This window comes from Streptomyces sp. NPDC001904, from assembly GCF_040297005.1.
Classification (GTDB): domain Bacteria; phylum Actinomycetota; class Actinomycetes; order Streptomycetales; family Streptomycetaceae; genus Streptomyces.
Genome location: NZ_JBEOYI010000036.1, coordinates 1 through 54,560, shown reverse-complemented (window position 1 = coordinate 54,560; position 54,560 = coordinate 1). Strand labels below are relative to the sequence as shown.

46 protein-coding genes are annotated in these 54,560 nt (G+C 71.8%); 29 read left to right on the top strand and 17 right to left on the bottom strand.

Annotation, left to right across the window (positions count from 1 at the left end; translation table 11 throughout):
* Positions 1–197: 197 nt before the first annotated feature.
* Positions 198–419 carry a hypothetical protein gene (locus ABT127_RS35800; protein ID WP_351459594.1) on the bottom strand — a complete coding sequence of 74 codons (222 nt, stop codon included), beginning with the start codon at positions 417–419 and terminating at the stop codon, positions 198–200.
* 92 nt (positions 420–511) lie between these two features.
* Between ABT127_RS35800 and ABT127_RS35795 the strand changes: the two genes are divergently transcribed.
* On the top strand, positions 512–1,717 hold the full coding sequence (locus ABT127_RS35795) for a bifunctional adenosylcobinamide kinase/adenosylcobinamide-phosphate guanylyltransferase (RefSeq protein ID WP_351459592.1): 1,206 nt from the start codon (positions 512–514) through the stop codon (positions 1,715–1,717).
* Between the two features lie 16 nt (positions 1,718–1,733).
* On the opposite strand, the gene ABT127_RS35790 is transcribed toward ABT127_RS35795, so the two are convergent.
* A complete protein-coding gene (locus tag ABT127_RS35790; RefSeq protein WP_351459589.1) occupies positions 1,734–2,804 on the bottom strand; it encodes a class I SAM-dependent methyltransferase in 1,071 nt (356 codons plus the stop codon).
* A gap of 223 nt (positions 2,805–3,027) precedes the next feature.
* On the opposite strand from ABT127_RS35790, the gene ABT127_RS35785 reads away from it, so the two are divergent.
* From ABT127_RS35785 to ABT127_RS35775, 3 genes are all read left to right on the top strand, one after another.
* On the top strand, positions 3,028–4,074 hold the full coding sequence (locus ABT127_RS35785; RefSeq protein WP_351459586.1) for a nicotinate-nucleotide--dimethylbenzimidazole phosphoribosyltransferase: 1,047 nt from the start codon (positions 3,028–3,030) through the stop codon (positions 4,072–4,074).
* A gap of 160 nt (positions 4,075–4,234) precedes the next feature.
* Positions 4,235–5,962, top strand: coding sequence for a phosphatidylglycerol lysyltransferase domain-containing protein (locus ABT127_RS35780; RefSeq protein WP_351459583.1), 1,728 nt, complete (start codon positions 4,235–4,237; stop codon positions 5,960–5,962).
* Complete coding sequence (locus tag ABT127_RS35775; RefSeq protein ID WP_351459580.1) at positions 5,959–6,618, top strand: hypothetical protein; 660 nt, start codon at positions 5,959–5,961, stop codon at positions 6,616–6,618. The genes ABT127_RS35780 and ABT127_RS35775 overlap by 4 nt, the downstream gene beginning before the upstream one ends.
* Here ABT127_RS35775 and ABT127_RS35770 read toward each other — a convergent pair.
* Positions 6,551–7,309: a hypothetical protein gene (locus ABT127_RS35770; RefSeq protein ID WP_351459577.1), complete on the bottom strand. Its 759-nt coding sequence runs from the start codon at positions 7,307–7,309 to the stop codon at positions 6,551–6,553. The two genes, ABT127_RS35775 and ABT127_RS35770, sit on opposite strands and share 68 nt — an antisense overlap.
* Before the next feature lie 67 nt (positions 7,310–7,376).
* On the opposite strand from ABT127_RS35770, the gene cobS reads away from it, so the two are divergent.
* The 8 genes from cobS to ABT127_RS35730 all read left to right on the top strand — a co-directional run bounded on the left by cobS (position 7,377) and on the right by ABT127_RS35730 (position 19,030).
* Positions 7,377–8,144: an adenosylcobinamide-GDP ribazoletransferase gene (gene cobS / locus ABT127_RS35765; RefSeq protein ID WP_351459576.1), complete on the top strand. Its 768-nt coding sequence runs from the start codon at positions 7,377–7,379 to the stop codon at positions 8,142–8,144.
* 331 nt (positions 8,145–8,475) lie between these two features.
* Positions 8,476–9,996, top strand: a complete 1,521-nt coding sequence (locus ABT127_RS35760) for a leucyl aminopeptidase (protein WP_351459573.1) — start codon at positions 8,476–8,478, stop codon at positions 9,994–9,996.
* A gap of 273 nt (positions 9,997–10,269) precedes the next feature.
* A complete protein-coding gene (lpdA, locus tag ABT127_RS35755; protein WP_351459570.1) occupies positions 10,270–11,658 on the top strand; it encodes a dihydrolipoyl dehydrogenase in 1,389 nt (462 codons plus the stop codon).
* Positions 11,659–11,753: 95 nt separating this feature from the next.
* On the top strand, positions 11,754–13,505 hold the full coding sequence (gene sucB, locus ABT127_RS35750; protein WP_351459568.1) for a 2-oxoglutarate dehydrogenase, E2 component, dihydrolipoamide succinyltransferase: 1,752 nt from the start codon (positions 11,754–11,756) through the stop codon (positions 13,503–13,505).
* 250 nt (positions 13,506–13,755) lie between these two features.
* A complete protein-coding gene (locus ABT127_RS35745) occupies positions 13,756–14,379 on the top strand; it encodes a GntR family transcriptional regulator (protein ID WP_351459566.1) in 624 nt (207 codons plus the stop codon).
* 284 nt (positions 14,380–14,663) lie between these two features.
* Positions 14,664–17,369 (top strand): pyruvate dehydrogenase (acetyl-transferring), homodimeric type, encoded by a 2,706-nt coding sequence (gene aceE, locus ABT127_RS35740; RefSeq protein ID WP_351459563.1) that lies wholly within the window; start codon positions 14,664–14,666, stop codon positions 17,367–17,369.
* 69 nt (positions 17,370–17,438) lie between these two features.
* A complete protein-coding gene (locus tag ABT127_RS35735; RefSeq protein WP_351459560.1) occupies positions 17,439–18,416 on the top strand; it encodes a helix-turn-helix transcriptional regulator in 978 nt (325 codons plus the stop codon).
* A gap of 98 nt (positions 18,417–18,514) precedes the next feature.
* The gene (locus ABT127_RS35730; RefSeq protein WP_351459602.1) at positions 18,515–19,030 is read left to right on the top strand and encodes a DUF4240 domain-containing protein; all 516 of its coding nucleotides are present in this window, start codon (positions 18,515–18,517) and stop codon (positions 19,028–19,030) included.
* A gap of 166 nt (positions 19,031–19,196) precedes the next feature.
* On the opposite strand, the gene ABT127_RS35725 is transcribed toward ABT127_RS35730, so the two are convergent.
* The gene (locus tag ABT127_RS35725) at positions 19,197–20,084 is read right to left on the bottom strand and encodes a TIGR01777 family oxidoreductase (RefSeq protein WP_351459557.1); all 888 of its coding nucleotides are present in this window, start codon (positions 20,082–20,084) and stop codon (positions 19,197–19,199) included.
* A 32-nt stretch (positions 20,085–20,116) separates the two neighbouring features.
* Here ABT127_RS35725 and ABT127_RS35720 point away from each other — a divergent pair, with 32 nt between their 5' ends.
* Together ABT127_RS35720 and ABT127_RS35715 are read left to right on the top strand one after the other, a co-directional pair.
* Positions 20,117–20,611 (top strand): GNAT family N-acetyltransferase, encoded by a 495-nt coding sequence (locus tag ABT127_RS35720; RefSeq protein ID WP_351459554.1) that lies wholly within the window; start codon positions 20,117–20,119, stop codon positions 20,609–20,611.
* Between the two features lie 81 nt (positions 20,612–20,692).
* Entirely contained in the window at positions 20,693–22,063 is a 1,371-nt protein-coding gene (locus ABT127_RS35715; RefSeq protein WP_351459551.1) for a hypothetical protein, read from the top strand.
* A gap of 39 nt (positions 22,064–22,102) precedes the next feature.
* Here the strand turns inward: ABT127_RS35715 and ABT127_RS35710 are convergent, their stop codons facing one another.
* A complete protein-coding gene (locus tag ABT127_RS35710) occupies positions 22,103–22,888 on the bottom strand; it encodes a peptidoglycan recognition protein family protein (RefSeq protein ID WP_351459600.1) in 786 nt (261 codons plus the stop codon).
* A gap of 114 nt (positions 22,889–23,002) precedes the next feature.
* Here ABT127_RS35710 and ABT127_RS35705 point away from each other — a divergent pair, with 114 nt between their 5' ends.
* Entirely contained in the window at positions 23,003–24,193 is a 1,191-nt protein-coding gene (locus ABT127_RS35705) for a MarP family serine protease (RefSeq protein WP_351459597.1), read from the top strand.
* A gap of 396 nt (positions 24,194–24,589) precedes the next feature.
* On the opposite strand, the gene ABT127_RS35700 is transcribed toward ABT127_RS35705, so the two are convergent.
* Positions 24,590–25,378, bottom strand: a complete 789-nt coding sequence (locus tag ABT127_RS35700) for an SDR family NAD(P)-dependent oxidoreductase (protein ID WP_351459549.1) — start codon at positions 25,376–25,378, stop codon at positions 24,590–24,592.
* A gap of 115 nt (positions 25,379–25,493) precedes the next feature.
* On the opposite strand from ABT127_RS35700, the gene ABT127_RS35695 reads away from it, so the two are divergent.
* Both ABT127_RS35695 and ABT127_RS35690 read left to right on the top strand, forming a co-directional pair.
* Positions 25,494–26,153: a TetR family transcriptional regulator gene (locus ABT127_RS35695; RefSeq protein WP_351459547.1), complete on the top strand. Its 660-nt coding sequence runs from the start codon at positions 25,494–25,496 to the stop codon at positions 26,151–26,153.
* A gap of 221 nt (positions 26,154–26,374) precedes the next feature.
* Entirely contained in the window at positions 26,375–27,715 is a 1,341-nt protein-coding gene (locus ABT127_RS35690; protein WP_351459544.1) for an NAD(P)/FAD-dependent oxidoreductase, read from the top strand.
* A gap of 110 nt (positions 27,716–27,825) precedes the next feature.
* Here the strand turns inward: ABT127_RS35690 and ABT127_RS35685 are convergent, their stop codons facing one another.
* Complete coding sequence (locus tag ABT127_RS35685) at positions 27,826–29,262, bottom strand: NsdA family TPR-like regulatory protein (protein ID WP_351459541.1); 1,437 nt, start codon at positions 29,260–29,262, stop codon at positions 27,826–27,828.
* 237 nt (positions 29,263–29,499) lie between these two features.
* Between ABT127_RS35685 and ABT127_RS35680 the strand changes: the two genes are divergently transcribed.
* The 5 genes from ABT127_RS35680 (at position 29,500) to ABT127_RS35660 (ending at position 33,061) form a co-directional block, all read left to right on the top strand.
* Entirely contained in the window at positions 29,500–29,850 is a 351-nt protein-coding gene (locus ABT127_RS35680) for a 5-carboxymethyl-2-hydroxymuconate Delta-isomerase (protein ID WP_351459539.1), read from the top strand.
* 81 nt (positions 29,851–29,931) lie between these two features.
* A complete protein-coding gene (gene lipB, locus ABT127_RS35675) occupies positions 29,932–30,744 on the top strand; it encodes a lipoyl(octanoyl) transferase LipB (RefSeq protein WP_351459536.1) in 813 nt (270 codons plus the stop codon).
* A 115-nt stretch (positions 30,745–30,859) separates the two neighbouring features.
* Positions 30,860–31,825, top strand: a complete 966-nt coding sequence (lipA, locus tag ABT127_RS35670; protein WP_351459533.1) for a lipoyl synthase — start codon at positions 30,860–30,862, stop codon at positions 31,823–31,825.
* 278 nt (positions 31,826–32,103) lie between these two features.
* Positions 32,104–32,301 carry an SCO2195 family GlnR-regulated protein gene (locus ABT127_RS35665; protein ID WP_111661886.1) on the top strand — a complete coding sequence of 66 codons (198 nt, stop codon included), beginning with the start codon at positions 32,104–32,106 and terminating at the stop codon, positions 32,299–32,301.
* A 58-nt stretch (positions 32,302–32,359) separates the two neighbouring features.
* Positions 32,360–33,061: a DUF4191 domain-containing protein gene (locus ABT127_RS35660; protein ID WP_351459531.1), complete on the top strand. Its 702-nt coding sequence runs from the start codon at positions 32,360–32,362 to the stop codon at positions 33,059–33,061.
* A 218-nt stretch (positions 33,062–33,279) separates the two neighbouring features.
* Here ABT127_RS35660 and ABT127_RS35655 read toward each other — a convergent pair whose 3' ends face one another.
* Entirely contained in the window at positions 33,280–33,747 is a 468-nt protein-coding gene (locus tag ABT127_RS35655) for an RDD family protein (protein ID WP_351459528.1), read from the bottom strand.
* 189 nt (positions 33,748–33,936) lie between these two features.
* Here ABT127_RS35655 and glnA point away from each other — a divergent pair, with 189 nt between their 5' ends.
* The 3 genes from glnA (at position 33,937) to ABT127_RS35640 (ending at position 37,548) form a co-directional block, all read left to right on the top strand.
* Positions 33,937–35,346: a type I glutamate--ammonia ligase gene (glnA, locus tag ABT127_RS35650; protein WP_351459525.1), complete on the top strand. Its 1,410-nt coding sequence runs from the start codon at positions 33,937–33,939 to the stop codon at positions 35,344–35,346.
* A gap of 153 nt (positions 35,347–35,499) precedes the next feature.
* On the top strand, positions 35,500–36,225 hold the full coding sequence (locus ABT127_RS35645) for a dienelactone hydrolase family protein (RefSeq protein ID WP_351459522.1): 726 nt from the start codon (positions 35,500–35,502) through the stop codon (positions 36,223–36,225).
* Between the two features lie 219 nt (positions 36,226–36,444).
* Positions 36,445–37,548 carry a hypothetical protein gene (locus ABT127_RS35640; RefSeq protein WP_351459519.1) on the top strand — a complete coding sequence of 368 codons (1,104 nt, stop codon included), beginning with the start codon at positions 36,445–36,447 and terminating at the stop codon, positions 37,546–37,548.
* A 123-nt stretch (positions 37,549–37,671) separates the two neighbouring features.
* Here the strand turns inward: ABT127_RS35640 and ABT127_RS35635 are convergent, their stop codons facing one another.
* From ABT127_RS35635 to ABT127_RS35625, 3 genes are all read right to left on the bottom strand, one after another.
* On the bottom strand, positions 37,672–37,956 hold the full coding sequence (locus tag ABT127_RS35635; RefSeq protein ID WP_351459516.1) for a hypothetical protein: 285 nt from the start codon (positions 37,954–37,956) through the stop codon (positions 37,672–37,674).
* A gap of 94 nt (positions 37,957–38,050) precedes the next feature.
* Positions 38,051–42,706, bottom strand: a complete 4,656-nt coding sequence (locus tag ABT127_RS35630; protein ID WP_351459513.1) for a DUF5979 domain-containing protein — start codon at positions 42,704–42,706, stop codon at positions 38,051–38,053.
* Positions 42,707–43,281: 575 nt separating this feature from the next.
* The gene (locus ABT127_RS35625; RefSeq protein WP_351459511.1) at positions 43,282–43,704 is read right to left on the bottom strand and encodes a MerR family transcriptional regulator; all 423 of its coding nucleotides are present in this window, start codon (positions 43,702–43,704) and stop codon (positions 43,282–43,284) included.
* A gap of 55 nt (positions 43,705–43,759) precedes the next feature.
* On the opposite strand from ABT127_RS35625, the gene ABT127_RS35620 reads away from it, so the two are divergent.
* From ABT127_RS35620 to ABT127_RS35610, 3 genes are all read left to right on the top strand, one after another.
* The gene (locus tag ABT127_RS35620) at positions 43,760–44,734 is read left to right on the top strand and encodes an SDR family NAD(P)-dependent oxidoreductase (RefSeq protein ID WP_351459508.1); all 975 of its coding nucleotides are present in this window, start codon (positions 43,760–43,762) and stop codon (positions 44,732–44,734) included.
* 258 nt (positions 44,735–44,992) lie between these two features.
* Positions 44,993–46,474 (top strand): MFS transporter, encoded by a 1,482-nt coding sequence (locus tag ABT127_RS35615; RefSeq protein ID WP_351459505.1) that lies wholly within the window; start codon positions 44,993–44,995, stop codon positions 46,472–46,474.
* Between the two features lie 64 nt (positions 46,475–46,538).
* Positions 46,539–47,105: a DUF1269 domain-containing protein gene (locus tag ABT127_RS35610; protein ID WP_351459502.1), complete on the top strand. Its 567-nt coding sequence runs from the start codon at positions 46,539–46,541 to the stop codon at positions 47,103–47,105.
* A 12-nt stretch (positions 47,106–47,117) separates the two neighbouring features.
* On the opposite strand, the gene ABT127_RS35605 is transcribed toward ABT127_RS35610, so the two are convergent.
* The 6 genes from ABT127_RS35605 to ABT127_RS35580 are packed head-to-tail and all read right to left on the bottom strand — an operon-like array spanning position 47,118 to position 53,105.
* Positions 47,118–47,843, bottom strand: a complete 726-nt coding sequence (locus ABT127_RS35605; RefSeq protein ID WP_351459499.1) for a GAF and ANTAR domain-containing protein — start codon at positions 47,841–47,843, stop codon at positions 47,118–47,120.
* Between the two features lie 14 nt (positions 47,844–47,857).
* Positions 47,858–48,706 carry a GAF and ANTAR domain-containing protein gene (locus ABT127_RS35600; protein ID WP_351459497.1) on the bottom strand — a complete coding sequence of 283 codons (849 nt, stop codon included), beginning with the start codon at positions 48,704–48,706 and terminating at the stop codon, positions 47,858–47,860.
* Between the two features lie 4 nt (positions 48,707–48,710).
* Positions 48,711–50,597, bottom strand: coding sequence for a CheR family methyltransferase (locus tag ABT127_RS35595; protein ID WP_351459494.1), 1,887 nt, complete (start codon positions 50,595–50,597; stop codon positions 48,711–48,713).
* 19 nt (positions 50,598–50,616) lie between these two features.
* Positions 50,617–51,210 carry a chemotaxis protein CheB gene (locus ABT127_RS35590; protein ID WP_351459491.1) on the bottom strand — a complete coding sequence of 198 codons (594 nt, stop codon included), beginning with the start codon at positions 51,208–51,210 and terminating at the stop codon, positions 50,617–50,619.
* Between the two features lie 40 nt (positions 51,211–51,250).
* Positions 51,251–52,597, bottom strand: coding sequence for a DUF2252 domain-containing protein (locus ABT127_RS35585; RefSeq protein WP_351459489.1), 1,347 nt, complete (start codon positions 52,595–52,597; stop codon positions 51,251–51,253).
* Between the two features lie 19 nt (positions 52,598–52,616).
* Positions 52,617–53,105 (bottom strand): hypothetical protein, encoded by a 489-nt coding sequence (locus tag ABT127_RS35580; protein WP_351459486.1) that lies wholly within the window; start codon positions 53,103–53,105, stop codon positions 52,617–52,619.
* 116 nt (positions 53,106–53,221) lie between these two features.
* Between ABT127_RS35580 and ABT127_RS35575 the strand changes: the two genes are divergently transcribed.
* The gene (locus ABT127_RS35575; protein WP_351459483.1) at positions 53,222–54,424 is read left to right on the top strand and encodes a winged helix DNA-binding domain-containing protein; all 1,203 of its coding nucleotides are present in this window, start codon (positions 53,222–53,224) and stop codon (positions 54,422–54,424) included.
* The last annotated feature ends 136 nt before the right edge of the window (positions 54,425–54,560 follow it).

Here is a 54,560-nt window from a genome sequence, read left to right as displayed (position 1 = left end):
CGTCGTGGCTGGTCGCGCAGTTCCCCGCGCCCCTGGAAGGCCTGCGGCCTCCAGGGGAGGCTGCGCGCAGCGCATGCCTCAGGGGCGCGGGGAACTGCGCGACCAGCCACGACGAGAGCCGCGGACGCGTCTGCTCGGTGCATGAGCAGACGCGTCCGCGGCTTTTCCGCGATCGCTCGCGCAGTTCCCCGCGCCTCTTACGGGGCGCTGGTCTCCTCGGCGTGGAGACTCATGGGGCCGTAGATCTTGTCGGTGTCCTCGAAGAGGATCACCTGGTCGGCACCGCCCTCGGCCAGTTCCTTCCAGTACTCCCCGATCCAGGACTCCGCGTCGCCCTGGGTCGGGAACTCCTCGGGCTGCACCGCCGGAGGCACCTCCGTCCCGTCGGACTTCTCGAACCGCCACGTCCACGCCGCCATGTCAGCCTCCCGGTATCGGATGTCCGATGCGCGATGTCCCTGGAAGCCTAGCCGGGCGCGCGGCACCCGAAGCCGCGCGGGAGGATCTTCCTGTGGAACTGACACTGCTCGGCACCGGTGCCCCCGAAGGACTGCCCCGCCCCGACTGCCCGTGCGCGGCCTGCGCGGGCGCGCTCGGCGCGGACGCCCGCGGCGCGACGGCGGTGCTGATCGACAAGGTGCTGCTGCTCGATCTGACCCCGGGCGCGGTCTTCGCCGCGGCCCGCGCGGGGCACAGTCTCGCCGGGGTGCGGCAGGTGCTGCTCACCCATCCGCACGACGGGCCCGCCGTGGAGGTCCCGGCGGGGCTGCCGCAGCCGGTGCGGGTGCCGGACGGGCGTGAGCTGGCGCTGATCAGCGGGCACCGGGTGCGGGCGCTCGCCCTCGACGCCCCGGGCACCGGCTACGAGGTGACCGGTCCCGACGGCGTACGGGTGCTGTACCTGCCGCCGGGGGCCGCGCCCGCCGGACTCGACGCGGCGCGGGCACCGTACGAGCTGGTCCTCTGCGACGTGGTGGGGCGGCCGGACGCGCTGGCGCGGCTGCGGGCGAGCGGCGCCGTCGGGCCGACCACGGATGTCGTCGCCGTGCACCTCGGGCACGACGTGCCGCCGGGCACCGAGCTGGCCCGGCGGCTCGCGGCGGCGGGCGCCCGCGCGGTGCCGGACGGGACGACTCTGGACGTCGGCGCGTACGAGGACGTGCCCGACGTGCCGCGCAGGACGCTGGTCCTCGGCGGCGCCCGGTCGGGCAAGTCGGTCGAGGCCGAGCGGCGCCTGGAGGCCTTCCCCGACGTGCTGTACGTGGCGACGGGCGGCACCCGGGGCGGCGACGGCGAGTGGGCGCAGCGGGTCAGCGCGCACCGGGAGCGGCGGCCCGGGTCGTGGCGGACCGCCGAGACCTGCGATCTCGAACCGCTGCTCGCCGACGTCTCGGACCCGGCGCCGCTGCTGATCGACTGCCTTTCGCTGTGGCTGACGTACGCCATGGACGAGGTCGGGGCCTGGGACGACGCCGAGTGGGCGGGCGGCGGGGAGAAGGCGTTGCGGGAGAAGGTGGCCGCGCTGGTGGCGGCCGTGCGGTGCACCCGGCGCACGGTGGTGGCCGTCTCGAACGAGGTGGGGTCGGGGATCGTGCCAGCCACCGCCTCCGGGCGGCGCTACCGCGACGAGCTGGGCCGGCTGAACGCCGCGTTCGCCGCCGAGTGCGAGCACGTCCTGCTCATCGTGGCCGGTCAGGCGCTGACACTGCGCGGCTGACGCGGGGCGGCAGGGGTCAGGACGGGTCGGGGTTGCGCCGTGCGACGACCCGGTACGCGTTGGAGAGGCCGGTGCGGTCGGCCAGCGGGGCGAGGAGCCGGTCGGCGGCCCGGGCGGTGAGCAGCGCGGGGGTGCCGGCGTGGGTCAGGGCCCGGCGCAGGCCGCGCTGGAGGTCGCTGGGGGCCTTGGTGCGCCACGGGTCGTCGGCGGCGGGCAGGCAGTGGCCGAGGAAGAGCGCGCAGGCCGCCGTCAGATCGTGCGGCTGGTGCGGGGCGCGGCGGTCGACGGCGACGACGGTGTAGCCGAGGGCGGCCAGTTCGGTGCGCAGATTGGCCAGCGGGATGAAGTGCAGGTGCTGCGGCTGGAAGTACGAGACCCACCACTTGCCGAGCAGGCCCGCCCAGCGGCTCTCGGGGTCGGGCAGCTCGATCATGAGGTGGCCGCCGGGGCGCAGGACGCGGCGGGCGGCCTTCAGCTCCTCGCGCGGGTCGAGGGAGTGCTCCAGGTAGTGGAACATGCTCATCGCGTCGTAGCGGCCCGCGAGCCGGGGCGCGAGTTCGGTGAGGAAGCCGCGGTGGGCCTCCTCGATCCGGCCGGCCCTGCGGCCCTCCTCGACGGCGTCGCCGACGTCGAGGCCGTCGAACGCGGTGTAGGGCAGGACCTCCTTGGCGACGGCCGGGAAGTGGCACGGGCCGGTGCCGACGTCGAGCCAGCTCTCCGGTTCGATGTGCCGGAACATGGCCTGGGCGGCCGCCCGGTGGCGCTTGACGGAGGGGCGGCCGACGAAGATCTTCTCGGCGTGGCCGGCGCGCAGGCCGTCGTAGAAGTCCCGGTAGTAGAAGTTCAGGCCCTCGGGGGTCAGGCGCGGGTTCTGGAACGAGTGGTCGCAGGCCCGGCACTGGTCGACGGTGAACGTGCCCGGCTTGTGCTGGAGGAGGTCGGTGGTGCGCAGCCGGGTGCGCAGCTTCGTGGAGCCGCACCAGGGGCAGTCGGGGCGGCGCGGTTCGTGGAAGCGTTCGGTGCCCCGGGCGAGTTCGGTGAGATAGGCGGGGCGGCGTTCGGCGACGGCCTGGGCTGTGGGGGGCATGGGACTCCTTCGGCTCCACGGGCGGGCGACGGCCGCGATACGACAATCCGAACGGCAATCCGATACGAAAGGGAACGTAAGGGATCATCGACGGCCTTTCAATGACGTTGCGCGTTCGACCCATCGCATGGCGTAACCGGGCGTTCGCGGGCCGTCGCCGCCCGCTCCGTGACAGGCGGGACACCAGGGACTCGGGGCGAGCGCGGCCGGTACTGTTCGGCGAATGAGCTCGCTGAATCTCGACGACTTCACCGACCTGATCGAGCGCCCCGACGGCGGTATGCGCCGCGACGCCGAGGAGCGCAGGGCGCGCTTCGCCGTGCCGCCCGGCGGGCTCGGCCGCCTGGACGAGCTGGGCGAATGGCTCTCGGCCGCCCAGGGCTCCGTACCCGTGCGGCCGGTGGCGCGAGCGCGTGTGGTCCTCTTCGCGGGTGATCACGGGGTGGCCGGGCTCGACGTGTCGAAGCGGGCCGCGGGCACCGCGGCGGAGCTGGTGCGCGAGACGGTCGAGGGCGGCTCCCCGGGCGCGGTGCTGGCGCGCCGTCTGGGCGTCGGCGTGCGGATCGTCGACCTGTCGCTGGACTGCGAGCCGGACGAGCTGCCCGAGGCCGTGGAGAACCGGCGGGTGCGGCGCGGCTCCGGCCGCATCGACATCGAGGACGCGCTCACCCCGGAGGAGGCCGAGCAGGCGTTCCGCGCGGGCATGGCCGTCGCCGACGAGGAGGCCGACTCCGGTACGGATCTGGTGGTGCTCGGCGATCTGAGCGTCGGCGGCACGACGGCGGCGGCCACGCTCATCGCCGCGCTGTGCGGCACGGACGCCTCCGTGGTCACCGGGCGCGGCGGCGACCCGATCGACGACCTGGCCTGGATGCGCAAGTGCGCGGCCGTCCGCGACGCGCTGCGCCGGGCCCGCCCGGTCCTCGGCGACCAGCTTCAGCTGCTCGCCACGGTGGGCGGTGCCGATCTCGCGGCCGCGACCGGTTTCCTGCTCCAGTGCGCGGTGCGCCGTACGCCGGTGATCCTGGACGGGGTCGTCTCCGCGGCCTGCGCGCTGGTCGGCCAGCGCGTCGCTTTCCGCGCGCCGGACTGGTGGCTGGCCGGGCAGTCCAGCGGGGAGCCCGCGCAGGCCAAGGCGCTGGACCGGATGGCCATGGAGCCGATGCTCGACCAGGGCGTCAAGGTCGGCGGCGCCGCGGGCGCCCTCCTCGCACTGCCGCTGGTCCAGGCCGCGGCGGCGCTGGCCGCCGAGCTTCCCGAAGTTCAGTAGGCCGCAGTCGCAGAAGAGCCGCGGACGCGTCTGCTCGGTGGATGAGCAGGCGCGTCCGCGGCTTTTCCGTGGCTGGGCGCGCCCACGCGGCGGAGCCGCATGTCGACACAGTCTCGCGCCCCTGAAGGGACACCGGACAATTCGCCCATAAGCTCCCGACATGGGAGCCGTACGGACAAGCACTGTCACTTCACGTCGCGCCGCGAGTTTCACCGTCTGGTATCTGCGGATCGTCACCTTCATCAATCTGCTGAGCGCCGTGTGGGTCTCCTTCGGCAACGATCTGCGCCGCCACAACTCGGAGAACTACTTCACCCCCTACCTGCTCGCCGCGGGCTTCTCGTCGGCGGTCGTCGCCTGGTTCCTGGCGATCACGATGCGCCGCCGCAAGCGCGCGGCCTGGATCCTCAACCTCGTGCTGAGCGGCCTGTTCCTCCTGCTGTTCGCCTTCGTGATGGTCTTCCCGGAGGTCCGGCAGTACGCGCAGAACTGGATCTCGCTGGTACTGACCGCCGCGTTCGTCGCGGCGCTGCTGCTGGGGCGGCGCGAGTTCTACGCGAAGGGCGACCGCTCGAACGCGAGGCTGGCGGCGGTCGTGGCGATCGGCGGGCTCCTCGTGACCTCGCTGTTCGCGACGTTCCTGGTGACGGTCACCAACCAGGCCCACGAACCGCACCGCTCCACGTTCCTGGAGCGCTGGCGCTACGGCACGCTGCGGCTGATCTCGGTCGCCACCGACGACTCCCGCTTCCCCGGCATCACCACCCCGAACTGGGTCAACGTCGTCATCAACATCCTCTCCACGGCCCTGCTGATCGCCGTGGTCTACGCCGCCTTCCGCTCCCGCCGCGCCGTCGACCCGCTCACCGCCGACGACGAGGAGCGGCTGCGCGCCCTGCTCGGCAAGGAGGGCGAGCGCGACTCGCTGGGCTACTTCGCGCTGCGCCGTGACAAGAGCGTCGTGTGGTCGCCGACCGGCAAGGCCGCGGTGACCTACCGCGTGGTCGGCGGGGTCTCGCTGGCCTCCGGCGACCCGATCGGCGACCCCGAGGCCTGGCCCGGCGCGATCGAGCCCTGGCTCGCCGAGGCGCGGGAACACGGCTGGCTGCCCGCGGTGATGGGCGCGAGCGAGGAGGCGGGCACCATCTACGCCCGGCACGGCCTCGACGCCCTCGAACTCGGCGACGAGGCCATCGTCGAGACCGCCGACTTCACCCTCGAAGGACGGGCGATGCGCACCGTCCGCCAGGCCTACAACCGCGTCAAGCGGGCGGGCTACACCGTCCGCGTCCGCCGCCACGAGGACATCCCGGCCGACGAACTGGCATACCTCCTCAAGCGCGCCGACGACTGGCGCGACGGTGCCACCGAGCGCGGCTTCTCCATGGCGCTGGGGCGGCTGGGCGACCCGGGCGACGGACAGTGCATGATGCTCGAATGCAGCGACGGAGAGGGCGAGTTGAGGGCGCTGCTCTCCTTCGTGCCGTGGGGCCCGCACGGCCTGTCCCTCGATCTGATGCGCCGTGACCGCGACGCCGAGAACGGCCTGATGGAGTTCATGGTGATCGAACTCCTCCAGCGCGCGCCCGAGATGGAGATCACCCAGGTCTCGCTCAACTTCGCCATGTTCCGCTCCGTCTTCGAACGCGGCGCGCGACTCGGCGCGGGCCCGGTGCTGCGCCTGTGGCGCGCGCTGCTCAGCTTCTTCTCGCGGTGGTGGCAGATCGAATCGCTGTACCGGGCCAACGCCAAGTACCGGCCCATCTGGGAGCCCCGTTTCCTGCTCTTCGAGAAGAGCGCCGACCTGCCGCGCATCGGCCTGGCCTCGGCCCGCGCCGAGGGCTTCCTCGAAGTGCCGGGGCTGCCGGAACGGCTGGCGCGCCGGTGAGATCGAGGGACGCGGCCCGCGCGGAGTGGGGTCCGCTCTTCACCGCCGTACGGGACGGGCTCGTCGCCCGGCGGTGGCGGGCGATCCCGCTGACCCTGGCCGCGGTCTGTCTGACGGCGCTGTTCCAGTTCGTGCAGAACCAGTCCTGGGGCTATCGGATCGTGCAGGACATCGGCTCGGTCCGGGCCGCGGACCCGCTGCCGCCGGCCCTGCTGCGCACCCCGCTGTCGCTGTTCGTCCCTGCCCTCGACCTGCCCGTGTGGGGCGCGCTCGTGCAGATCCTGGTGGTCTTCGGGATCGCGGAGATCTGTCTGGGCCGCCCGCGCACGCTGGGCATCGCGTACGCGGCGACGCTCGGCGGCACCCTGTTCGCGCGCCTGGCCATCTCTGCCGGCTGGCTGCCCGCCTCCGACGCGCAGATCGTCGACACCGGCCCGTCGGCGGCCGTGGTCGGGCTGGCGGTGTACGTGTGCTGGCGCTACCGGGCCTGGTTCACCTGCGCGCTGGTCGTCGTCACGATGGCCGTCGAGTGCGCGCTGAAGCCGAACCTCGCGGGCTGGGAGCACCTGGCCGCGATCGCGGCCGTGCTCATCGTGTGCGCTGCGCGGTCGATGGTTCGCGGAATCCGCCGACCAGATCCTGGAAGCGCCGGCTGATCCGCACCCAGCGCCGGTCGTGCTTGTAGGCGCGCAGGGTCGAGCGGGCCCGCGCCCGGGGCCGGCGGCGGTAGCAGCGGCGGGCCCAGGCGGAGTCGGGCCGGGCGAGGCGAACCGCGCCGTACCAGGCGACGAACGGCACCAGGACGCCGACGAGCGCCATCCGCATCTTGCCCTTGAGCAGCGTCACCAGGACGAACAGGAAGTTCAGGGTGAGCGAGACGATCAGGGCCGCCCGGTCGTGCTGCTCGTCCTGCGTCATGTCGTTGACGCCGAGCGGCGAGAACCCGCTGACCACCAGGCCGCCGAGGGCCGCGGCGAGCACCACCACCTCGACGCTCTGCCGCCCCTGGTCGGTCCAGTAGACGTCGTCCAGGTGCAGGACGAGCGCGAACTCGTCGAGCACCAGGCCCGCCCCGATCCCGAACAGGACGGCGAAGAGGCAGGCTCCCAAGCCGTGCCGGCCGCTGCCCACCGCGCCGAACCCTCCGACGACCATGAGCACGATGCCGGGCACCACGTGGTGGATGTGCAGTCCGCCCGGTGAGATGTTGCGGAACGGGCCGCGGCCCGCCCGGATCAGCCGGGTGATCGTACGGGTGATCAGGAACGTGGCGATGAACGTGACCAGCGCCAGGAGCACCGGCAGCTTCCCCGGTTCCGTGATGTTGCGGTGCCACCAGTCGCCCATGGGCCCATCCTGCGGGCGGCGGGCGGGCGCCGCCCGCCCGGTGGTCCACCCCGGGTAATCTCCCCCGGTGTCCGCAACGAACCCCCGCGCCTCCCTCGCCGACGGCATACGTTTCGCCTTCGGCACCCTGACCGTGCTGCCCGTCCGGGTGACCCGCTGGGACCGTGCCGCGGCCCGCGCCGGAATGCTCTCCGCTCCGCTGGCGGGCCTGGTCGTCGGTCTGTGCGCGGCCGCGCTCGGGGTGGCGCTGTCCTTCCTCGGCGCGGGCGCCCCGCTCTGTGCGGTCGCCGCCGTCGCGGTGCCCGCCGTCCTCACCCGGGGCCTGCACCTGGACGGGCTCGCCGACGTCGCGGACGGGCTCGGCAGCGGCAAGCCGGCCGAGGACGCGCTGCGGATCATGAAGCAGTCGGACATCGGTCCCTTCGGCGTCGTGACGCTGGTCCTCGTCCTGCTCGCGCAGATCGCCGTGCTGGCGCAGCTGTACGCCGATTCGTGGGTGCGGGGGGCGATCGCGGCGGGCGTGTGCGCGGTGACGGCGCGTCTCGCGCTGACCTTCGCGTCCCGGGCCGGGGTGCCGGCCGCGCGCCCGGAGGGGCTCGGCGCCGCCGTCGCCGAGACCGTGTCCGTGCGGGCCGCGCTGATCGCCGGGGTCGTGGTCGTCGCGGTGGCCGCCGGCGTCTCCTTGCAGGGCGCTGCCGCTGTCGTACTGGGGTGTGGCGCCGGGGAGTTGATGCTGCGGCGGTGTGTCGCGCGGTTCGGCGGGGTGACCGGGGACGTGTTCGGCGCCGTCGCCGAGGTCGCGGGGACGGCGGCGCTGGTGGTGCTGGCCGTTTGAGGGTGCGCGGCGCCTTGGTCGTCCGCGGGCCGGTGGGGGCTGGTCGCGCAGTTCCCCGCGCCCCTGAGGCAGGCGCTTCGCGCCGCCTCCCCTGAGAGGCCGCGACTCCGCCGCGCCTCTCTTGATGAGATGCCGCACGCAGTGCGCATCTCAGGGGCGCGGGGAACAGCGCGAGAAGCGGCCACCGAGCCGCGGACGAACGACGACCCGGGGGTGCCCCGACCTCGGCGGCACGTTCCAGGGAACCCGGCGTAGGCTCGACCGAGGGCCACAGACCCCATGGGCGCGGCAACGATGCCGGCCCCACCGATGAAAGAGAGACCTCACCACCGTGACTGCTCTGACTCTCAGCACCGCCGCGGCCGCCGGCCTGCGCGCCGACGCGATCGTCGTCGGTATCGCGAAGGGTGCCGCCGGCCTGGTCGTCGCCCCCGGCGCCGAGGCCGTCGACAAGGCGTACGACGGCAACCTCGCCTCCGTCCTGGAGACCCTCGGTGCCACCGGCGCCGAGGGCGAGGCGACCAAGGTTCCCGCGCCCTCCGGGTTCAAGGCACCGGTCGTGCTGGCGGTCGGTCTCGGCAGCGAGCCCGAGAAGGACGAGATCTACGAGGCCGAGGCGCTGCGCCGCGCCGCCGGTGTCGCCTCTCGCACGCTGAGCGGTGCGAAGAAGGCCGCGTTCGCGCTGCCCGTCCAGGACGCCGAGGACGCCGGTGCGATCGCGGAGGGCGCGCTGCTCGGCGCGTACTCCTTCGACGCCTACAAGGAGTCCGGCAAGGACCCGAAGAACGCCAAGGCGCCGCTCGCCGAGATCGCGATCCTCGGCGGCAAGCCGCGCGACAAGGCGTACAAGGCCGAGATCGAGCGCGCCCTGGCCCTCACCGAGGAGCTCAACCGCGCCCGCGACCTGGTCAACACCCCGCCGAACGACCTGAACCCGGAGTCCTTCGCCGCCGTCGCCACGGCCGCGGCCAAGGAGCACGGCCTCAAGATCCAGGTCCTCGACGTGAAGGCGCTGGAGAAGGGCGGCTACGGCGGCATCCTCGGCGTCGGCGCCGGTTCCGCGTCGGGCCCCCGCCTCGTGAAGATCTCCTACTCGGCCGGCCGCGGCAAGAAGCACCTCGCCTTCGTCGGCAAGGGCATCACGTACGACTCGGGCGGCATCTCGCTGAAGCCGGCCGGCCACAACGAGACGATGAAGTGCGACATGGCCGGCGCCGCCGCCGTGTTCGCCGCCGTCGTCGCCGCGGCCCGCCTGAAGCTGGACGTCAACGTGACCGGCTGGCTGGCGCTCGCCGAGAACATGCCGTCCGGCTCCGCCACCCGCCCGGGTGACGTGCTGCGCATGTACTCCGGCAAGACCGTCGAGGTCCTGAACACCGACGCCGAGGGCCGTCTGGTCCTGGCCGACGCGATCGCCAAGGCCTCCGAGGAGACCCCGGACGCGATCGTCGACGTGGCGACGCTGACCGGCGCGATGGTCCTCGCGCTCGGCAACCGCACCTTCGGCATCATGGCCAACGACGACGCGTTCCGTACGTCGATCCACGAGGTCGCCGAGGAGGTCGGCGAGCCGGCCTGGCCGATGCCGCTCCCGGCCCACCTGGTCAAGGGCATGGACTCGCCGACCGCCGACATCGCCAACATGGGCGAGCGGATGGGCGGCGGCCTGGTCGCCGGTCTGTTCCTGAAGGAGTTCGTCGGCGAGGGCATCACGTGGGCCCACCTCGACATCGCGGGCCCGGCCTTCAACGAGGGCGGCCCGTTCGGTTACACGCCGAAGGGCGGCACCGGTTCCGCGGTCCGCACGCTCGTCCGGCTCGCCGAGCGCACCGCTGCGGGCGACCTCGGCTGAGGCGGAAGTCACTGGTGACAGCCCCGGGGGTCGACCCCCGGGGCTGTTCGCTTTCGACGAAATCCGCAGGAATGACGTCCTTGTCACTCGCGTTTGCGGTGTAACAGGGGTCTCACCGCCCGGCCCGACGTCCCGCATGCCTTCGACAAGTGCGAGGATGGGGGGCGGCAGGACAGGGCCCCACCCGAGGGCCGAATCATCGAGCGGCCGAACACCAGCCGCCGCGCGGTCACTGGAGACCGGCGTACGGCGCACATGCATGGAGGACGTGACGTGGCGAACGACGCCAGCACCGTTTTCGACCTAGTGATCCTCGGCGGTGGCAGTGGCGGGTACGCCGCGGCCCTGCGCGGAGCGCAGCTGGGCCTGGACGTCGCCCTGATCGAGAAGAACAAGGTCGGCGGAACCTGCCTGCACGTCGGCTGCATCCCCACCAAGGCGCTGCTGCACGCCGGTGAGATCGCCGACCAGGCCCGAGAGTCCGAGCAGTTCGGCGTGAAGGCCACCTTCGAGGGCATCGACATGCCCGCCGTGCAGCGCTACAAGGACGAGGTCATCTCCGGCCTCTACAAAGGCCTGCAGGGGCTGATCGCCTCCCGCAAGGTGACGTACATCGAGGGTGAGGGCAAGCTCTCCTCCCCGACCTCCGTCGACGTCAACGGCCAGCGGATCCAGGGCCGCCACGTCCTCCTCGCGACCGGCTCCGTGCCGAAGTCGCTGCCGGGCCTGGAGATCGACGGCAACCGCGTCATCTCCTCCGACCACGCGCTGACCCTCGACCGGGTCCCGAAGTCGGCGATCATCCTGGGCGGCGGCGTGATCGGCGTCGAGTTCGCCTCGGCGTGGAAGTCCTTCGGCACCGACGTCACCATCGTCGAGGGCCTCAAGCACCTCGCCCCGCTCGAGGACGAGAACAGCTCCAAGCTGCTCGAGCGCGCGTTCCGCAAGCGCGGCATCAAGTTCAACCTCGGCACCTTCTTCGAGAAGGCGGAGTACACGCAGGACGGCGTCCGCGTGACCCTCGCCGACGGCAAGACCTTCGACGCCGAGGTCCTCCTCGTCGCCATCGGCCGCGGCCCGGTCTCGCAGGGCCTCGGCTACGAGGAGCAGGGCGTCGCGATGGACCGCGGCTACGTCCTGGTCGACGAGTACATGCAGACCAACGTGCCGACCATCTCGGCCGTCGGTGACCTCGTCCCGACGCTCCAGCTCGCGCACGTCGGCTTCGCAGAGGGCATCCTGGTGGCGGAGCGTCTGGCCGGTATCAAGACCGTCCCGATCGACTACGACGGTGTGCCGCGGGTGACGTACTGCCACCCGGAGGTCGCCTCCGTCGGTATCACCGAGGCCAAGGCCAAGGAGATCTACGGCGCGGACAAGGTCGTCGCTCTGAAGTACAACCTGGCGGGCAACGGCAAGTCCAAGATCCTCAAGACCGCGGGCGAGATCAAGCTCGTCCAGGTCAAGGACGGTGCCGTGGTCGGCGTCCACATGGTCGGCGACCGCATGGGCGAGCAGGTCGGCGAAGCCCAGCTGATCTACAACTGGGAAGCGCTGCCGGCCGAGGTCGCCCAGCTCATCCACGCCCACCCGACGCAGAACGAGGCGCTCGGCGAGGCCCACCTGGCGCTCGCGGGCAAGCCGCTGCACTCGCACGACTGAGCCCCGCCCCCGTCGCAACTGGGCGCGACGACCGACCACCAGACTTCCGCACTGCGTTGCCGCGCACTGCACATCGTTAAGGAGCAACAGAAACCATGGCGGTTTCCGTATCCCTTCCGGCGCTCGGTGAGAGCGTCACCGAGGGCACTGTCACCCGCTGGCTGAAGGCGGAGGGCGAGCGCGTCGAGGTCGACGAGCCGCTGCTCGAGGTCTCGACCGACAAGGTCGACACCGAGATCCCCTCCCCCGCCGCCGGTGTCCTGGCCTCGATCAAGGTCGCCGAGGACGAGACGGTCGAGGTCGGCGCCGAGCTGGCCGTCATCGACGACGGCTCGGGCGCCCCGGCCCCCCAGGAGGCCCCGCAGCAGCAGGCCGCCCCCGCCGAGGCCCCCGCCCCGGCCCAGGAGCAGCCCGCCCCCGCGCAGGAGGCCCCCGCCGCGGCTCCCGCCCCGTCGGGTGGCTCCGCCGAGGGCACCGACGTGACGCTGCCCGCCCTGGGCGAGTCCGTCACCGAGGGCACCGTGACCCGCTGGCTGAAGGAGGTCGGCGAGGAGGTCGCGGAGGACGAGCCCCTGCTCGAGGTCTCCACCGACAAGGTCGACACCGAGATCCCCTCCCCCGTCGCCGGCGTTCTCCTGGAGATCGTCGTCGGTGAGGACGAGACCGCCGAGGTCGGCGCCAAGCTGGCCGTCGTCGGTGCTCCCGGTGCCGCCCCGGCCGCCGCCGCCCCGGCTGCTCCGGCCCCGGCGCAGGAGGCCCCCAAGCAGGAGGCCCCGGCGCAGCCCGCCGCTCCGGCTCCGGCCCCCGCGGCTCCGGCCGCTCCGGCCGCCGCTGCCCCGGCTCCGGCGCAGCCCGCCGCCCCGGCTCCGGCCCCCGCGCCGGCTCAGCCCGCCGCTCCGGCCGCCGCTGCCAAGCCCGCCACCCCGGCGGACGACGGCGCCTACGTGACCCCGCTGGTGCGCAAGCTGGCCTCCGAGCAGGGCGTGGACCTGTCCGGCGTCCAGGGCTCCGGCGTCGGTGGCCGCATCCGCAAGCAGGACGTCATCGCCGCCGCCGAGGCCGCCAAGGCGAAGGCTCCGGCCGCCGCCGCCGCGCCGAAGGCCCCGACGCTGGAGGCCTCGCCCCTGCGCGGCCAGACGGTCAAGCTGCCGCGCATCCGCAAGGCCATCGCGGACAACATGCACAAGGCGCTGCAGGAGCAGGCTCAGCTGTCCTCGGTCATCGAGGTCGACATCACCAAGCTGATGAAGCTCCGCAACAAGGCCAAGGACGGCTTCGCCGCCCGCGAGGGCGTCAAGCTCTCCCCGATGCCGTTCTTCGTCAAGGCCGCCGTCCAGGCGCTGAAGGCCCACCCGGTCATCAACGCCCGCCTGAACTACGACGAGGGCACCATCACCTACTTCGACTCCGAGAACGTCGGCATCGCCGTCGACTCGGAGAAGGGCCTGATGACCCCGGTCATCAAGGGTGCCGGTGACCTGAACATCGCGGGCATCGCCAAGAAGACCGCGGAGCTGGCCAACAAGGTCCGCACGAACAAGATCGCCCCGGACGACCTGTCGGGCGCCACCTTCACGATCTCCAACACGGGGTCGCGCGGTGCGCTCTTCGACACGGTCATCGTCCCGCCGAACCAGGTCGCCATCCTGGGCATCGGTGCCACGGTCAAGCGCCCGGTCGTCATCTCCGACCCGGAGCTCGGCGACACCATCGCCGTCCGTGACATGACGTACGTGACGCTCTCCTACGACCACCGTCTGGTGGACGGCGCGGACGCCGCCCGCTACCTGACCACGGTCAAGCAGATCCTGGAGGCCGGCGAGTTCACCGCCGAGCTGGGTCTGTAACAGCGTCAGCAGAACGCTTCACCAGCGACGAGGCCCCCGTCCGGAGTTCGGCTCCGGACGGGGGCCTCGTCGTGTCCGCGCCCGAGTCCGGTGACGCCCCATCAGAATGGAGGCGCGCCCTGTCGGGCACGTCTCTGTAACCGGCATCACCCGTGGCAAGAGCGACGGTGCCCTTTCTGTCCAGGGGCCCGGCCGTATTGTCTAAGGGTCCCTGCCGAGCCACCGGGTCCGTACAGCCGAGGAGCCCCCCATGACCGCGCCCGTCATCCACTCGCTGCGCGAGCAGATCCGCGAGCACATCGTGGAGGGGATCGTCAGCGGCCGCTGGAAGCCGGGCGAGCGGATCGTGGAGCGGCGCATCGCCACCGAGCTGGAGGTCAGCCAGACGCCCGTACGGGAGGCGCTGCGCGAGCTGGAGTCGCTGCGGCTGATCGAGTCGGCGCCGAACAAGGGCGTGCGCGTACGGAACCTCTCCGCGGCGGATCTGGAGGAGAGCTACCCGGTGCGTGCGGGCCTGGAGGCCATCGCGGCCGAGCTGGCCGCCGAGCGGCTGGCCGGGGACTGCTCCGCGCTGGAGCCGCACGTCGCCGCGCTGCACGTCGCCGACCAGGAGGCGGACGGGACCGCCCAGGTGCGGCACACCGTGGGCTTTCACCGGGAGATGGTGCGGGCGGCCGGGAACTCGGTGCTGCTGCACACCTGGGAGGGGCTGGGGATCGAGGTGTTCACCGCGCTCTCCATTCGGTGGCTGGGGACCGTTCAGCAGTCGTACGCCGAGGAGCACGCCGATCTCGTGGCGGCTTTTCAGCGCCGGGATCCGGACATCGCGGCGCTGGTCAAGGCGCATGTTCTGGGGTGTGCGCCGCGGGCGTGAGCTGGGTCTCGTCTGCCGTGTGCGGTGCGTCGCAGAGTGATCGCCGTGTGTGGCTGATCGCGCAGTTCCCCGCGCCCCTGAAGGGGCACTGCGTGCCCTTCATCAGGGCACTCTGTGCCGACTTTCTCGATCTGAAGAGGTTTTGCCCTTCAACCCTTTGATCGATCATCGATCAGGGAGTTACAGTCGCCGACGGGTCCCCACCGGGACCTCGCCCTGTCCTGCCAAAGACAAAGGGCACCCCCAACCCCACCCCCTTCGACTCAGGAAGGCGTGCGGCGACTATGACCGACCCCATGCGCATCCAGCCGAGCGAGCTCGACCAGCTCCCGGACCGCGACCCCGAGGAGACCGCCGAATGGCAGGCCTCCCTGGACGCCGTTACCCAGGCGGCCGGGCCGCACCGTGCCGCGCAGCTGATGCGACGCACGCTGGAGCGCGGCGAGGCCGGCGGCCTGCCGCTGCCCAAGCTCCTGTCGACCGAGTACGTCAACTCGATCCCCACCTCCGCCGAGCCGGACTTCCCCGGTGACGAGGAGATGGAAGCCAGGATCACCGCGTACAACCGCTGGAACGCGGCCGCGATGGTGACCCGTGGCTCGAAGTACGGCGTCGGCGGCCACATCGCCACCTTCGCCTCGGCGGCCTGGCTGTACGAGACCGGCTTCAACCACTTCTTCCGCGGGAAGGAGGGCGACGGCTCCGGCGACCAGCTGTACATCCAGGGCCACGCCTCCCCGGGCATCTACGCCCGCGCCTTCCTCGACGGCCGCCTCTCCGAGGCGCAGCTGGACAACTTCCGCCGCGAGGCCGGGGGCAACGGCCTGCCGTCGTACCCGCACCCGCGCCGTCTGCCGTGGCTGTGGGAGTTCCCGACCGTGTCGATGGGCCTCGGCCCGCTCTCCGCGATCTACCAGGCGCGGTTCAACCGCTACCTGACCGCGCGGAACATCAAGGACACCTCCAACTCCCACGTCTGGGCCTTCCTCGGCGACGGCGAGATGGACGAGCCCGAGTCGACCTCGGCGCTCACGCTCGCGGCCCGCGAGGGTCTCGACAACCTGACCTTCGTCATCAACTGCAACCTGCAGCGCCTGGACGGTCCGGTCCGCCCGAACTTCCGCGTCGTGCAGGAGCTGGAGGCGCAGTTCCGCGGCTCCGGCTGGAACGTCATCAAGTCGATGTGGGGCAACGCGTGGGACGAGCTGTTCCAGCTCGACACCACCGGCGCGCTCCTGGAGCGGCTCCGTGAGGTCCCGGACGCCCAGTTCCAGACGTACCAGACGCGCGACGTCGCCTACATCCGCGAGAACTTCTTCGGGACGTCCCCGGCGCTGACCGAGCTCGCGAAGGTCCTGTCCGACGACAAGATCTCCGAGTGCTTCCACGTCTCGCGCGGCGGTCACGAGCCCCGCAAGGTGTACGCGGCGTACAAGGCGGCCGTCGAGCACAAGGGCGCCCCGACGGTCATCCTGACGCAGACCGTCAAGGGCTTCACGCTCGGCAAGGGCTTCGAGTCCAAGAACGCCAACCACCAGATGAAGAAGCTGACGATCGACGAGTTCAAGGGCATGCGTGACCTCCTTGACCTGCCGATCCCGGACAGCCGCTTCGAGGACGGTGTCGTTCCGTACGCGCGTCCCGCCGAGGACTCCCCCGAGCTGCGCTACCTCGCCGAGCGCCGTGCCGCCCTGGGCGGTCCGGCCCCGGCCCGCCGTACGCAGCCGCTCGCGCCGCTGCCCGCGCCCGCCGACAAGGCGTTCGCCTCGTTCGACAAGGGTTCCGGCAACCAGTCCGTCGCCTCGACGATGGCGCTCGTACGGCTCCTGAAGGACCTCGTACGGGACAAGACGTCCGGCAAGCGCTGGGTGCCGATCATCCCCGACGAGGCGCGCACCTTCGGCATGGAGTCGCTGTTCCCGTCGCTGGGCCTGTACTCGCCCAAGGGCCAGACGTACGACCCGGTCGACCGTGACCAGCTCATGTACTACAAGGAGTCGACGTCCGGCCAGATCCTCAACGAGGGGATCAACGAGGCCGGTTCGCTCGCCGACTTCATCGCCGCCGCCACGTCGTACTCGACGCACGGCGAGCAGATGATCCCGCTGTACATCTTCTACTCGATGTTCGGCTGGCAGCGCACCGGCGACCAGTTCTGGCAGCTCGCCGACCAGATGGGCCGCGGCTTCGTCGTCGGCGCCACCGCCGGCCGCACGACGCTGACCGGTGAGGGTCTGCAGCACGCCGACGGCCACTCGCCGATGATCGCGGCGACCAACCCGGCCGCCCTGTCGTACGACCCGGCCTTCGCCTACGAGATCGCCACGATCATGAAGGAAGGCCTGCGCCGCATGTACGGCGAGGCCAAGCCGGGCGAGGACCAGGACGTCTTCTACTACCTGACCGTCTACAACGAGCCGATGCCGCAGCCGGCCAAGCCGTCCGTGGCCGGTCTGGACGAGGCCATCATCAAGGGCCTCTACCGCTTCAACACGGCGGAGACCGCAGGGTTGAACGTGGCGGCCGCGAACGCCCCGCGCATCAACCTCATCGGTTCCGGTACGGCCATCCACTGGACCCTCAAGGCGCAGCAGCTGCTCGCCGAGGAGTGGGGCGTCGCCGCCGACGTCTGGTCGGCCACCTCGTGGACCGAGCTGCGCCGCGACGCCCTGGAGGCCGACGAGTCGCTGCTGAAGGGCGAGGAGCGGATCCCGTACGTCCGTCAGGCGCTCTCCGGCGCGCAGGGCCCGGTCCTGGCCGTCTCCGACTACATGCGCCAGGTCCCCGACCAGATCGCGCAGTGGGTCGAGCAGGACTACACCTCGCTCGGCGCGGACGGCTTCGGCCTCTCCGACACCCGTGAGGACGCGCGCCGCCACTTCGGCGTCGACGCCGAGTCGATCGTGGTCGCGGCCCTGGCCCAGCTGGCCCGCCGCGGCGAGGTCAAGGCGACGGCCGTGAAGGAGGCGCGCGAGCGCTACGGCCTGTAGATCGCGTACGACAGTGCCCCCGCCGGTGACGGCGGGGGCACTGTCGTACCCGGACGGCATGATGGCGGCATGCGAGCTGCCCGCCTGATCAAGATGGTGCTCCTGCTCCAGTCCCGGCCGTCGATGACCGCGGCGGAGCTGGCGCACGAGCTGGAGGTCTCCGAGCGCACGGTCACGCGGGACGCGCAGGCGCTGAGCGAGGCGGGGGTGCCCGTCTACGCGGACCGCGGCCGGACCGGCGGCTACCGGCTGATCGGCGGCTACCGCACCCGGCTGACCGGGCTCGCGCGCAGCGAGGCGGAGGCGCTGTTCCTGTCCGGGGTGCCGGGCGCGCTGCGCGAGATGGGCCTGGACGACGCGGCGTCCGCGGCCCGGCTGAAGGTGTCGGCGGCGCTGCTGCCGTCCCTGCGGGACGCGTCGCGGACCGCGTCGCAGCGCTTCCATCTGGACGCCCCCGGCTGGTTCCACGAGCCGCTGACGCCGGAGCTGCTGCCGTCGGTCGCCGAGGCGGTCTGGGACGACCTGGTGCTGCGGGTCTCGTACGGCAGGCGGGACGCCGTCGTGGAGCGGGAGCTCGAACCGTACGGGCTCGTGCTGAAGGCCGGGGTCTGGTACCTGGCGGCGCGGGTGCGCGACGGCGCGTCCGGCTTCCGGGTGTACCGCATCGACCGGTTCCTGTCGGTGGCGGTGCCGGTCGACGCCCGGCGCTTCGCGCGCGACGCGGGGTTCGAGCTGCCCGTGTTCTGGGCGGAGCGGGCCGACGCGTTCGCCCGGGCGATCCTGCGGGCCGAGGTCGTGGTGCGGCTGACGGCTGCGGGCGTACGGCAGCTGCCGTACGTCGCCGGGCGGGTGTCCGCGCAGGAGGCGCTGTCCACGGCCGTGACGGAGGCCGACGGGCGGGTGACCGTGACGCTGCCCGTGGAGTCGGAGGACGTGGCGTACACCCAGCTCATGGGGCTCGGGCCGGAGGCGGAGGTGGTGGCTCCGGGCGCGTTGCGGGAGCGCTTCGCGGGGGCGGCGCGGCGGATGAGCGGGTGGTACGGATGAGCGGCGGGTGCCCTGGGCATGTGCGTGCGTAACGAAGTGGCGTTCCCTCGTCCGCTCCGCGTGCGCCCCCAGGGTCCAGGGCCGATGCTTGTCCCGTGATGGACGAGACCGAGTTCTGGGAGATCGTGGACAGCACCCGCGAGGCCGCCGAGGGCGACCCCGAGGACCATGCCGAGCTGCTCGTCGACAGACTGCTGCAGTCCGATCCCGACGCGGTGCTCGATTTCGCCCGCCACTTCGAGTCCCGCTACAACCGGGCGTACCGGTGGGATCTGTGGGGCGCGGCCTGGGTGCTGCTCGGCGGTGCCGGCGACGACGCCTTCGACTTCTTCCGGTGCTGGCTGATCGGGCAGGGCCGGGAGGTCTTCGAGGGGGCGCTGCACGATCCCGACTCGCTGGCCGAGCTGCTGGGCGCGTTCGACGACGAGGTGGACGGGGACGGGGAAGAGCTCGGGTACGCGGCCGACGAGGCCTACGAGGAGCTGACCGGCACCGTCGCCGCCGACCTCGGCATCCCTCCGGCCCCGCCCGAACCGGAGGGCACCCCGATCGACTTCGAGGACCCCCCGACCCTGGCCCGCCTGTATCCCCGCCTGACGGAACGTTTCGGATAGCCACGGCAGCCGTCCGTCTGCGGGCGGGTGGTGGCTGGTCGCGCAGTTCCCCGCGCCCCTTAAGGCTGCGCTTCGCGCAGCCTCCCCTGGGCGAGCGGAGCTCGTTTCAGGGGCGCGGGGAACTGCGCGAGAAGCCCCACCGGGCCGCACCCGCCGAACAACCCCCTTACGCAGCCCGGATGGCGTCCTCGAGCCCGGGGAACGCGAAGTCGAAGCCGGATTCCAGGAGGCGGGTCGGGACGGCCCGGGTCGACCCGAGGACGTCGCCCGCCATTTCGCCCAGCACCGTGCGGAGCACCGGCGCCGGGACAGGGAAGAGCGCGGGCCGCCGCAGCACCCGCCCCATGGCGGCGGTCACCTCCCGGTTGGTGGCCGGATGCGGCGCCGTCAGGTTCACCGGCCCGGCGAGCGACTCCGTATCCAAAAGATGCCGCAGCGCCGCGACATGATCGTGCAGCGCGATGTACGACCAGTACTGCCGCCCGTCCCCGAGCCGCCCCCCGAGCCCGGCCTTGAACAGCGGGAAGAGCTTGCCCCAGGCCCCGCCGTCCCGGGAGACGACGAGCCCGGTCCTGGCCAGCACGGTACGGATCCCGGCCTGATGGGCGGGCGCGGTGGCGGCCTCCCACTCCACGCACACCCCGGGCAGGAATCCGTCCCCGGCGGCCGCGCTCTCGTCGACGGCCCGCGCCCCGGTGTCGCCGTAGTAGCCGACGGCGCTGCCGTTGAGGAGGACGCGGGGCGGTTCGGGCAGCGCGGCCGCAGCCTCGGCGAGCACGGTCGTGCCCAGGACGCGGCTGTCGCGGATCTCCTGCTTGTACGCCGCGGTCCACCGGTGGTCGCCGACCCCGGCCCCCGCGAGGTTGACGATCGCCTCGCACCCGACGAGCCGGGCCGCGTCGACCTCACGGCCCTTGGGGTCCCAGCGGACCTCGTCGGCCGCCCGGGGCGCCCGCCGCACCAGCCGCAGCACCTCGTGCCCGTCAGCGGCCAGGGAACGGACGAGGGCCGAGCCGATGAGTCCTGAAGCGCCTGCCACCGCGATACGTGTCATGGTTCCATCCTGCCGGTCATACAGTGGCCCGCATGTCGCAGCCACAGCCTCGGATACGTTTCGCCGCCCAGGACGACGACGACGCGCTCGGCCGTCTCGACCGCGCGACGTGGTCTCCCCTGCACGCGGTGACGCCTCCGGCGCGGCAGCCCTATCCGCCGTTCTTCTCCGACCGGTTCGGCCCGCGGGACCACATCGTCGCGGAGCTGAACGGCACCCTGGTGGGCTACATACGCCTCGGCTACCCCACGGGCCTCCCGGCGAACGCGCACGTCCGGCAGATCCAGGGCCTCGCCGTCGCCGACGCGGCACGCGGCCGTGGCGTGGGCAGGACGCTGGTGCGGGCGGCGGTCGGCCAGGCCCGGCGGCAGGGCGCGCGCCGGATCACGCTGCGGGTCCTCGGCCACAACGCCCCGGCCCGGGCGCTGTACGCGTCGGAGGGCTTCGTCGTCGAGGGGATCCTGCCCGAGGAGTTCCTGCTGGACGGCGCGTACGTGGACGACATCCTCATGGGCCACCCCCTTTAGGACGCCTGTCCGGCCCCCGCCCGAGCCGATTCCGGGGTGCCGGTGGTGCCCCGGGGAACGCGAGATGTGAACGTAGTGCCCATGACTCACCTGCGACCCCCGCGGCGCCCGGGACACCGCCGCTCCACGGCGACCGCCTCCGTCCTGCTGCTGCCGCTCGCCGTGACCGCGCTGACCGCCTGCTCGGACGACGGCGACACGGCCGCGCCGCCGGTGGCCTCGCCCGCCGCGACGGCCAGCGGCGCGCGCTGCGCGACGAAGCCGATCGTGCCGGAGACGGAGGCGGCCGACGCGGCCGGGCAGCCCGCGGCATCGGGCGCGTACACGCTGGACAAGGGCGCGGTGAAGGCGCCGCGCAAGCAGACGTTCACGGCCGCGCGGGCCGACCGGTCGGCGATCCTGGTGTCGGGTTCGGGGCAGCTGTCGACGTACGACTCGAAGGTGACCAAGAACGGCGGCGCCTCGTCGCTCGCCGCGGCCGGGGGCCACGGCGTCAACGCGGCGGTGCTGGCCCGCGACGGCGGTCTGCTCGATCTGTCGGGCGGCCTCTACTACACGACGGGCAAGGGGTCGTCGGGCGTCGCGGCGACGGGGAAGGACGCGCGGGCCACGATGAGCGGGGGCGGCGTCAACACGCAGGGCGCGTCCTCGCACGGCGTGCTGGCCTCGTACGGGGGCGTGCTCGACCTGACGTACGTACAGATCGTCACCATGGGCGCGCAGTCCGCCCCGGTCGCCACCGGGCCCGGCGGGGGCGAGGTGACGGTGTCGGGCGGCACGATGACCTCGGCGGGCTGCGGTTCGCCCGGCGTGCACACGTCCGGGGACGTCTCGCTCTCCGGCACGCTGTTCGACCTGGCGAACTCGGAGGCGTTCACGCTGGAGGCCGGCGGGTCGCTGTCCCTGAAGAACGTCCGGGCGAACGCGGCGGCGGGCGGTGTCGTGCTGCGCGGCGACGGCAGGACCTCGTACGCGATGGACGACGGGGCGCTGCTGGCCACGGACGGCGACCTGTTCAGCGTCCGGGGGAGCACGGCGGACGTGGAGCTGAAGGGCGGCGCCGAGGTGAAGACCAAGAGCGGGGCGCTGCTGCGGGTCAAGGAGCTGGCCGACGCGACCTTCCGGGCGGACGACGAGAAGCTGACGGGCGATGTCCTGGTCTCGGCCGGGTCCACCGCGGACCTGGAGCTGACCGGGTCGACGAAGCTGGACGGCCGGGTGAAGCGGGCGTCGCTGACGCTGTCCGGCGGTGCGCGCTGGTCGGTGGCCGGGGCGTCGTCGCTGTCGGGTCTCTCGTTCGGCGACGGGAGCGGGTCCGGCGGCGTCGCGAAGAAGATCGCCCGGATGATCGACGGGAACGGGTACGCGGTGACGTACGACCCGGCGTCCAGCCCGCAGCTGGACGGCAGGTCCTACCGGCTGAAGGGCGGCGGCACCCTGAAGCCGGCCTGAGCCGCGGTCTCTCGTCAGCTGCGTCCCTGAAGGCGGGCGTCAGGTACGTCCCTGAAGGCGGGCCGCGTGGTCGCGGATCGCGGGCAGCTCCGCCATCAGGGCCAGGCCCGGGCAGAACGTCTCGTAGCCGTGCCGGTGCCCGGAGACCGCCAGGAAGTCGGCGGTGCTGCCCGCGGGGAAGCGGCTGTGGCCGTTGCTGGAGACCAGGTGCGCGGTGGAGCGCGGGTCGATGCCGGACAGGCCCAGCTTCCACGCGGCGACGGCGGCGATCGCGTCGGTCATGGCGCGCGGCACCGGGGTGCCCTCGGTGAAGGTGCCGATGGCGGCGATCCCGGCCGTGTTCTGGTTGAAGCCCTGGGTGTGGGCGCCGACGACGGGCCGGTCGGTGCCGCCCGCCCGGCCCTCGTAGACGGTGCCGCAGCGGTCGACGAGGAAGTTGTAGCCGATGTCGTCCCAGGCCCTGCCGCCCGCCTGGCCCGCGTACAGGTAGCGGATGATGCGCGGGGTGTCGGCGCAGTCGTAGCCGTTGGGCGAGTCGGTGTGGTGGATGAAGACCGCCTCGACGCGGTCGCCGTACCGGACGGGGTCGCGCCGGTAGGTGTCGGCCTGGGCGAGCCAGCGGTCGCGCGGCACGATCCGCGGTTCCGCGGACGCGTGGGCCCCGCCGGAGGCGGCTCGGGCCCGTACCGGCAGCGCGGCCGCCGGCATCACCGCGCCCGCCGTCGCGTGGGTCGGCGCGGGCCCGGTCCGGTCGGCGCCGACGGCGCACAGCACGAGCAGCCCGAGGGCCAGGGCCCCGGGCAGACAGCACAGCACCCTTCGCAGCACACGCACGTCTCCACTGTCCGGCCCGGCGAGCTGTGCGGTCGGCCACATGTCTGCCAGTTGGCGGAACCACCGGCGGGCCCGCTGTCGTTTATTACCGATATGGACCTGCACCTGCACCTGCTCGACGTGGCGCTGATCGTGGTGGCCGTGGCCTACGCGGCCTCCGGCTACCGGCGCGGGCTGCTCGCGGGCTGTGTGTCGCTGGCCGGATTCGTCGGCGGCGCCGCCGTCGGGGTGTGGCTGCTGCCATTCGTGATGGACACCGTCTCGCCCGGCACCTCGGCGGCCACGCTCGTCGCCGTGCTCACGGTGCTGCTGCCCGCGCTGGCGGGCCATGCGCTGGCGGGGCTGCTCGCCGCGCGCGTGCGCTTCGGCATGGACCGGGCGCCGGGTCCGCTGCGGGTGGCGGACGGGATCGGCGGGGCCGCGGCCGGCACCGTCGCCGTCCTGGTCGTGGCGTGGGTGGCGGGCAGCGTCCTGGCGGCGTCGTCCTCGACGGCCCTGAACCAGGCGATCCGCGGCTCCTCGGTGCTGGGCGCCGTGCAGGACGCGATGCCGTCGACGACTCCGGCCTGGTTCTCGCGGGCCAGCGGGGCGCTCACCTCCGCCGGGTTCCCGCAGGTCTTCGACCCGTTCTCGCACGAGCCGTCCGCCGAGGTCGCCGAGCCCTCCGGGGACAGCGTCACGGCCGCCGCGACCCGCTCCGCGACCCGGTCCACCGTGAAGGTCGAGGGCGCCTCGGGCACCCAGGGCCGCGAGGGCAGCGGTTTCGTCTACGCGTCGCAGCACGTGATGACCAACGCGCACGTGGTCGCGGGCATCGACGATCCGACGGTTCGGGTGGGCGGGGTCGGGCGGGCGTACTCGGCGCGCGTGGTGCTCTTCGACCCGGACAAGGACGTGGCGGTGCTGTACGTGCCCGGGCTCGACGCGCCCGTTCTGAAGTTCGACGGCGGCGCCGCGCGGGGTGCTGCCGCGGTGGTCGCCGGGTATCCGCAGAACGGCGGGCTCGATCTGCAGGCGGCGACGGTCGCCGACACCATCGACGCCAGCGGGCAGGACATCTACGGGCAGGGCAGCGTCACCCGCCAGATCTATTCGATCCGCTCCACGGTGCGGCCGGGGAACTCGGGCGGGCCGCTGCTCACCACCTCCGGTGAGGTGTACGGGGTCGTCTTCGCCCGGTCCACCACGGATGCCGGGACCGGGTATGTGCTGACGGCCGATGAGGTGGCCCGGGACGCGGCCCGCGCGGCTTCCGCGACGTCGCCGGTGGACACCGGCGCGCTGGTGTCGTCGTAGCCACCGCGACTCCTGTTTGCGGCTGATCACGCAGTTCCCGGCGCCCTTGGATCGTCGCTCGGCTGACGCCCGGTGGGGGCTGATCGCGCAGTTCCCCGCGCCCCTGAAAGGTCGCCGAACGACCGACCCCCGGCGGCCGCTTCTCGCGCCGTTCCCCGCGCCCCTGAGGCAGGCGCTGCGCGCCGCCTCCCCCTGAGGCTGCGCTTCGCGCGCCTCTCTTCATGAGGCAGCGCACGACGGACGCCTCTGATGAGATGGCGCACGCAGTGCGCATCTCAGGGGCGCGGGGAACTGCGCGAGAAGCGGCCACCGGGCCGCGGACGAAGTACGACCCAGGGGCGCGGGGAACTGCGCGATCAGCCCCCACCGGCCGGCAGCCGGCGACGGGACCCCGGGTCAGTAGTGCGTGCCGCCGTCGATGCGGACCTCGGTACCCGTGATGAACCGGCCGTCGTCGGACGCCAGCATCGCGACGACCCCCGCCACCGCATCGGGCCCGGCGAACCCCCCGTCCCCCAGCGCGGGCGACAGCTTCGCGAAGAGGCTCCAGTCGGTGTCGGTGGGCAGCCCGGGCCCCTGGCTCTGCTTGCTCTCGCCGGAACCGTCCGTCATGCCGGAGGAGATCGAGCCGGGCTGCACGGCGGTGAACCGGATGCCCTGCTTGCTGTACTCGGCGGCGAGCGCGTGCGTCATGGACTGGATGCCGCCCTTGCTGGCCGCGTAGGCGGCCATGTACGGGTGCGCGAAGAGTGCCGAGGTCGAGCTGAAGTTCACGACGGCGGCGGAGTTCCCCGCCAGCAGCGCCGGCACGGCCTCACGGATCATCAGGAAGGTGCCGGTCAGATTGACCGCGAGCACCGTGTTGAAGTCGGCGAGCGAGGTCTCGTGGGTGTGCGAGGACCGCAGGATGCCGGCCGCGTTGACCAGCACGTCCAGACCGCCGAGCACGGCGAGCGCGGCGGCGACACCCTCGCGTACGGACGCCTCGTCGGCGATGTTCACGACGACCGTGGTGAGCCGCCCGGCGTCGGCCCCCGCCTTGGCGACGGTGTCAGCGAGGCCGGCCTCGCTGACGTCGGCGGCGACGACCGAGCCGCCCTCCGCCAGCATGCGCAGCACGGTGGCCTGGCCGATGCCCGAGCCACCGCCGGTGATGAGTGCGCGGCGGCCTTCGTAACGGTTCATGTCGACTCCCTGAGGGGCTTGTTCCGAGATGCGCGTTCACCGTACGCCTGAGTGGCACGTTTTGCCACCATGGCCTTCTGTGCCGTGATGACTCGCGCCGGTTACGCTTCCTCGGGTGAGCCGACCCGTGAACCCGCCCCTCTCGCTGACCGAGCGCCGCAAGGCCGCGACCCAGCTCGACATCGCCCACGCCGCGGCCGAACTCTTCACCGAGCAGGGCCCCGACGGCACGACGGCGGAGGAGATCGCGGCCCGCGCCGGGGTCGCGCTGCGCACCTTCTACCGGTACTTCCGCAACAAGCAGGACGCGGTGGGGCCGCTGCTGTCCACCGGCGGCGCCCAGTGGCGCGAGCTGCTGGCCGCGACGGAGCCCGGGACACCGCTTCCCCGGGCCCTGGAGGCCGCGGCGGTGGCCTCGCTGTCCCGGCCCGGCGAGGCCGCGGCGGCGGAGCTGCGCTGGACCCGGGGGCTGCTGCGGGCCGCACAGGACGATCCGGCCCTGCGCGCCGTCTGGTACCGGGTGAACCAGGAGTCCGAGGAGCAGTTGCTGCCGGTCGTCGCCCGGCTCGTGGGCCCCGGCACCGACGAGCTCGAACTCCGGCTGATCGCGGCCGCCGCGACGGACGCGATCCGGGTGTCGCTGGAGGTCTGGGCCCCGTCGGACGCCGGGACCTCGGGCCCCGGCTCCCCCGCCGACCTGGTGGTCCGCGCCCTGAGGAACGCGGGGAACCGCGCGCTGGGCGACCGGAAGACCGCGGACTCGCCCGCCCCTTGAGCCATCGGACGCGTCCGCGCGTCCGTCGTGGCGGCCCGCGCACTCCCCCGCACACCCGACGGGGCGCACTGCACCGGGACCGCGTGCGCCTGTGCCGCCCCCGTGCGCGGCCCCGCCTTGACCGGAACCACACCTACCCTCGACCCGAACTCAGGCGTTCCGGGGCCGAGTCGGGGGCATGTGCCTCCAGCAAACAGCCGCGCAACCTCGGGGAGGCGCACGTGCTTGAGCCCGCACACGCAGCACAGGGAACCGTTGTCGTCGTGGGAGCCGGGATCGCCGGACTCTCGGTGGCCCAGCACCTGACCAGGGCAGGTGTGAGGACCCTGGTGCTGGAGGCCGCATCGGGCGTCGGCGGCCGCATGTCCACGGAGAAGGTCGACGGATTCCGGCTCGACCGGATCGGACGCCTGCTCTCCACCTCGTATCCCGAACTGCGCCACACGCCCGGCCTGGACGACCTCGTGCTGCGGCCCTTCTCCCCCGGCGTGCTGGTGCACAGCGAGGGACGCAACCACCGCGCCGGAGAACCGACCGGCTCCCGGCGCGCGAGGGGCGCGCTGAGCGCGGCGCGCGCCCTGGCGAGCGCCCCCCGTCCGGTCCGGGGCGCCAGACCCCCGCTGGGCGGCCCGCTCGACCACGCGCGGCTCGGCGCCGCGCTGGCCCGGATCGCCGCGACGGAGCCCGCACGCCTGCTGGCCCGGCCCGAACGGCCCGTCGGCCGCGCCCTGGCGGAACGCGGCCTGTCCTCCAGAACGCTGCACGGCTTCCTGCGGCCGCTGCTCTCGGCCCTGCTGTGCGCCCCGGACCTGACGACGTCGAGCCGGTCCGCCGAGCTGGCCCTGCACGCGTACGCGAACGGCCGCCTCGCGGTGCCCGAGGGCGGCGCGGACGCCCTGCCCGAGCTGCTCGCGGCCGGACTCCCGCCGGGCACCGTACGCACCGGCGTCCGGGTCACCGCCGTCGCCGCGAACCGGATCACCACCGCCGAGCACGGTGAATTCCCGTGCCGCGGCGTGGTGCTGGCGACCGACGCGGCCGCCGCCGCGGAGCTGCTGCCGGGGCTGCGCGTGCCCCGCTTCCACCAGGTCACCGTGGTGCACCACGCGGCGCCCGAGCCGCCGCTCGCCGAACCGGCGCTGCTGCTCGACGCGGACCGGCTGGGGCCGGTCGCGCACACCGCCGTGATCAGCCAGGTGGACCCGAGCCGGGCCCCGGTCGGACGCGCGCTGATCTCCTCGACGGTGCTCGGCCCGCCACCGGGCGACGGCGAGCTGCGCACCCAGCTCGCGCTGCTCTACGGCACGTCGACCCGGCGCTGGGAGACCCTCGCCGTGCACCACGACGCGCACGCCGTGCCCGCGATGCCGGCCCCGCACGACCCGCGCCGCCCGGTGCGCCTGCTCGACGGCCTGTACGTGTGCGGGGACCACCGGGACACCAGCACCGTGCAGGGCGCGCTGCACTCGGGACGGCGGGCCGCGCGCGCGGTCCTGGCGGACCTGGGCGCGGCACCGGCCCCGGCGCCCGAGGAGGAGGCCCCGGTGGGCAAAGCCGCTTGAGCGGCACCGTCCCGGTCTGGTTCGATCCTCCGGGACGCCCAAGATCGCGCCCGTCTCCGTGGCACATTCCGGAGGCGGGCGCCCCCAACTCCCCGCGCGCGCGAGGGCGGTCAGCCCAGCGCGGCGACCTTGTCCCGGTAGCCGCGGACGGGCCCCGCGTCCCGGTACGGCTCGAGCCGCCGCTCGAACTCGCGCACGTACTCGTGGGCCCGCACCGAGCGCATGTCGGCGGCCGCGGCGGCCGCCTCCGCGCCCAGCGCGCACGCCGAGTCCAGCTCGCCGAGTCCGAGGCGGGCCGAGGCGAGCACCACCCGGCAGAACAGCCGGCTGCGCGCGTATCCCGGCGAGCGCAGCTGCAGCGACCGCTCGGCGTGCTGAGCGGCGGCCCGGTACTGCTGGAGGTCCCGGTAGCAGTGCCCGAACTCGTCCGCCAGCTGCGCCTCGTCGAAGAAGCGCGCCCAGTGCGGGACCTCGTCCCCGGGCCGCACCGCGTCGAGCGCCCGCTCGGCCCGCACGAGCGAGGAGGTACAGGCCCGCACCTCGCCGAGGACGCCGTGCCCGCGTGCCTCCACGCAGTGCAGCATGGCCTGGACCGCCGGGGGCGCCGAGGTGCCCACCCCCTGCTGGGCGACCCGCGCGAGCTGCACGGCCTCCCGCCCGTGACCGAGGTACACGGCCTGGCGGCTCATGGTGACCAGGACGTACGAGCCGTACATCCGGTCGGCGGCGGCCTGGGCGAGCCGCAGCGCCTGCACGAAGTAGCGCTGGGCGAGGCCGTGGGCCGCGATGTCGTACGAGGTCCAGCCGGCGAGCCGGGTCAGATCGGCGACGGCGTCGAACAGGCGCCGCCCGGTCTGCTCGCCGTAGGTCCCGCGCAGCATCGGCTCGGCCTCGTGCTCCAGGTACCGGACCAGGGCCTGCCGGGCGTGCCCGCCGCCGTAGGCGTGGTCGAGGGCGCGGAACAGCTCGCCGACCGAGCGCAGCGCCGCGATGTCGCCGCCGGTCACCTTCTGGCCGGGCCCGCGCTCGGTCTGGGTGCGCTGGCGCGGCACGCCGGGCCTGCCCTGGGGCGGCACCCGGGGCGGCAGTTCGCCCCGGCCCACCCGGTCGTCGGCGCGGCCGATCAGCCAGTCCCGGCTGGGCACCACGAGCCCGGCCGGGGTGAACGCGATCTTGCGGAGTTCGACATGGCTGCCGGAGTCCTTGCGCCACAGGCCGCTGACGATGTCGACGGCCTCCTCGGGCGAGCCGGCGAACTCCAGGCCCGCGTACACGGGCGCGCACGCGTCGAGCCCGAGGTCCTGGGCGGAGAGGCGGCGGCCGAGCCGCCGGGTGAACACCTCGGCGATCAGTGCGGGTGTCGTTCCCCGCGGCTGCTGCCCGCGCAGCCATCTGGTCACCGAGGTCTTGTCGTAGCGGAGATCGAGACCGTGTTCCAGCCCTAGCTGGTCCACGCGGCGCGCGAGCCCCGCATTGGAGAATCCCGCCTCCGCGATGAGCGCGGCGAGCTGGCGGTTCGGGGTGCGCTGCGGAGGTCGTTCCGTCATCAGCTGTGCGGTCTCCTGCCTTCCGGGCCGGGGTGCAGCCCTCATGGAACGGCGCGACTGTAACGGCGATATCCGGCCTCGACGGGGGCTTCTCCCACCCTTCATCCGATCGTGTGACGAACGGTGAGGAAGGTGGACAGCGCGCGGAACGTCGGGGGCGGCCGGGGGCCGTGAGCGGCCCGGCCGGAAACAGTCATACGATGCGTGTGCGCTACACCGGAAGGTTCAAGGTTCCCCGTGCCTCATATCGACATCGACTACTCCGACCGTCTCGTCGGCGCGGACGGCGGCCTCGACGTATCCGCCCTGGTGGCGGAGTTGCACCCGCTCGTCGTCGACCGCGTCCGGTCGGTCGGGGTCGGCAAGACGTTCGCACGGCCCTCGGCCTCGTACGTGGACGGGGAGGCGGCGCCCTTCGTGCATGTGTCGGTCGGCCTGCTGCCCGGCCGTCCACAGGCGGTCAAGAACGCGCTCTCCGACGACGTACTGGCCCTGCTCGACAAGCACCTGTCCACGGTCCCCGGGGTGACGTACTCGGTCGAGGTGCGCGACCTGGACGCCTCGTACCGCCTCTACCCGACCCATTGAGGCACCCGGGGGGCGCCGTACGCTTGCCGGGGGCGCGACATGTGCACGGTGAAGGTTCTGGTTCTTGAGGAGGCGCTTGCCGTGAGTGAGTTCCGGTTCGTCCGGCTGGGGTTCGGTGCGGACATGGTGGATTACCAGGTCGCCTGGGACGAGCAGCGCCGGGTGCACGCCGCCCGTTTCGCCGACGAGGTCCCCGACACCTGTCTGCTCCTGGAGCACCCGCCGGTCTACACCGCGGGCCGGCGCACCGCGCCCGAGGAGCGCCCGCTGGACGGCACCCCCGTCATCGACGTGGACCGCGGCGGCAAGATCACCTGGCACGGTCCCGGCCAGCTCGTCGGTTACCCGATCCAGAAGCTGCCGCGTCCGGTGGACGTGGTCGCGCATCTGCGCCGCCTGGAGGACGCGGTGATCGCGGTCTGCGCCGAGTTCGGCGTCGAGGCCGCGCGCGTGGAGGGCCGGGCGGGCGTCTGGGTCCTCGGCGACCCCGTCGAGGAGCGTACGGCCCGCAGCGGGCTCGGCGGGCTGTCACTGGACTTCGATCCGCGCCTGAGCAGCGAGGACGAGGAGTTCGACCACCGCCTGGTCGGCCCCGAGTACGCGCCGTCCAACGCCGGTCAGCGCCACGAGGACCGCAAGATCTGCGCGATGGGCATCCGGGTCGCCAAGGGCGTCACGATGCACGGCTTCGCGCTGAACGTGAATCCGGACACGTCGAACTTCGACAAGATCATCCCGTGCGGCATCCGGGATGCGGGCGTCACCTCGCTCTCGTACGAACTGGGCCGCGAGGTCACCATGGACGAGGTGCTCCCGGTCGTGGAGAAGCACCTCCAGCACGTCCTGGGCGGAGCGGATCTCAGGCCGCGCGTCGTCGAGAAGGCCACCGCCTGACCGTCCCGGTGGGGAATGGGCCCCGTTGGCCAGAGGTTGGCCACCCGTGAGGGCCATGTACATCACGGGCGTACCCTGATGTACGCCGAGGAATCGAAGCTTTAGGGAGCCGGTCGTGTCCGCAGTCGCACCCGACGGACGCAAGATGCTGCGCCTGGAGGTCCGCAACGCCCAGACCCCCATCGAGCGCAAGCCCGAGTGGATCAAGACCCGGGCGAAAATGGGCCCCGAGTACACGAAGATGCAGAACCTCGTGAAGTCCGAGGGCCTGCACACGGTCTGCCAGGAGGCGGGCTGTCCCAACATCTACGAGTGCTGGGAGGACCGCGAGGCCACGTTCCTCATCGGCGGTGACCAGTGCACGCGCCGGTGCGACTTCTGCCAGATCGACACCGGCAAGCCCGAGGCCCTCGACCGCGACGAGCCGCGCCGCGTCGGCGAGTCCGTCGTCACGATGGACCTGAACTACGCCACGATCACCGGCGTCGCCCGCGACGACCTGGAGGACGGCGGCGCCTGGCTGTACGCGGAGACGGTCCGCCAGATCCACGCGCAGACCGCCGAGCGCGCCGAGGGCCGCACGAAGGTCGAGCTGCTCGCCCCCGACTTCAACGCGGAGCCCGAGCAGCTGGCCGAGGTCTTCTCCTCCCGCCCCGAGGTCTTCGCGCACAACGTGGAGACGGTGCCGCGCATCTTCAAGCGCATCCGCCCGGGCTTCCGCTACGAGCGTTCGCTGAAGGTCATCACCGAGGCCCGCGAGTTCGGCCTGGTCACCAAGTCGAACCTGATCCTCGGCATGGGCGAGACCCGCGAGGAGATCTCCGAGGCGCTGCGCCAGCTGCATGACGCCGGCTGCGAGCTGATCACCATCACGCAGTACCTGCGTCCGTCGGTGCGGCACCACCCCGTGGAGCGCTGGGTCAAGCCGGCCGAGTTCGTGGAGCTGAAGGACGAGGCCGAGCAGATCGGCTTCTCCGGCGTCATGTCGGGCCCGCTGGTCCGCTCCTCGTACCGCGCCGGGCGCCTGTACCAGATGGCCATCGAGAAGCGGGGCGCGTACGTCGCCTCTCAGGCGGTCTGACCGTCCGGTGAGAACGCGGGCCTCCGCCCGTGTGAATTCACGCACAAACTCTTACCGGCCAGTAATGGCCGGTACGGCGCGGCCCGGGCCGTCCTCGCAGATGAGGGCGGCCGCCAGGGCCGCGTCAGCGTTTTCGGCTCGGGCGTCAAGGTTTCATGGGTGTTTGACCGTCCGGTCATGCGCTGGTAACACCAATCAGTGACCCTGAAATCACCGCTCGTGCACCCCTGGTCGTCGCGCCGACCACTCTGACCCGTCTCTGAGGGGGGACCTCAACGATGCAGGCCGCGCCCGTTCGCGCCACCGCCATCCCCACGTTCACCGACGCCCTGCGCGCCGTGGAGTCGCTGCTCATGAGCGGCGGCCAGCGCCACGCCCGCCGCAACGCCTGGACCTCCGTCCTGGAGGACCGCCGCCGCGCCAAGGACCGCGTCGAGGCCCAGCGGGTCCTGGAAGCCGTCTCCGCCCGCGGCTGACACCGGCCGGACCGTACTGCTGTTCATGCGGCCTCCCCGGCCACGTAGACTTCGAAGCATGGCGAGGAAGGACACGGCAGCGGACGCTGCGAATCCAGGGCGACTCAAGCAGATCGCTCTGACCTACAAGATGACCAGCAAGGCCGACCCCAGGATCGGTCTTGTACTCGCGGCTGTGGGAATCGTCACCTTCGGTGTCCTTCTCGCGATCGGCTTCTTGATCGGTCACCCCATCTATCTCGGAATTCTCGGCCTCCTGCTCGCCTTCCTCGCGATGGCGATCGTCTTCGGGCGCCGTGCCGAGCGAGCGGCCTTCGGCCAGATGGAAGGCCAGCCGGGAGCGGCGGCCGCGGTGCTCGACAACATCGGCCGCGGCTGGACGACGACCCCCGCGGTCGCGATGAACCGGAGCCAGGACGTCGTGCACCGCGCGGTCGGCAAGGCCGGCATCGTGCTCGTCGCGGAGGGCAACCCGAACCGGGTGAAGACGCTGCTCGCGGCCGAGAAGCGGAAGATGGCCCGCATCGTGGCGGACGTCCCGGTGCACGACATCATGGTGGGCAACGGCGAGGGCCAGACCCCGCTGAAGAAGCTCCGCACCACCATGCTGAAGCTCCCCCGCGTGCTCAACGGCCCGCAGGTGACGTCGACCAACGACCGACTGCGCGCCATGGGCGACCTGATGTCGAACATGCCGCTGCCGAAGGGCCCGATGCCCAAGGGGATGCGGATGCCGAAGGGTGGCGGCAAGACGCGGTGACGCTGCCGCTGTCTCTACGTGAATGAGGCGGGCCGGAACCTTCGGGTTCCGGCCCGCCTCATCGTCGTTTCGTGTGCGGGCGCGCGGGGGCTGGTCGCGCAGTTCCCCGCGCCCCTGGAGGCGAGCTCCGCCCGCCCAGGGGAGGCTGCGCGAAGCGCATGCCTCAGGGGCGCGGGGAACTGCGCGAGAAGCGGCCACCGGCCGGTGGACCACGACGGTCAGATACGGACCTCTACGGACCTGGCCAGACGATCGTGCAGCCCGCGGCCGTCCCGGTCCCAGATCAGCGCGGGGATGGCGACACACAGCAGCACGGTGCGGACCACGACCCGGCCCGGGCCGAGCCGCCCGCCCGCCTCGGAGACGACCCGCAACCCGAACAGCCGCTTGCCCGGCGTGCACCCGATCGTTCCGACGGTGAGCACCCCGAGCGCGAAGAAGATGAGCAGCGCCCAGTTCCCCGTAGCCTGGTTGTAGCCGTGCGTGACCAGGCCGTATGCGATCAGCATGCACAGCGCCCAGTCGACGACGAGCGCCCCGATGCGCCGCCCGGGCCGGGCGACCGAGCCGGGCCCGGATTCCGGGAGCCCGAGCTGTTCACCGCGGTAACCGAAGTCCGCTCCCGCGTTCTCCAAGGCCTCACGCGGCCCCGACAGCCACGAACCCATTGCTTCCCTGTTGTCCACGCCTCCACGGTACTGCGCCGCGTCCCTCCCCCGGCCCGGGCCCCTGGTCCGGTTAACTTCTGCGAAACAAATGGGTCATGCTTGAGAAATCACGTCTGCCTATGGTCGGGTCCCAGCGTGTGCCACCGCACTGGCCGCACCACCGAGCTGCAACCCCGCCCCTCCCCGGGTGGGAGTAGGAGGAGTTGGATGTTCCAGAACGCCGATGACGCCAAGAAGTTCATCGCGGACGAGGACGTCAAGTTCGTCGACGTCCGGTTCTGCGACCTGCCGGGTGTGATGCAGCACTTCACGGTGCCGGCAGCGGCGTTCGACCCGGCTGAGGAGCTTGCCTTCGACGGCTCCTCGATCCGCGGTTTCCAGGCCATCCACGAGTCCGACATGGCGCTCCGCGCCGACCTGTCCACCGCGCGCGTCGACCCCTTCCGCCGCGACAAGACGGTCAACATCAACTTCTTCATCCACGACCCGATCACGGGCGAGCAGTACTCCCGTGACCCGCGCAACGTGGCGAAGAAGGCCGAGGCCTACCTCGCGTCGACCGGCATCGCCGACACCGCGTACTTCGGCCCCGAGGCCGAGTTCTACGTCTTCGACTCGGTCCGCTTCGAGACCTCCGCCAACCGCTCGCTCTACGAGATCGACTCCGAGGCGGGCGCCTGGAACACCGGCGCCGTCGAGAACAACCGCGGCTACAAGGTCCGCTACAAGGGCGGTTACTTCCCGGCCCCGCCGGTCGACCACTTCGCCGACCTGCGCGCCGAGATCTCCCTGGAGCTGGACAAGAACGGCCTGCAGGTCGAGCGCCAGCACCACGAGGTCGGCACGGCCGGCCAGGCGGAGATCAACTACAAGTTCAACACGCTGCTCGCCGCGGCCGACGACCTGATGCTCTTCAAGTACATCGTGAAGAACGTCGCCTGGCGCAACAACAAGACCGCGACCTTCATGCCGAAGCCGATCTTCGGTGACAACGGCTCGGGCATGCACGTCCACCAGTCGCTGTGGGCCGGCGGCGACCCGCTGTTCTACGACGAGCAGGGCTACGCGGGCCTCTCGGACATGGCGCGCTACTACATCGGCGGCATCCTGAAGCACGCCCCGTCGCTGCTCGCCTTCACCAACCCGACGGTGAACTCGTACCACCGCCTGGTCCCCGGCTTCGAGGCCCCGGTCAACATGGTCTACTCGCAGCGCAACCGCTCCGCGGCCATGCGCATCCCGATCACGGGCTCGAACCCGAAGGCCAAGCGCGTCGAGTTCCGCGCGCCGGACCCGTCCTCGAACCCGTACCTCGCCTTCTCGGCGCTGCTGATGGCGGGCCTCGACGGCGTCAAGAACAAGATCGAGCCGGCCGAGCCGATCGACAAGGACCTGTACGAGCTGGCTCCCGAGGAGCACGCGAACGTCCAGCAGGTCCCGACCTCGCTCCCCGCGGTCCTCGACGCCCTGGAGGCGGACAACGAGTACCTGCAGGCCGGCGGCGTCTTCACGGCCGACCTCATCGAGACCTGGATCGACTACAAGCGCACGAACGAGATCGCCCCGATCCAGCTGCGCCCGCACCCGCACGAGTTCGAGCTCTACTTCGACATCTAAGAACGCCACAGGTCAGAGCGGGTTCCCGCTCTCCTGGGCCGTCTGTGGGCCGTCGGCCGTGCCTTCCGCACTCGGGAGGCACGGCCGACGGCCTTTTTGCCGGCGGCAGAACACCGGCCCGGCCGGGCTCGACGATCACTACCGTCCAGGCCCATGACGACGATTGCAACGCGCACGATCGAATACGCGGCCGACGGACTGACGATGATCGGGCACCTCGCGCTCCCGGCCGGTGTCGGCCGGCGGCCCGCGGTCCTGGTCGGGCCCGAGGGGGTGGGGCTCAGCGATGTCGAACGCCGCCGGGCCGATGCGCTCGCCGAGCTGGGCTACGTGGCACTGGCCTTCGACCTCCACGGCGGGCGCTATCTGGGCGACCCCGAGGAGATGCTGGCCCGTTGCATGCCCCTGCTCGCCGACCCCGACCGGATGCGAGGCATCGGCCACGCGGCGCTCGACGTGCTCCGCGCCGAGCCGCGGACCGACCCGGACCGGATCGCCGCCGTCGGCTACGGCACCGGGGGCGCGATCGCGCTGGAACTCGGGCGCGACGGCGTCGGCCTGCGCGCGATCGCGACCGTCAACGCGCTGACCACGGGCCGACCGGGCGAGACGGCACGCATTCGCTGCCCGGTGTGGGCCGGGGTCGGATCGGAGGACCCGATCATGCCGGCCGCACAACGGGACGCCTTCACCGCCGAGTTGCAGGCTGCTGGCGTCGACTGGCGCCTCGTGGTCTACGGCGGCGCCTTGCACGCCTTCCATCACCCGCCGGTCGACCACACCGTGCGCCCCGGGGTCGGCTACCACCCGCAGCACGCGCGGCGAGCTTGGCGGGACGTCGTCGACCTGCTCGCCGAGTGCCTGCCCATAACGGAGTGACCTGGTCGGCAATCACGATCCCGGACCCCGGCTGCACTGAACCGATCCGAACTCTTGCTGTTTGAGGGGGTGTTGGTGCAGCATCAGCGACTGCAAGACCGGCCACGATTCCGAGCAAGTGAAACTGGGACGAGAGTACGCCGAACACTGGGGGATCGGGTGTACGAAGCCGACAGGAGGGAAACGCTGGGAGACCAGCGAATTGCGCTCCGGAAAGCCGTGAAGCAGTTCGACTCCCTGCCACCCGGAGAGGGATTCGCCGAGTTCGGTGTGCGCGACAAGTTCATCACCGCGACCGTGCGATTCATCTACTTCGACACCCGCTCCACGATCGTTTATCGGGCAATGGCGATTCCACTCCTGTCGACGTTCCTTCTCGGAGGTGTGGTGTATCTGCTGGTCGAACTCCCTGTGGGGCTCGGCATCTTCGCAAGTCTCGTATTCATCATCACGACGATCTTCACGCTGGTTAAAATCGCGGGCGCTGCGGAAAGCAATTCGCGCTTCAGCTTCTACTCGACATTGATGCGATTCATCGTAGGATCGGCGCTGATTGAAGTGTCATTGGCTGTGTACTTCACTCAACGGATGACGCACGACTCGAACCTCGTCTGGGTCCTTCTCGCTTCTCTCTCGGGTGGCCTTGTCGCGGCAACCATCTGGGCGCTTGCGATCGCAGTCGCGTCTACCTTCACGATGTACGTGATGAAGGAAGAAGACGGGGTGAAGAGATTTGACGGGGTGCTTCTCAGGTGGGTCGACGCCGCTAGTAAGATTCAGCGACACAGGCACAGACTTCACAGATCCGACGCCTTGAAGGAGTGCTTGATAGCGATTGAGCAAGTCGCCAGGAGAGTCGATGGTGTCAGCTATCCGTCGAGACTCTCAGGGTTCCTTGAACCGCATCAGAAGATGCTCATGCGCGATGAAGCTCAGCGGATGTCAGAAGTTTTCAGAAATCACAAAACCGCGCTCGTCAAAGCCTCGAAGCCCGAAGACATAGACGCCATCCTCGAATCCATGATGGCGGGAGTCAAGGCGCTTGCCATCGGAGACATCTCCGCCCTGCTGGAAAATGCTCCGGATCACGTCAGCCGCTCCGACAGAATGCGACGGTTCGCGGTGTGGATCCTTCCGCCAGTCACGCTGATCTGCGCCGGCCTGCTCTTGCCGATGATTCCTGCCGTCGCATCGCAAGGAGCCGCGGCAGGAAGTCTGAGGTGGTCGCTCATCGTTGCGGGCGTCTTGTCGGTCGTCGCCGCACAGAAGGACGTGGCCGCGCGCATCAACGACACATTGGGCAAGGCCATGAGCTGGAAGTGAACGCCGGAAGCGGGTGGTTCGCGACGTCCGACGGCGACCGCTCTCCCGCCGGCCGGAGAGACGCGTGAAGTGAGGGTCGCTCTCCCGGAATCGGGGAGGCCGACCCTCACTGTCGGGGTGGGCTCATCCGGCCGCGGCAGTGGTTCCTCGCGCTGCCGCGTGGTGCACCGGACGGTGCGGCTGGGCTGTGCTCAGGCGGTGCAGCCAGACGGAGGCGGTGCCGAGCAGGCCGGTGAAGACGGCCGCGAGGAGGAGGGAGACCCACATCTGTCGGCTTCCGGGGTGGGCCCAGCCGGTCCAGGCTGCCGCGGCGGTCCACAGCAGGACGCCCGCCAGGTAGAAGCCGCGGGTTCGGCGCAGTTGTCGTAGGGCCCGCAGGGACATGAGAACTTCAGTCTTCGGTGCCATGCCGACCCCAGTACCCCGAAATTCCGCTTCTCACCGGGAACGGACACAGGCACGCTCCGGGTGGAACGTGCCTGTGTGGTCCCGTCGTTCAGGGTCAGTGCCTGCCGGAGCGGCGGCGCACGGTGAACCTGGTCAGAAGCAGTCCCGCCAGGAGCATCGCCGCGGTGACGACGAGCGCCGGGCCCAGCGACCAGCCGGTGTCGGGGAGTTGCCCATGGCCGCCGGGGCTCGGCGAGGGGGTGGGGCTGCCGCTCGGGGTCGGGGGGTTGTCGTAGGTGTTGGTGACGGTCGCCTCGGCGGGACCGGTGGGCCGCAGGACGACGGTCGCCGAGCTGTCGTCGCCGTCGTCGTCGGCCGCGTCGGGCCGGGCGGTGATGACGACCTGGTCGGCGCCGTCGGTACCGGGTTCGGTGACCGTGCACCGAGCGCCGACGGGCAGGCCGTCGATCCTCTGGCTGCCGGCCCCGTCGAAGGTGAGCTGACGGGGGAAGCCGTCGAGTTCCTTGTCGCGCCAGGTGCAGTCCACGTCGATGGTGAAGGGGCCGTGGTCGGCGCCGGAGGGGTCCTCGACCTTCTTGACGACGTCCAGGGAGCGCTGCGGGTAGTCGTTGGTGACGTCGACGACGCTGGGCGCGTCCTCGGTGGTCTCGGGCCGGATGGTGACCGAGGCGGCGTTGGCCTCGCCGTCGTGGTCGCTGGTCGCCCCGTCGGTGTCGGTCTCCCAGACCCGGCACACGGCACCGGCCGGGACGTCGGTCACGGTGAACGGAGTGCCGGGCGTGATCTGCCCGGTGCCGTGCCGCACGCTGACCGGCTTGCCGGTGTCGGGGGTGACCACGCAGTCGTACGCGATGGCGTACGGGCCGGTGGTGTGGCCGCTCGGGACGTGGGTGACGGTCTTGTCGACGCGCAGCGTGCCGAAGACCATGCCGATGCCCGACTTGGGCGGCTCGGTGACGGGCAGGACGACGCTGCCGCCGCCGACCTGGACGGTCTCCTTGTTGGCGAAGGAGTTCCAGGCGAGCGAGAGGTCGTTGCGGGAGCCCTTGTCGGTGAGGTCGGTCGGCGAGGACATCGGGAAGCCGAGGGTGAAGCTGTCGCCGGGGGCGAGGCCGCCGTCGAAGTCGATGTGGGTGAAGAACGCGGTGTCGTCGGCCGTCCAGTCACCGGCCCAGGTGGCGTCGGTGCAGGTGCGGCGCGGGGTGGGCACCTCGTCGCGGCAGGGCTGCGGGGTGGTGGTGTACTCGGCCGCGAGCGTGCCGGGCCCGTTCAGGGTGACCGGGCCGGCCAGGCGCGGGCGCGGGTCCCATTCGGTGCCGCGGGCGGACTGGCCGAGCAGGACGCCGGTGTCACCGACGAACGGCAGGACGTCGAGCAGGTCGTAGTCGGTCGCCGGGTTGGTGCCGATGTTGTCGACGGTGATCAGCTGGCGGTAGTTCTGGCCGGGCAGGACCAGGGCGGTGCAGGGGTAGCGGGTGTAGGTCGCGCCGCCGGAGGTGAGGTTGGGGCAGCGGGTGTCGCCGGCCGGGATGTACTCGCCCGTCAGGGAGTTGTAGAAGCCCAGGTCCGGGTTGCCGGTGATCCACTTGTCGGCGTCGAAGGCGGTGCCCGCCTCGGTGGTCAGGGTCGCCGTCGAGGTGCAGTAGTGGCCGTCGCCGTACGCCGCGTCGTCGTCCACCTCACCGAGGTGCGGGGAGGTGGCGTCGCAGGGCACGTCGTGGCCCGGGGAGCCGGCCCCGAAGGTGTTGGGGATCTTGGTGCCGGCCGCGACGCCGCCCCGCAGCTTCACGTGGAAGGTGAGGGTGACCGTGGCGTCGGGATACATGACCCAGCCGGGGAAGTCCCAGTGCAGGCCGGTGATCTTCCCGGAGGAGTTGCGGTCGGCGGTGAAGTCGACCTTGGCGGGCTTCGCGGTGCCGGCGGGGGTGGTGACGGTGATCGAGTAGTAGCCGCTGTTCCCGGCGAAGTCCTCGTCGACGACCAGGTCGGCGGGGATCGGGTCGGAGACGCGCAGCGGGTCGATCGGGGCGTTGCCGGTGTTCTTGACCGTGAGCGTGAAGGGCTGGGAGACACCGGGCTGGACGACGGCGTCCTTCGTCTTCTCGACGTACAGCTTCGGGTCGCCGTCGGTGATGTTCAGGTCGGCGTCGGCGGGCGGGATCGCGAAGGTGCCGTGCTTGTCGCTGGAACCGCTGCCGGTGACCGTGTCCTCGAGGTGGTCGGGGATGTCCTTCGACGCGTCGGAGCGCAGCGTCTGGCGGGGCTTGACGGTGAAGCAGACCGAGGCGGTCTTGCAGGCACCGTCGAAGGAGGGGGCGCCCTCGACGGGGACGATCGCGTCGCCGTTCTCGGAGCGGAAGGTGACGCGGATGCCCTGGACGTCGGCGGCGGAGACACCGGCGGGCAGCCCCGGGGTGTCGCTGCCGGTCCAGGTGCCCTCGACGATCTGGGGGTTCGCGGTGCCGCAGCGGGCGGTGCAGACGTCGACCCTGACCTGGTCGGCGCCCTTGGGGAAGGAGACGCCGTCCAGGGAGACGAAGTCGACGGCGTCGAAGAAGTCGATGTCGAAGTCGGTCGCGGCGAGCTGGTGGAGGTTGACGTTGCCCTTGTTGACGACCGTGAGGGTGGCGTGGACGTCGGCGGCCGGGCTGCCCGGGTAGGGGCGGGTCACGGTGGAGGGGCTCAGCGTCTTGTTGAGGGAGGCCTCGGAGCTGGCGTCGCCGACCGTGGCGTTCTGCGAGCAGAAGTCGTCGCCCAGCGCGGCGCCGTCGCTGGTGGCGGCGGCGCAGTTGCTGATGACGGTGCCGTTGGGCACGCCGTCGCGCAGCTGGACGGTGATGTCGGCGTGCACCGAGGCGCCCACGGGCAGCCCGCCGGGCACGACGATCCGTACGCCCTTGGCGCGTGCCAGCAGCGCCGCGTCACCGGCGTCGTAGGGCACCCAGGCGTTCGCGTCGGGGTCGTAGACCTCGAGGTCGTAGTCGAGGTTCGCGGGCGAGACCTTCGGGGTGACGGAGGTGATGCGCACGGAGTCGAACGGGTTGGGGGCGGCCGTCGGGTCGACCGGGTCGCTGACGACGACGGGACCGTCGAGCGGCACGTTGCCGCGGTTGGCGAGACCGATGCCGAAGGTGACGGGCTGGCCGGGCGGGACCGAGGTCTGCGAGGCGTCCTTGGTGCCCTGGCCGTCCTTGCGCGGCACCTCCACGTTCAGGTTGGTGCAGACGTTGCCCGCGGCACTGCCCGAACCGTTGGACGGGTTGGCGGCCGTGCCGTCGGCGCAGTCCTTGACGCCGTCCTCGGCGTCGCCCTCGTCGGCCTGGTCGTTGAGCGTGCCGTGCACGTCGAGGCCGGCGGTCGCGTCGGGCGCGATGGTGCCCTTGCCGCTCGCGTCGGTGCCGCGGTAGGTCACGGAGATCGTGGCGGCGGGTCCGCCGCCCGGACAGCCCAGGTCGGTGGTCTGGGTGGCGGGCGGGTTGGTGAAGTTCTGCGGCGGGAGGACCGTGCCGTCGCGGCAGGTGACGGTGAGCGTGGCGTCGGTGGCCCCGGCCGGGAACCGCAGCCTGGCCTGCGTCATGTCCGTCTTGTCGAACTCGTTGGCGGCGGACGCCGACGGCTCGGTGATGGTCATCTCGCTGACCGGGAACGGCGAGGTGTTCTTGGAGTCGATCGTCGCCGTGATGCCGGGATCGGTCCCGATGACGGCGGTGCCGTCGGCCTGCCAGTCGCCGTCGGTGTCGGAGAAGATCTTCTTGCTGAGGTCGATCGAGGCGACGTTGGGCAGGATGTCGTGGTCGGCGCACGCCTGCGGGCCGTCCAGGTCGCGGCGGAGCCGGAAGTCGATGCCGGGCTGCGCGCAGTTCTCCACGGTCTGCCGGTCGCTGGGGTCGATCGCGTCGCCGGTGGACCGGTTCTCGTCGCGCAGCTCCACGGTCATGTCGACCTTGGCGCCCTCGGGGTCCGCGGGCAGCGGGGTGCCCGCGGAGTTGGAGAACGTGTAGACGATGCCGGTGATGTCGGCGGGGTCGACGCCGGGCGGGAGCTGGACGTCGGGCCCGGGGCCGACCGGGCCCGCGATCAGTTCACTCGGGGAGCAGCCCCCTCCGGGCTTCACGCACACCGACACCTGCACCTGGTCGGCGCCGTCCGGCATGCGGGTGACCGGTCCGACCTGGGTGACGTCGAAGTTGTCGAAGAGGTCGGGGTCGGTCTCGGAGATGGTGATCGCGTTGACGTCGGTGGAGGTCGACGACTTGTTCGCGGCGCCCAGCGAGATCTTCGACTCGCCGCCGCTGCCCGCCACGGTGGACGAGGGGCTCCAGGTCTTCGTGCCGGTGACCATCGGCCGGCGCGGCACGTTCACGGTCTGGGTGTCGGAGTCGTCGACGGGGGCCGCGTTGTCGGCGTCGGCCTTCGCCGTGTTGGTGATCGCGTCGCCGTCGTTGAGGTCGGTGTCCTCGGGCACGCGCACCGTGATCAGGATGTCCTGCGAGCCGCCCGCGGCGAGGCCGAACGACCCCGGAGGGTTGGGCGGGGTGGGCAGGGACTCGGTGAAGTTCGCGGTGAGCTTCCCGGTCTGCTCGTCGTAGTCGATGGTGTAGTTGGCGCCGTCCGAGGGCACCGTCACCAGCTCCAGACCGGCGGGCAGCGTGTCCTCCATGGCCGCGCTCACACACGCCTCGGTCAGCGACGAGCACGACACCGTGATGCGGTAGGTGTACTCCGAGCCCGGGACCAGCGGGTCCGGCACGTCCACCGCTTCCTTGCTCACCGTCAGCTGAGCCGTGTCGGCGGCCCGCCGGCCCGCCTTCTTGCCCTTGCCCTTGCTCTCGCTCTTGCTCTTGCTCTTGCTCTTGCCTCGCGGCTTCCGCTCGTGGTCCTCAGCACGCGAGCCGGTCTTCGCCGACCGCGGCGACGCGGACTCCGACGGAGAGGCAGAGGCCGAGGGTGAGGGTGACGGTGAGGCAGAGGATGAGGCAGAGGCCGAGGGCGACGCGGAAGCGGTGCCCCCCGGCCCGGCGGACGCGTCTGCCGCGGCCCTGGAAGCTGCCGCGCCCGGCCCCGCCATGACCGGTGCCGCCATCAACGCTGCCTGCGCGAGCAGCAGCGCCAGGACAGTGCGCCCTCTCGGCCGTCCTCTGTGCATCCTGCGCATCTCCGTGTTTCTCCCTGGATTCGATCGAGAAACGCTCCATGCGTGCGGACCTGCTGACACGCCATCAGAGACATCCAGAGAGAACCTAAATGCGATTAATCAGACTATCGAGGGGCACGCCGTCGAACTGACGCGCTGTCACTCGAATGTCCCGCCGACCCGTGCCTGCCTCAGGCCGTCGGGTCCCAGAGCCCGTCGGCCTCGCCGCGGGCCAGGTGCTCGGCGTAGACGTCGACCTTCCAGGCGATGACGGACCGGCACTCCTCCAGCGCCCGGATCTGTGCGTCGACGCGCTGCCGGTGGGCGTCGAGCAGCCGCAGCCGCTCCCCCTCGTTGCCCGGTCCTCGGCGTACCAGTTCGGCGAAGTGCTTGAGGTCCGCGAGCGGCATGCCGGATTCGCGGAGCTTGACGCAGATCAACAGCCACTCGACGTCGAAGGAGGAGTAGCGCCGCCGGCCGCCCGACGTGCGCTCGACCGGACCGACGAGCAGGCCCTCCCGCTCGTAGAAGCGCAGGGCGTGCACGCTCAGACCGGTCCGCTCGGCCACCTCGCCGATGCTCAGCGGCCGCACGGAAGCCTCGGGGGTGGTCATGCCGCTCACTCCTGGACTTGATCTAGACCTCGCTCTAGATCGTAGCGTCCACGGCATGACCACTTCCGAACAGCAGCCGCTCGGCTCGCCCTTCTCCGCCTCGACCACCGCCGAGGACATCATGGCCGCCGTCCCCGCTCTCTCCGGGAGGACGGCCGTGGTGACCGGCGGATACTCCGGGCTCGGCCTGGAGACCACCCGGGCCCTGGTGGCCGCCGGAGCCCGGGTCGTCGTCCCCGCGCGCCGCCCCGACGTCGCCCGTGCCGCTCTGAAGGAGGTGGAGAACTGCGAGGTCGTCCCCATGGACCTGGCCGACATCGACAGCGTCCGCGCAGCCTGTACGCAGATCAGCGGCCGGCTCGACCGGCTCGACCTCCTGATGGCCGTCGCCGGGGTCATGGCCACTCCGGAGCGGCGCGTCGGGCCCGGCTGGGAAGGCCAGTTCGCCGCCAACCACCTCGGGCACTTCGCCCTCGTCTGCGAGCTCTATCCGCTCCTGGCCTCGGCGGGCGGTGCGCGCGTCGTCGTCAACAGCTCGGCCGGGCACACCCTGACCGGCATCCGCTGGCACGACCCGCACTTCCGCACCGGCTACGACAAGTGGCTGGCCTACGGACAGGCCAAGACCGCCAACGCCCTGTTCGCCGTCCACCTCGACGCCGTCGGGAAGGGCGCCGGCGTCCGGGCGTTCGCCCTGCACCCCGGCAAGATCATCACCGGGCTCCAGCGCGAGATGACGCTCCAGGCGCAGATCGACCGCGGCTGGGTGGACGAGCACGGCAAGGTCGTCGGCGAGGGTTTCAAGTCCCCTTCCCAGGGGGCCGCCACCGGTCTGTGGGCCGCCACGTCCCCGATGCTCGACGGCCGCGGCGGCCTCTACCTGGAGGACTGCGACGTCGCCCGGGTCTCCGCACCCGGCACCGCCATGGACGACGGCGGCGTCCGCGCCCATGCCGTCGATCCCGACGCGGCGGCGCGGCTCTGGGACCTGTCTCTGGCCGTGACCGGCGCCACGCCGGTCATCCGGTGAGCCCGGGCTCTACACAGGCCGCCCTCAGGTCGGGGCACGGCCCACATCGCGGTCAGCGCCCGGCCGAGGCCCGCCAACGGGGTACCGACGGGCCAGTCAGCCGCATCACCGAAGCCCCCCTATCGGAACCACAGTTCCCTTACGGAGGGCTGCATGCTACCTTCCTTCGTGGACGTAACGGAACTGTAGACCCATTAGTGTTCGACCGGCATACGGTCGCGCCCGCATGGGGCACAGCGACACCCAGAAGGAAGTGACATGTCCACGATTGAAAGTGCGGCGCAGTCGACCGTCGACGCCGGGAACAGAGCCGCACCCCAACACCTCACCGGCCGACTGAAGTTGGTCCTCGCGGTGCTGCTGGTCGCGCAGTTCATGCTGGCCGTCGACTTCTCGATCCTGAACGTGGCGTTGCCCGCGATCGGGGACGGTCTCGGGTTCTCGCTCGCCGACCTGCAATGGATCGCCACGGCGTTCGCGCTGTCCGCCGCAGGGTTCACCCTCTTCTTCGGCCGCATCGGCGACCTGGTCGGCCGGAAGAAGATCTTCATCGGCAGCCTCGCGCTGCTGGGGATCTCCTCATTGGCCGGCGGACTGGCCCAGAGCCCCGAGGTGCTGCTCGTCGCCCGTGTCGCGCAGGGGCTCGCGACGGCCGCCGCCACCCCGGCGGGGCTGTCCCTGCTGACGACGTCGTTCGCCGAAGGGCCGTTGCGGCAGAAGGCGCTGGGCATCAACGGGGCGTTGATGTCGGCCGGTTTCACCACCGGTGCCGTCCTCGGCGGCGTACTGACCGATCTGCTCTCCTGGCGGTGGGCCTTCTTCATCAACGTGCCCGTCGCGCTCGCCGTCGTCCTGATCGCCCCGACCGTGATCAAGGAGTCCCGGCCCGCCACCCGGCCGAGCCTGGACCTGCCCGGCGCGCTCACCGTCACCCTCGGTCTGCTCGGCCTCGTGTACGGCCTGACGCAGGCGGGCGAGTTCGGCTGGACGCACCCCCGCGCGCTGGCCGGGCTCGGCGCCGGGGTGGTGTTCCTGGCGGCGTTCTTCCTGGTCGAACGGAAGGTCGCCGCGCCCCTCGTGCCGTTGCGGACGCTCGGGCGGCCCACCGTGGCCTGGGGCAACGCACTCGGCCTGCTCGCCTTCGTCACCGAGACCTCGCTCGTCTATCTGCTCACCCTGTACCTCCAGAAGACGCTCGGCTTCTCGCCGCTCGCGGCCGGGATCTCCTTCGGGGTCCTGGGCATCGGCACCGTCGTCGGCGGCCTGGCCGCACCGAAGGTGATCGCGCGGACATCGACACTGACGGCCCTGGTCGCCGGGGGTGTCGTCCAGACCGTGTTCACCGCGGCGCTGCTCTTCCTCGGTACGACGACCGGGGGCTCCCTCGCCCTGCTGCTGCCCGCCACCTTCTTCGGCGGCGTCGGCAACATGCTCGTCATCGTCGGCTTCATGGTCACCGCCACCAGCGGGCTGCCGGACGCGGAACAGGGCCTGGCCACCGGCCTCGCCTCCATGTCCCAGCAGGTCGGCATCACGATGGGCACGCCGATCATGTCGGCCGTCGTCACCGCCTCGACCGCCGGCGCGGCCACCGCCTCCGCCGTCCACCACGGGGTGACCGTCGCCATCGCCGTCAACGCCGCCCTGGTCCTGCTCGGCGTCGCCCTCGCGGCCCTCTTCCTGCGCCCCGGACGGCCACATCACCGGACCGGCTCCACACCTGAGGCCCGAGAGGCATAAATAGGGCAAACAACTTAAACTCGGGCACGTCGCACACGCTGAAGCAGCCTCGGAGGAGTGCCCCATGAGCAATCTGTTCGTCGTCGCGTACAACGACCTCGCCACCGCCAACCAGGTCCGCGCCAAGGTCCTTTCGATGACCCGGGAGCACCTCGTCGAGCTGGAGGACATCGTCGTGGTCGAGCGGCGGGAGAGCGACGGGAAGATCAAGCTGCACCAGGCCGTGAACCACACCGCGACCGGCGCCGCGGGCGGGGCGCTGTGGGGCGGGGTCATCGGAATGCTGTTCCTGGTGCCGTTCCTGGGCGCTGCCGTGGGCGCCGCCGCCGGGGCCGCCGGCGGGGCCGTCACGGACACCGGGATCAACGACGGCTTCATGAAGGAGCTCAGCCAGAACCTGCGGCCGGGCGCCGCCGCCGTGTTCGCCCTGGTGAAGCAGGCGGCGCAGGACAAGGTCGTGCCGGAGCTCGCGGCGTTCGGCGGCCAGTTGGTGCAGACGTCGCTCAGCACCGAGGAAGAGGAGGCCCTGCGCGAGATGGCGCAGGCCGCTCAGCAGAAGGCCCAGCAGCAGGAGAAGGCCCAGGAGGACCAGTCGCAGACCCAGGAGAGTGCTCGGAGCGCCGGGGCCTGACCTGACGGGCCGCTACTGGAAGGGCAGTTCGTCCGGGCGCTCCGTGATCTGCCGGGCGACGAGCGCCACCTTCAGCTGATGGGACCGCGCGTACCGGCGTAACCGCTCGAACGCCTCGTCCAGCGAGATGCTGTAGCGGGCCGAGACGATGCCCTTGGCCTGTTCCACGACGACCCGGCTGGACAGTGCGTGCTCCAACTGACCCGCCAGGACGCGACTTTCGGTCACCTCCCGCTGGAGCGCGAGGGTGTGGGCGGCTGCTTCGGCGAAGAGCCGGGCCACGGTCAGGGCCTGCTCGTCGAGGCGGCGCCCCTGGGCGTCGAACAGGACGAGGGCGCCGGTCGGCCCCTCCTTGGCGGGCAGCGGCAGGGCGGTGACCCGGCCGTGGCCGAGCGCCGCGACGCGTGCGGTCCAGCGCGGCCAGCGCACGCGCGTGGGCGTCGTGGTCACGTCCACGTCGATGAGGGCGCAGCCGGTGGTGCGCGCGTCGTGGCCGGGACCCTCCTCCCAGGCGGTGGCGTCCTCCTCCAGACCGCGCAGGTCGAGGACCGTGCCCTCCGTCAGGACGGTCCGGCCGGCCGCGGACAGGTAGTGGACGCTCGCGCCCCGGGCGCCGAACAGCTTGGTGCCGCCCTCCACCAGGGCGGACAGCAGGTTCTGCGTGTCGAGCGGGTCGCGGGCGGCCTCGCCCGTCAAGTGGGCGAAGATCGAAGCGAGTTCCTGCTCGTGCAGTGCCACGGTACAAACCCTTCTCAGCCGAGTTTGAGTTGCCGGTTGACGATATCCCTCGCCACATCACCTATGGGGCGTCCATCGGCGAACGCCCGTGCTTTGACCAGTTCCAGCGCATCGGCGACGGAACAGTCGACCTGGACGGCGACCACCCCCGCAGCCTGATGCACCACGGCCCGGTAGTCGATACCGCCGAACAGACCGGGGACGGCGTCCCCGCCGAGCAGCACGCTGCGCGCCAGCGCGTCGGCGATCCGGCTGAAGCGTGCCGTGGACTCGCTCTGCGAGGGCGGATCGAAGACCGCGAGGGCCCCGATGCACTCACCGGGCGCCTCCAGCGGCACGGCCACCACGTGGCCGATGTCCAGCGCGGCGACGGCCGGGCCGTATCCGGGCCAGCGTCCGCTGAGCGCGGCTCCGGACACATCGACCGGCGCGCGGGCCGCCACCGCGTCCAGCGCCGGGCCCTCCCCCAGGACGTACTCCAGGTCCTGCGCTTCACTGGCGGGTTGGTCGGAGGAGGCCGTCGCCACCTGGTGCTGGTCGCTGTCGACGAGGACCACGGCGACGCTGTGCGAGCCGCACGCCTCGGCGACACCGGTCATGAACAGGGGCGGCGCCCCTCCGGTACGGATCCACTCACCGGCCCGGCGGGCGTGCGCCTCCAGGAGCTCCGCGGCGACCTCATGGCGGTAACCGGTGCTGCGGTGCAGGCCCGCGAGCCGCTGGAACGTGAAATCGGCGGAACCCCCCATCAGCGACTCGTAGCGCTCCGCGAGCCGGAACGCACGCTCGGCGCGCTCCCGCGCACGGGCCGCGCGCTGCCAGGCCAGCGCGACCTGGGCAGGCGAGTCGCCCTTGAGGTTCATACCGTCAGCCTACGCCTCCGCGCTCGTCGTCACCCTGACTACGGCCTTCTTCCATCAGAAGCACGACGCCCCCGCGCTGACCGCCGAAGGGACTGCACTGGATGCTGCAACTCATGTGGCGGCCCAGGCGGTTGACCGCTTCGATGTCCACGGGAACCCCGCGCTTGCCGGTCCTGACGCACTCCTCCACCACGGCGCGCAGCGACTGCGTGGGCAGCCCGAAGTCGAGGCCGAAGAAGGGCTCGTCGAGGACTTCGTCCTGGCGCAGGCCCCACAGGTCGGCGGCGCCCCGGTTCCAGCTCTTGACGTCGAGGTCCTTGTCGAGGACGACGACGGCGGCCGCGATGGAGGTGAGGACGCCCTCCAGGAAGGAGCGGGCCTCGTCCAGCTCCTCGCTGCGGATCCGCATCTCCTCGTTCATGGTCTCCAGTTCCTCGTTCCCGGACTGGAGTTCCTCGTTCGTGGTCTCCAGTTCCTCGTTGGTCGATTGGAGTTCCTCGTTCGTCGTCTCCAGCTCCTCGATGGAGGACTGGAGTTCCTCGTTCGTGGTCTCCAGTTCCTCGTTCGTGGACTGGAGTTCCTCGTACGCCGTCTCCAGGTCTTCGCGTACGCGCTTGACCTCGGCCTTGAGCTGGGTGGTGACGGTGACGTCGGTGAACGTGATGTTGGTGGCGGCGGGCAGTCCGCCGCTGCCGACCAGGGGCTGGACCAGGATGTCGTAGAACTGGACGTCCTCGCCGACCCTGCGCTCCGCCCCGTTGACCCGCAGGCTGCGGCGCTCGTGCGTGGCCTGGTCGATCAGGGAGCGCAGTTCGACCGGGCGGTAGGAGATCTCCAGGTCCTGGAAGGGGCGGCCGATGTCGTTGGCGGTCAGGCCGAACTGGGCGCGGGCGTGGCTGTTGATGAGGACGACGAGGCCCTCGGAGTCCACCGCGAGGGCGGCGCCGGGCGCGGCGTCGAGGATCAGGTCGCGCAGCTGCCGGCTGCGCGCCACGCTCTGCAGTTCGCCGATGCCGCCGGGGCGCAGTTTCAGCGGGGCGGGCTGGTAGGGCGTGGTGGAGCCGCCGGGGCGGCGGCGGAAGATGCGCTGGCGCATGCTGATGACGTCGAACCGGTCGGCGTCGTTGAGCAGCATCTCGGCCTTCCCGAGGAACAGGAAGGCGTTCTCGCGCAGCGCGAAGTGGAACCGGTCGACGATCTGGGTCTGCGCCTCCACGTTGAAGTACATCAGCGTGTTGCGGCACACCAGCAGGTCGAGGCGGGAGATCGGGGCGTCGCGGGTGATGTCGTGACGGCCGAAGATGACCCGGCGGCGCAGGTCGGAGCGGAAGGTGAACTGCGAGCCGTTCTGCTCGAAGTACTTCTCGCGCAGTTCGGCGGAGAGCGGCTCCAGGGTCCTGGCCGGGTAGAGGCCGGAGCGGGCGTCGCGCAGCGCCTCGTCGTCGATGTCCGTGCCGTAGATCTTCACCCGCTGAAGGGCCTCGTCGATGCCGAGGGTCTCCGCGAACATGATCGCCAGCGAGTACGCCTCCTCGCCGCTGGAGCAGCCCGCGCTCCACACCCGGATCTCGTCCTCGGGGCCGAGCGAGGAGAGGATCTCGGGGACCACCTCGTGCTGGAGGTAGGTCCAGGCGTCGGTGTCGCGGAAGATCGACGTGACGTTGATGAGGATCGTGTTGAACAGCGCGCCGAACTCGTCGGTGTTCGTCTCCAGCTGGTCGCGGTAGTCCGCGTACCCGCTGATGCCGACGTCGGACATGCGCTTGCGGATCCGGCGGCCCAGCGACGAGCGCTTGTAACCGGTGAAATCAAAACCACGGGCGTCCCGCAGGAAGCCGAGCAGCTCCTCGAGCCCCTCGTCCGTCTCCGCGTCGCGCGGCGCCTCGCTCATCGTTGCCTACCTACTGCCTTCACCTGTTGACAAGCCCCCGGATCACCGCGGGAATTTCCTCCAGAGGTAGCACGAAATCGACCACCCCCGTGCCCATCGCCGCGTCCGGCATGCCCCCGAATTCCGCTGTCCCAGGATCCTGGGCGATCACGGTACCGCCCCGTGACTTCACCGCGTCCACGCCCATGGCGCCGTCGTTCCCGGTGCCGGACAGGACGACGGCGACGGCGCGGGCGCCGTAGCTCCCGGCGACGGACTCGAAGAGAAGGTCGGCGGAGGGGCGCAGGAAGTGCACGAGTTCGCTCTGGGAGAGCGAGAGGGCTCCGTCGGCGCCGACCAGCAGGTGCCGGTCGGGCGGCGCGAGGTAGACGGTGCCGGGGCGGGCCGTGTCGCCCTGCTCGGCGAGTTTGACGTGCAGGTCCGAGCGGCGGTCCAGGATTCCGGCGAGGACCGTGCGGTGCCGGGGGTCCAGGTGCTGGACGACGAGGACGGGGAGCGGGAAGTCCGCGTCGAGGCCGCCGAGGAGCACGGTCAGGGCGTGGATACCACCGGCCGACGCCGCGACGGCGACGACCTGGAAACTGTCGGGAGCGGGGGCCTCGGACTGCGGCATATGACTCAGACTAGCGCTCCGGACGTGCCGCACGCAGGTGTTACAGGCCCGGGTTCGCGGTCAGCACGCCGTCGGCGACGGCGCGGCGCAGGGCGGTGTGGTCGCGGACGGTCTGATCCGCGTAGCGCAGGGCGAAGGAGGCGACGGCGCGGTCGAAGGTGTCCGCACCGCCCAGATAGGCCGCGATGGCGATGCGGTCGCCGGAGCGGGCGTGGGCGCGGGCGAGGGCGGTGCCGCACAGCCGGGCGTAGGCGAGGAGTTCGTCCGGGGGCATGCCGGCGACGTCGGCCGAGCCCTTCATGTCGCGCAGTTGCCGCCAGTAGAAGGCGCGGCCCTGCGGTCCCGTCATCCAGCCGAGGAAGATGTCGCCGGCGGCCTGCATGAGGCGCTGGCCGGAGACGACGCGGTGGCCGGGGTGGGGGGCGGCTCCGGGCTGGGGGACGTACTCCTCGACGACCGAGCGCGTGGCCTCCTTGATCTGGAGGAAGAGCGGGTCGTCGGCGTCGCGTCCGGCGAGCAGGACGATGAAGCAGCGGGTGCCGACGCTGCCGACGCCGACCACTTTGCGGGCGGCGTCCACGAAGCGGTAGCGGTCGAGGAGACGGCGGCGCTCCTCGGCGAGCGTGGAGCGGTAGTCGCCGAACATCTTGCGGATCGCGGCGGCGTCGGAGACGCCCGCGGGTTCGAGCAGCGGCGGGTCGTGGACGATGCGGCGGCGGCCGTCGGGGGTGGTCTCCGTGAGCTTGGCGAGGGCGTGCAGGCTGGTGCGCCGGGTGGCCTGGGCGAGGGTGTGCTCGACGCGGGCCCGGTGGCGGCCGGAGCGGACCAGGGGCAGCAGCTCGTGGGCGTCTATTCGCTCGTACCAGACGGCGAGTTCACCCAGCCCGGCGAGGCGTCGCATGGTGGTGCGGTACGCGGCCGTGCCCGCCCGCGCGGCCTGGTGGGCCTGCTTGTCGCTGTGGCCGTTGTCGCGGGCGGCGACGGCGACCGAGGCGGCGAGCCGTTTGACGTCCCACTCGAAGGGGCCGGGGCAGGTCTCGTCGAAGTCGTTCAGGTCGAAGAGCAGGGCGCGTTCGGGTGAGGCGAACAGGCCGAAGTTCAGCAGGTGCGCGTCGCCGCAGAGCTGGACGGTGAGGCCGGTGTGCACGCCGGTCGCGAGGTCGCCGGCCATCACGGCGGCGGCGCCCCGCAGGAACGCGAACGGGCTCGACGCCATCCGCCCGTACCGGATGGGCAGCAGCTCGGTGAGACGGTCGGTGCCCTGGCGCTCCAGGACCACGACGGGGTCGAGACGGTCGGCGGAGGGGATCCAGGGCCCGTGCGAGGAGCGCGGGGCGCGCTTGCGGGCCTTCCTGCCGTGGGCGGCGCGTTCGTCCGGGCTGCTCATGGCGTGCGCGCCCGGCCGGTCAGTGGCGCAGCGCGCGGGCCACGTCGGCGGTCACGTCGCCGTCGAGGGAGCGGTTGGAGCGGGCGGTGGCCTTCTTCGAGGCGTCCGCCCCGACGTCGTTCACCGTGACCACGACGGTGTCGAGCAGATTGCCGCCCTTGTCGCGGAACTCGACCTGGACCGCGTACGACTTGCTGGACGACTGGCCGTTGTCGACGGTGACCGGGACCGTGGCGCGGCCGCCGTCGGTCGACACGTCGCCGAGCTTCACGTCGCCCTTGGCGTTGACGCCGTCCTTGAACCCGTCGAGCTTCTTGCCCGCCTCGGCCGTCGCGGAGGCGACCACGTCGGAGCCCCGGGAGGCGGCGGAGGAGGCCGCGGACGCGACCTTCGACGCCGCGTCGGAGGGGCTGGTGTCGCTGTCGGAGCAGCCGGCCGCGGCCAGGGCCAGCGCCACCGCGGCCGCCACCGCGCCCGTCACCCGCACACCGCTTCGCCTGTGAGCCATCCCGAACACCTCCGCTCGACGGTTACTCCTCCTGGTCGACCCAGTCAACGGTGACCGGGGGTGAGGCCGCATGCCCAGTACGGCAAACGGGTGGCCGACGCGGAAGGATGGACGCCATGAGTCCTACGACGGTTGCTCCGGCCCGGCACATCGACGACGCGGAGCGGCGGGTCCGGCTGGCCCGCGCGCACCGGCTCTCCCCCGCGGCCCGGGCGACGACGCCGCTGGAGGTGGCGCGGTCCCTGGTCGCGCTGCACGGCACGGATCCGGCGACGGTGTACCTGGCGGTCGGCGCGCGGCTCGCCGACGCGACGGGGACGGTCGCCGGGGTCGAGGAGGCGCTGTACGAGGACCGGTCGCTGGTGCGGATGCACGGGATGCGGCACACGGTGTTCGTGTTCCCGTCGGAGCTGGCCGCGACGGTGCACGCCTCGACGGGGCTCGCGGTCGCGGCGAAGGCGCGGGCCGGGCTGCTCAAGGACATGGTGAGCGGCAGCGACGGGCGGCTCACGCCCGAGTGGCTGACGGAGGTGGAGGAGTCGGCGCTGGCCGCGCTGGAGCGGCGCGGCCAGGCCACGGTCGCCGAACTGACCTCCGACGAGCCCCGGTTGAAGGAGCGGTTCACCTACGGCAGAGGCCGGAGCTACGAGGCACCGCACACCGTCTCGTCGCGGCTGATGCGGGTGCTGGGGGTCGAGGGGCGGGTGGTGCGGGGGCGGCCGCTCGGCTCCTGGACGTCGACACAGTTCCGCTGGGCGGTCTCGCCGCCGCACCCCGAACTCCCGGTCGCCGAGGCCCAGTCGGAGTTGCTGCGGCGCTGGCTCGCGGTGTGCGGGCCCGCCACGGAGGCTGATCTGAAGTGGTGGACGGGGTGGAAGGTGACGGAGGTGCGCGGGGCGCTCGCCGCGGTGGGGGCCGTGACGGTGTCGCTGGACGGCGGCGGCACCGGGTACGTCCTCGCGGACCGGCTGGCCGCCCCGGCCGGGGACGTGGAGCCCTGGGCGGCGCTGCTTCCCGGGCTCGATCCGACGGCCATGGGGTGGCAGGAGCGCGACTGGTACTGCCCGCCCGGGCTGCGCCCCGCGCTCTTCGACGGCAGCGGGAACATCGGGCCGACCGTGTGGTGGAACGGGCGGGTCGTGGGTGGTTGGGGGCAGCGGGAGGGGGGTGAGGTGGTGTGGCGGGTGCTGGACGAGTCGGCCGGGCGCGGGGCTGCGCGGGCTGTCGCGGCGGAGGCCGAGCGGGTCACTGCGTGGCTCGACGGGGTCCGGGTGACCCCCCGTTTCCGGACGCCTCTGGAGCGGGAACTCGCCGGGTGACACCGTCCCGGCGCCCTGCATTGTCGGTCGGGTGCGGCTTTCGTCGTGGCTGGTCGCGCAGTTCCCCGCGCCCCTGAAAGGCCTGCGGCCTTCAGGGGAGGCTGCGCGCAGCGCATGCCTCAGGGGCGCGGGGAAC

Bases quoted from the DNA above. Each gene is read 5' to 3' on its own strand.
- ABT127_RS35800 (WP_351459594.1), bottom strand. From the start codon at position 419: ATGGCGGCGTGGACGTGGCGGTTCGAGAAGTCCGACGGGACGGAGGTG.
- ABT127_RS35790 (WP_351459589.1), bottom strand. From the start codon at position 2,804: ATGCCCCCCACAGCCCAGGCCGTCGCCGAACGCCGCCCCGCCTATCTC.
- ABT127_RS35785 (WP_351459586.1), top strand. From the start codon at position 3,028: ATGAGCTCGCTGAATCTCGACGACTTCACCGACCTGATCGAGCGCCCC.
- ABT127_RS35780 (WP_351459583.1), top strand. From the start codon at position 4,235: ATGGGAGCCGTACGGACAAGCACTGTCACTTCACGTCGCGCCGCGAGT.
- ABT127_RS35770 (WP_351459577.1), bottom strand. From the start codon at position 7,309: ATGGGCGACTGGTGGCACCGCAACATCACGGAACCGGGGAAGCTGCCG.
- sucB (WP_351459568.1), top strand. From the start codon at position 11,754: ATGGCGGTTTCCGTATCCCTTCCGGCGCTCGGTGAGAGCGTCACCGAG.
- ABT127_RS35745 (WP_351459566.1), top strand. From the start codon at position 13,756: ATGACCGCGCCCGTCATCCACTCGCTGCGCGAGCAGATCCGCGAGCAC.
- aceE (WP_351459563.1), top strand. From the start codon at position 14,664: ATGACCGACCCCATGCGCATCCAGCCGAGCGAGCTCGACCAGCTCCCG.
- ABT127_RS35735 (WP_351459560.1), top strand. From the start codon at position 17,439: ATGCGAGCTGCCCGCCTGATCAAGATGGTGCTCCTGCTCCAGTCCCGG.
- ABT127_RS35730 (WP_351459602.1), top strand. From the start codon at position 18,515: ATGGACGAGACCGAGTTCTGGGAGATCGTGGACAGCACCCGCGAGGCC.
- ABT127_RS35725 (WP_351459557.1), bottom strand. From the start codon at position 20,084: ATGACACGTATCGCGGTGGCAGGCGCTTCAGGACTCATCGGCTCGGCC.
- ABT127_RS35720 (WP_351459554.1), top strand. From the start codon at position 20,117: ATGTCGCAGCCACAGCCTCGGATACGTTTCGCCGCCCAGGACGACGAC.
- ABT127_RS35715 (WP_351459551.1), top strand. From the start codon at position 20,693: ATGACTCACCTGCGACCCCCGCGGCGCCCGGGACACCGCCGCTCCACG.
- ABT127_RS35700 (WP_351459549.1), bottom strand. From the start codon at position 25,378: ATGAACCGTTACGAAGGCCGCCGCGCACTCATCACCGGCGGTGGCTCG.
- ABT127_RS35685 (WP_351459541.1), bottom strand. From the start codon at position 29,262: ATGACGGAACGACCTCCGCAGCGCACCCCGAACCGCCAGCTCGCCGCG.
- ABT127_RS35665 (WP_111661886.1), top strand. From the start codon at position 32,104: ATGCAGGCCGCGCCCGTTCGCGCCACCGCCATCCCCACGTTCACCGAC.
- ABT127_RS35660 (WP_351459531.1), top strand. From the start codon at position 32,360: ATGGCGAGGAAGGACACGGCAGCGGACGCTGCGAATCCAGGGCGACTC.
- glnA (WP_351459525.1), top strand. From the start codon at position 33,937: ATGTTCCAGAACGCCGATGACGCCAAGAAGTTCATCGCGGACGAGGAC.
- ABT127_RS35645 (WP_351459522.1), top strand. From the start codon at position 35,500: ATGACGACGATTGCAACGCGCACGATCGAATACGCGGCCGACGGACTG.
- ABT127_RS35635 (WP_351459516.1), bottom strand. From the start codon at position 37,956: ATGGCACCGAAGACTGAAGTTCTCATGTCCCTGCGGGCCCTACGACAA.
- ABT127_RS35625 (WP_351459511.1), bottom strand. From the start codon at position 43,704: ATGACCACCCCCGAGGCTTCCGTGCGGCCGCTGAGCATCGGCGAGGTG.
- ABT127_RS35620 (WP_351459508.1), top strand. From the start codon at position 43,760: ATGACCACTTCCGAACAGCAGCCGCTCGGCTCGCCCTTCTCCGCCTCG.
- ABT127_RS35615 (WP_351459505.1), top strand. From the start codon at position 44,993: ATGTCCACGATTGAAAGTGCGGCGCAGTCGACCGTCGACGCCGGGAAC.
- ABT127_RS35610 (WP_351459502.1), top strand. From the start codon at position 46,539: ATGAGCAATCTGTTCGTCGTCGCGTACAACGACCTCGCCACCGCCAAC.
- ABT127_RS35600 (WP_351459497.1), bottom strand. From the start codon at position 48,706: ATGAACCTCAAGGGCGACTCGCCTGCCCAGGTCGCGCTGGCCTGGCAG.
- ABT127_RS35595 (WP_351459494.1), bottom strand. From the start codon at position 50,597: ATGAGCGAGGCGCCGCGCGACGCGGAGACGGACGAGGGGCTCGAGGAG.
- ABT127_RS35590 (WP_351459491.1), bottom strand. From the start codon at position 51,210: ATGCCGCAGTCCGAGGCCCCCGCTCCCGACAGTTTCCAGGTCGTCGCC.
- ABT127_RS35585 (WP_351459489.1), bottom strand. From the start codon at position 52,597: ATGAGCAGCCCGGACGAACGCGCCGCCCACGGCAGGAAGGCCCGCAAG.
- ABT127_RS35580 (WP_351459486.1), bottom strand. From the start codon at position 53,105: ATGGCTCACAGGCGAAGCGGTGTGCGGGTGACGGGCGCGGTGGCGGCC.
- ABT127_RS35575 (WP_351459483.1), top strand. From the start codon at position 53,222: ATGAGTCCTACGACGGTTGCTCCGGCCCGGCACATCGACGACGCGGAG.